Annotated in this window: 50 protein-coding genes (1 of these 50 running past the window's edge); 32 read left to right on the forward strand and 18 right to left on the reverse strand. The window is 58.2% G+C overall.

Annotated features, from left to right (window positions below; translation table 11 throughout):
• Positions 1-231: 231 nt before the first annotated feature.
• Both FQ182_RS18770 and FQ182_RS18775 read left to right on the forward strand, forming a co-directional pair.
• A complete protein-coding gene (locus tag FQ182_RS18770; RefSeq protein ID WP_149412962.1) occupies positions 232-1,950 on the forward strand; it encodes a hypothetical protein in 1,719 nt (572 codons plus the stop codon).
• A gap of 39 nt (positions 1,951-1,989) precedes the next feature.
• Entirely contained in the window at positions 1,990-3,762 is a 1,773-nt protein-coding gene (locus FQ182_RS18775; protein WP_149412963.1) for a P-loop NTPase fold protein, read from the forward strand.
• 33 nt (positions 3,763-3,795) lie between these two features.
• On the opposite strand, the gene FQ182_RS18780 is transcribed toward FQ182_RS18775, so the two are convergent.
• Positions 3,796-4,116 (reverse strand): hypothetical protein, encoded by a 321-nt coding sequence (locus tag FQ182_RS18780; protein ID WP_149412964.1) that lies wholly within the window; start codon positions 4,114-4,116, stop codon positions 3,796-3,798.
• An 89-nt stretch (positions 4,117-4,205) separates the two neighbouring features.
• The gene (locus FQ182_RS18785) at positions 4,206-4,514 is read right to left on the reverse strand and encodes a hypothetical protein (protein ID WP_149412965.1); all 309 of its coding nucleotides are present in this window, start codon (positions 4,512-4,514) and stop codon (positions 4,206-4,208) included.
• A 197-nt stretch (positions 4,515-4,711) separates the two neighbouring features.
• Here FQ182_RS18785 and ppc point away from each other — a divergent pair, with 197 nt between their 5' ends.
• The 7 genes from ppc (at position 4,712) to FQ182_RS18820 (ending at position 11,923) form a co-directional block, all read left to right on the forward strand.
• A complete protein-coding gene (gene ppc, locus FQ182_RS18790; protein WP_149412966.1) occupies positions 4,712-7,357 on the forward strand; it encodes a phosphoenolpyruvate carboxylase in 2,646 nt (881 codons plus the stop codon).
• 278 nt (positions 7,358-7,635) lie between these two features.
• The gene (gene adk, locus FQ182_RS18795) at positions 7,636-8,283 is read left to right on the forward strand and encodes an adenylate kinase (RefSeq protein ID WP_149412967.1); all 648 of its coding nucleotides are present in this window, start codon (positions 7,636-7,638) and stop codon (positions 8,281-8,283) included.
• A gap of 87 nt (positions 8,284-8,370) precedes the next feature.
• Entirely contained in the window at positions 8,371-9,051 is a 681-nt protein-coding gene (gene tsaB, locus FQ182_RS18800; protein ID WP_149412968.1) for a tRNA (adenosine(37)-N6)-threonylcarbamoyltransferase complex dimerization subunit type 1 TsaB, read from the forward strand.
• 134 nt (positions 9,052-9,185) lie between these two features.
• Positions 9,186-9,506: a hypothetical protein gene (locus FQ182_RS18805; protein WP_149412969.1), complete on the forward strand. Its 321-nt coding sequence runs from the start codon at positions 9,186-9,188 to the stop codon at positions 9,504-9,506.
• Positions 9,506-10,366: a DUF72 domain-containing protein gene (locus FQ182_RS18810; RefSeq protein WP_149412970.1), complete on the forward strand. Its 861-nt coding sequence runs from the start codon at positions 9,506-9,508 to the stop codon at positions 10,364-10,366. Before FQ182_RS18805 ends, FQ182_RS18810 begins: the two co-directional genes overlap by 1 nt.
• 27 nt (positions 10,367-10,393) lie before the next feature.
• Complete coding sequence (locus tag FQ182_RS18815) at positions 10,394-11,221, forward strand: isocitrate lyase/phosphoenolpyruvate mutase family protein (protein WP_149412971.1); 828 nt, start codon at positions 10,394-10,396, stop codon at positions 11,219-11,221.
• A 3-nt stretch (positions 11,222-11,224) separates the two neighbouring features.
• Positions 11,225-11,923 (forward strand): extensin family protein, encoded by a 699-nt coding sequence (locus FQ182_RS18820; protein WP_149412972.1) that lies wholly within the window; start codon positions 11,225-11,227, stop codon positions 11,921-11,923.
• A gap of 3 nt (positions 11,924-11,926) precedes the next feature.
• Here the strand turns inward: FQ182_RS18820 and FQ182_RS18825 are convergent, their stop codons facing one another.
• Positions 11,927-12,547 (reverse strand): energy transducer TonB, encoded by a 621-nt coding sequence (locus FQ182_RS18825; protein ID WP_149412973.1) that lies wholly within the window; start codon positions 12,545-12,547, stop codon positions 11,927-11,929.
• A gap of 95 nt (positions 12,548-12,642) precedes the next feature.
• On the opposite strand from FQ182_RS18825, the gene FQ182_RS18830 reads away from it, so the two are divergent.
• A complete protein-coding gene (locus FQ182_RS18830; protein WP_149412974.1) occupies positions 12,643-13,425 on the forward strand; it encodes a class I SAM-dependent methyltransferase in 783 nt (260 codons plus the stop codon).
• Between the two features lie 29 nt (positions 13,426-13,454).
• Here FQ182_RS18830 and FQ182_RS18835 read toward each other — a convergent pair whose 3' ends face one another.
• Complete coding sequence (locus FQ182_RS18835; protein WP_149412975.1) at positions 13,455-14,090, reverse strand: TetR/AcrR family transcriptional regulator; 636 nt, start codon at positions 14,088-14,090, stop codon at positions 13,455-13,457.
• Between the two features lie 92 nt (positions 14,091-14,182).
• Here FQ182_RS18835 and FQ182_RS18840 point away from each other — a divergent pair, with 92 nt between their 5' ends.
• The 3 genes from FQ182_RS18840 to FQ182_RS18850 are packed head-to-tail and all read left to right on the forward strand — an operon-like array spanning position 14,183 to position 18,954.
• A complete protein-coding gene (locus FQ182_RS18840) occupies positions 14,183-15,286 on the forward strand; it encodes an efflux RND transporter periplasmic adaptor subunit (RefSeq protein WP_149412976.1) in 1,104 nt (367 codons plus the stop codon).
• 6 nt (positions 15,287-15,292) lie between these two features.
• Positions 15,293-18,358: an efflux RND transporter permease subunit gene (locus FQ182_RS18845; RefSeq protein WP_149412977.1), complete on the forward strand. Its 3,066-nt coding sequence runs from the start codon at positions 15,293-15,295 to the stop codon at positions 18,356-18,358.
• Positions 18,359-18,360: 2 nt separating this feature from the next.
• On the forward strand, positions 18,361-18,954 hold the full coding sequence (locus FQ182_RS18850; protein ID WP_149412978.1) for a LysE family translocator: 594 nt from the start codon (positions 18,361-18,363) through the stop codon (positions 18,952-18,954).
• 136 nt (positions 18,955-19,090) lie between these two features.
• Here the strand turns inward: FQ182_RS18850 and FQ182_RS18855 are convergent, their stop codons facing one another.
• Genes FQ182_RS18855 through plsB form a run of 3 tightly spaced genes read right to left on the reverse strand, consistent with a single transcriptional unit; the run spans position 19,091 to position 22,760 of the window.
• Complete coding sequence (locus FQ182_RS18855; protein WP_133102187.1) at positions 19,091-19,777, reverse strand: DUF4197 domain-containing protein; 687 nt, start codon at positions 19,775-19,777, stop codon at positions 19,091-19,093.
• A gap of 25 nt (positions 19,778-19,802) precedes the next feature.
• Complete coding sequence (locus tag FQ182_RS18860; RefSeq protein ID WP_149412979.1) at positions 19,803-20,204, reverse strand: YbaY family lipoprotein; 402 nt, start codon at positions 20,202-20,204, stop codon at positions 19,803-19,805.
• A 51-nt stretch (positions 20,205-20,255) separates the two neighbouring features.
• Positions 20,256-22,760 (reverse strand): glycerol-3-phosphate 1-O-acyltransferase PlsB, encoded by a 2,505-nt coding sequence (gene plsB / locus FQ182_RS18865; protein WP_149412980.1) that lies wholly within the window; start codon positions 22,758-22,760, stop codon positions 20,256-20,258.
• A 192-nt stretch (positions 22,761-22,952) separates the two neighbouring features.
• On the opposite strand from plsB, the gene FQ182_RS18870 reads away from it, so the two are divergent.
• Positions 22,953-23,162: a cold-shock protein gene (locus tag FQ182_RS18870; RefSeq protein ID WP_032891681.1), complete on the forward strand. Its 210-nt coding sequence runs from the start codon at positions 22,953-22,955 to the stop codon at positions 23,160-23,162.
• 114 nt (positions 23,163-23,276) lie between these two features.
• On the opposite strand, the gene FQ182_RS18880 is transcribed toward FQ182_RS18870, so the two are convergent.
• From FQ182_RS18880 to FQ182_RS18895, 4 genes are all read right to left on the reverse strand, one after another.
• Positions 23,277-23,654, reverse strand: a complete 378-nt coding sequence (locus FQ182_RS18880) for a hypothetical protein (RefSeq protein WP_149412981.1) — start codon at positions 23,652-23,654, stop codon at positions 23,277-23,279.
• Between the two features lie 72 nt (positions 23,655-23,726).
• Complete coding sequence (locus tag FQ182_RS18885) at positions 23,727-24,536, reverse strand: putative RNA methyltransferase (RefSeq protein ID WP_149412982.1); 810 nt, start codon at positions 24,534-24,536, stop codon at positions 23,727-23,729.
• Entirely contained in the window at positions 24,536-25,687 is a 1,152-nt protein-coding gene (gene dapE, locus FQ182_RS18890; protein WP_149412983.1) for a succinyl-diaminopimelate desuccinylase, read from the reverse strand. The genes FQ182_RS18885 and dapE overlap by 1 nt, the downstream gene beginning before the upstream one ends.
• Before the next feature lie 109 nt (positions 25,688-25,796).
• Positions 25,797-28,388: a glycosyltransferase gene (locus FQ182_RS18895; protein WP_149412984.1), complete on the reverse strand. Its 2,592-nt coding sequence runs from the start codon at positions 28,386-28,388 to the stop codon at positions 25,797-25,799.
• A 218-nt stretch (positions 28,389-28,606) separates the two neighbouring features.
• On the opposite strand from FQ182_RS18895, the gene tcdA reads away from it, so the two are divergent.
• Entirely contained in the window at positions 28,607-29,416 is an 810-nt protein-coding gene (gene tcdA, locus FQ182_RS18900) for a tRNA cyclic N6-threonylcarbamoyladenosine(37) synthase TcdA (RefSeq protein ID WP_178114484.1), read from the forward strand.
• A 1-nt stretch (position 29,417) separates the two neighbouring features.
• Here tcdA and FQ182_RS18905 read toward each other — a convergent pair whose 3' ends face one another.
• From FQ182_RS18905 to FQ182_RS18920, 4 genes are all read right to left on the reverse strand, one after another.
• Positions 29,418-29,840, reverse strand: a complete 423-nt coding sequence (locus FQ182_RS18905; protein ID WP_149412986.1) for a SufE family protein — start codon at positions 29,838-29,840, stop codon at positions 29,418-29,420.
• Entirely contained in the window at positions 29,837-31,042 is a 1,206-nt protein-coding gene (locus tag FQ182_RS18910; protein WP_149412987.1) for an aminotransferase class V-fold PLP-dependent enzyme, read from the reverse strand. Before FQ182_RS18910 ends, FQ182_RS18905 begins: the two co-directional genes overlap by 4 nt.
• Positions 31,043-31,112: 70 nt before the next feature.
• On the reverse strand, positions 31,113-32,147 hold the full coding sequence (gene dapD, locus FQ182_RS18915) for a 2,3,4,5-tetrahydropyridine-2,6-dicarboxylate N-succinyltransferase (protein ID WP_149412988.1): 1,035 nt from the start codon (positions 32,145-32,147) through the stop codon (positions 31,113-31,115).
• A gap of 33 nt (positions 32,148-32,180) precedes the next feature.
• Positions 32,181-32,543 carry an ArsC family reductase gene (locus tag FQ182_RS18920; protein WP_149412989.1) on the reverse strand — a complete coding sequence of 121 codons (363 nt, stop codon included), beginning with the start codon at positions 32,541-32,543 and terminating at the stop codon, positions 32,181-32,183.
• Positions 32,544-32,755: 212 nt separating this feature from the next.
• Here FQ182_RS18920 and FQ182_RS18925 point away from each other — a divergent pair, with 212 nt between their 5' ends.
• Entirely contained in the window at positions 32,756-34,399 is a 1,644-nt protein-coding gene (locus FQ182_RS18925) for a Na+/H+ antiporter (RefSeq protein ID WP_149412990.1), read from the forward strand.
• A 15-nt stretch (positions 34,400-34,414) separates the two neighbouring features.
• Here the strand turns inward: FQ182_RS18925 and dapC are convergent, their stop codons facing one another.
• The 3 genes from dapC to map all read right to left on the reverse strand — a co-directional run bounded on the left by dapC (position 34,415) and on the right by map (position 39,229).
• Entirely contained in the window at positions 34,415-35,614 is a 1,200-nt protein-coding gene (gene dapC, locus FQ182_RS18930; protein WP_149412991.1) for a succinyldiaminopimelate transaminase, read from the reverse strand.
• Between the two features lie 64 nt (positions 35,615-35,678).
• Positions 35,679-38,384: a [protein-PII] uridylyltransferase gene (locus FQ182_RS18935; RefSeq protein WP_149412992.1), complete on the reverse strand. Its 2,706-nt coding sequence runs from the start codon at positions 38,382-38,384 to the stop codon at positions 35,679-35,681.
• 62 nt (positions 38,385-38,446) lie between these two features.
• On the reverse strand, positions 38,447-39,229 hold the full coding sequence (map, locus tag FQ182_RS18940) for a type I methionyl aminopeptidase (RefSeq protein WP_149412993.1): 783 nt from the start codon (positions 39,227-39,229) through the stop codon (positions 38,447-38,449).
• 385 nt (positions 39,230-39,614) lie between these two features.
• Between map and rpsB the strand changes: the two genes are divergently transcribed.
• From rpsB to dnaE, 16 genes are all read left to right on the forward strand, one after another.
• Positions 39,615-40,352, forward strand: a complete 738-nt coding sequence (gene rpsB / locus FQ182_RS18945; protein ID WP_149412994.1) for a 30S ribosomal protein S2 — start codon at positions 39,615-39,617, stop codon at positions 40,350-40,352.
• A 205-nt stretch (positions 40,353-40,557) separates the two neighbouring features.
• Positions 40,558-41,421 carry a translation elongation factor Ts gene (tsf, locus tag FQ182_RS18950; RefSeq protein WP_149412995.1) on the forward strand — a complete coding sequence of 288 codons (864 nt, stop codon included), beginning with the start codon at positions 40,558-40,560 and terminating at the stop codon, positions 41,419-41,421.
• A 211-nt stretch (positions 41,422-41,632) separates the two neighbouring features.
• Positions 41,633-42,376 carry a UMP kinase gene (gene pyrH / locus FQ182_RS18955; RefSeq protein WP_149412996.1) on the forward strand — a complete coding sequence of 248 codons (744 nt, stop codon included), beginning with the start codon at positions 41,633-41,635 and terminating at the stop codon, positions 42,374-42,376.
• Positions 42,373-42,930, forward strand: coding sequence for a ribosome recycling factor (gene frr, locus FQ182_RS18960; protein WP_133099418.1), 558 nt, complete (start codon positions 42,373-42,375; stop codon positions 42,928-42,930). The genes pyrH and frr overlap by 4 nt, the downstream gene beginning before the upstream one ends.
• A 16-nt stretch (positions 42,931-42,946) precedes the next feature.
• Positions 42,947-43,702, forward strand: coding sequence for a polyprenyl diphosphate synthase (uppS, locus tag FQ182_RS18965; protein ID WP_149412997.1), 756 nt, complete (start codon positions 42,947-42,949; stop codon positions 43,700-43,702).
• Positions 43,702-44,508: a phosphatidate cytidylyltransferase gene (locus FQ182_RS18970; RefSeq protein ID WP_149494039.1), complete on the forward strand. Its 807-nt coding sequence runs from the start codon at positions 43,702-43,704 to the stop codon at positions 44,506-44,508. The genes uppS and FQ182_RS18970 overlap by 1 nt, the downstream gene beginning before the upstream one ends.
• Positions 44,505-45,695: a 1-deoxy-D-xylulose-5-phosphate reductoisomerase gene (gene ispC / locus FQ182_RS18975; RefSeq protein WP_149412999.1), complete on the forward strand. Its 1,191-nt coding sequence runs from the start codon at positions 44,505-44,507 to the stop codon at positions 45,693-45,695. Before FQ182_RS18970 ends, ispC begins: the two co-directional genes overlap by 4 nt.
• A gap of 55 nt (positions 45,696-45,750) precedes the next feature.
• Positions 45,751-47,103 (forward strand): sigma E protease regulator RseP, encoded by a 1,353-nt coding sequence (rseP, locus tag FQ182_RS18980; protein ID WP_149413000.1) that lies wholly within the window; start codon positions 45,751-45,753, stop codon positions 47,101-47,103.
• A 74-nt stretch (positions 47,104-47,177) separates the two neighbouring features.
• Complete coding sequence (bamA, locus tag FQ182_RS18985; RefSeq protein ID WP_149413001.1) at positions 47,178-49,565, forward strand: outer membrane protein assembly factor BamA; 2,388 nt, start codon at positions 47,178-47,180, stop codon at positions 49,563-49,565.
• Positions 49,566-49,610: 45 nt separating this feature from the next.
• Positions 49,611-50,114 (forward strand): OmpH family outer membrane protein, encoded by a 504-nt coding sequence (locus FQ182_RS18990; RefSeq protein ID WP_003219314.1) that lies wholly within the window; start codon positions 49,611-49,613, stop codon positions 50,112-50,114.
• Positions 50,115-50,117: 3 nt separating this feature from the next.
• Positions 50,118-51,173 (forward strand): UDP-3-O-(3-hydroxymyristoyl)glucosamine N-acyltransferase, encoded by a 1,056-nt coding sequence (lpxD, locus tag FQ182_RS18995; protein WP_149413002.1) that lies wholly within the window; start codon positions 50,118-50,120, stop codon positions 51,171-51,173.
• A gap of 110 nt (positions 51,174-51,283) precedes the next feature.
• The gene (gene fabZ, locus FQ182_RS19000; protein ID WP_133099411.1) at positions 51,284-51,724 is read left to right on the forward strand and encodes a 3-hydroxyacyl-ACP dehydratase FabZ; all 441 of its coding nucleotides are present in this window, start codon (positions 51,284-51,286) and stop codon (positions 51,722-51,724) included.
• Positions 51,721-52,497 carry an acyl-ACP--UDP-N-acetylglucosamine O-acyltransferase gene (lpxA, locus tag FQ182_RS19005; RefSeq protein WP_133099410.1) on the forward strand — a complete coding sequence of 259 codons (777 nt, stop codon included), beginning with the start codon at positions 51,721-51,723 and terminating at the stop codon, positions 52,495-52,497. Before fabZ ends, lpxA begins: the two co-directional genes overlap by 4 nt.
• Before the next feature lie 2 nt (positions 52,498-52,499).
• A complete protein-coding gene (lpxB, locus tag FQ182_RS19010; protein ID WP_149413003.1) occupies positions 52,500-53,639 on the forward strand; it encodes a lipid-A-disaccharide synthase in 1,140 nt (379 codons plus the stop codon).
• Positions 53,636-54,268, forward strand: a complete 633-nt coding sequence (gene rnhB / locus FQ182_RS19015) for a ribonuclease HII (protein ID WP_149413004.1) — start codon at positions 53,636-53,638, stop codon at positions 54,266-54,268. The genes lpxB and rnhB overlap by 4 nt, the downstream gene beginning before the upstream one ends.
• A 121-nt stretch (positions 54,269-54,389) precedes the next feature.
• Positions 54,390-57,671 carry the 5' portion of a DNA polymerase III subunit alpha gene (gene dnaE, locus FQ182_RS19020; RefSeq protein WP_149413005.1) on the forward strand. Its footprint extends 240 nt past the window's final position, so the window shows 3,282 of its 3,522 coding nt (coding positions 1-3,282); the start codon lies at positions 54,390-54,392; the stop codon falls past the right edge of the window.

Raw genomic sequence — 57,671 nt, forward strand, 5'->3', positions numbered from 1 at the left:
CAGGCTGAAGCCTTGGGCATGACTGATTTGAATGGTGGCGCGCTCTTCAACGCTGAGTTCGGTATAAGACATAGGGGCAGCACCGTACCGGAAAGGTCAGGTGTTGCACTCAGTTTTTGCCGCCGCCCAGGCTAATAGCTTTTCTCAATCTAAGCCAAGCTTCAGCTGCTCAGACCTTTGTATGTCTGTACAGTATGGCTAAGAGCTATTCTTGTGTATGGAAATTACGCTATGAATCCCACAAGCGATGTGAAGCTTGTGACAAGACTTAATGAAATTCGAGAACGAGTTGTGACCAAAAAAAAACCTGATGAGTACGTGACACTGCCAGATGGCTCAAAAATTAAAAATCACCCGAGGCACGATTTTGATAAGCCGACCAAATTACTTTTACAACATATGGTTGCAGGAGTTTGCTCCAATCCTGATTGTTTAAACCATACTGTAGGCTCAAATCTGGAACGAAATAACTATGCTGGTAATGGAGTTGCAGCCCATATCTGTGCTGCAGCACCGGGTCCGGGTGCTGCTCGCTATGATAAAGCACAGTCGCAACTCGAAAGGAAGTCTTACAAGAATGGTATCTGGTTATGTGCTTCTTGTTCTGTAATTATCGATCACGACGAGGTTCGCTATCCAATTGCTCTACTTCATGAGTGGAAGAGAAGGGCCGAAGTGCGGGCAATGTCGTTAATAGGTCAGAGGTCTATTACGCCCTTCGAACTGTCGGAAACCGTTCGAAATGAGGTTGTGAAGGCTCTGACTTTTAGTTTAAAAAATTCTAGTAATCCGTTAAATGCACCTGTCTTAGAGTTTTTTTCTGCTTATAAGCAAAGTATTTCAGAGTTGGATTCTCGTTTTGAGGTGTCTGTAAGCGTTTCTGAAAAAGGCATTTTTCATAGAGTGTCGGCCAAGCCCGGCGAAAAGCCAAAAATAAGTCTAAAGTTTAAAACTGAAGATATTGAACAGAAAATGAAAGACGCATGGATGCACCTCGTTAATACAGGCGAATCTATTGAAATACCGCTTCAAGATTTTGAATTTGTTGGCTCTCCATTATTTGAGGCTGTGTCTGAAAAGTCGAGCGAAGGAAGATTGGTTGTCGGCGGTGTCAGGAAGAAAATTGATACGGTGATTTATCTTGTTGCCGATAATGGTGATGAATTTGAATTGGCAACGATAGAGTCTGAATCTTTTTCTGGAAAAAATAAATTTAAAATCCAAGGTGAGGCATTAGGTGGTATTTTATCTTTTAAATATCATCATCAATTAACTCCTGCTGAGATTAAGCTTGAATTGAATTTCAGTCTCCTAGCTTGGCAAGATAAACCATTTAATGAGTTACCTGGTTTTAACAAGGCTCTGAAGGCAGCAAGATTTATTGCTGGGCATTCTGGGGTTAGAATTTCCATCGAGTTTTTCTTTAAGGATGAACCAGTCAGGATTGGGGAGGAATTGTCGGCGGAGTATGAAGGGTTTTTCAGTTATTTTCGTTGGATGATTCAAATGCTCGAAAAGGGGAGGGCTATTGCTGGAAAAATAAACGAGCCTCTGATTTTACGTTCTTTCGTAATTGAAGAAGAGGACGAGCTACGTATCAATCAGTATTATCATGTAATTGAAGGCTCTGTAGTTGATAGCGTTGATGCTGGAAGTGAAGTCTGGAATGCTGAGTTTTCATCTCTGGGGCCAGATATGATGAAAGCTATTGACGGACAGGGCCCTAAGTCTGAGATTTTCATGAGTCAGATTGAAGCACCTAATTTAGTGATGTTTGGAAATACTATATCTCCTCCGCCACTCGAAACAAAATTGATTGGTTTCGAACTATGCCTCTATTCGGAAATTGCTGATAGAACTGCTAACGTTAAAATGAAATTGCTAGGTGTTGAAGGAAGCCAGCTTGTAAGAACGATAAAAAATGAACCATGGGTATTGGTTAAGGAGTAACGAGATGGCAATTGAAGATAAGGCTAAGGGAATACATTAATGTCTGTTATCCAAGTCGAAAAAGCACTGCACGATTTTGCTGTTAAGCAAATGGGTTCTGCAATCGTCTTGAAAGGGGAGTGGGGGACAGGGAAAACCTATCTCTGGAATTCTGTAATCACGAAGCATCGATCTAGTTTTGCTCGCAACAACTATTCTTACGTTTCACTTTTCGGCATCAATTCTTTAGCTGACTTAAAACGTTCAATTTTTGAGAATTCTGTTCCTAGCAAGAAAGCTGGTGATGTCACTACAAAAGATTCAGTAATCGCGAATCTTAAGAAACTTGATTTCAGTGATGGTGCTGGATGGTTAAAGAGAAATTTTGGTCATGGTAGGGGAGTCAAAATTCCCTTTGTTGGAAGCTTAGGTAGTGTTATCGATTCAGTTCAATATTCATTGGTGGCTGATACTATTATTTGTATCGACGATTTTGAGCGTCGAGGTAATTCTCTATCAGCGAGAGACGTTTTAGGTTTGGTTTCAAACCTGATCGAGTCTAAAGACTGCTCAGTTATCCTTGTCCTTAATGAAGGGTCGCTAGAGAAAAACGATGAATTTTTCACCTTCAGCGAAAAGGTTTTTGACTACGAAGTAACATTTAGTCCTTCCGTACAAGAGTCGGTCAAGCTTGTTTTCGACTCTGCAGGGGATGATCGTAAGGGGGTAGCTGAGAATGCGATAAAATTAAATATAAATAATATTCGGTTGTTGAAAAAAATTGCCTTGTTTGCAGGCGTGCTTGATGGTGCATTAAAGAATGCTCATTCTAGAGTAATTCAGCAAGCTCATAGTACATTGCCTCTTGCAGTGCTTGCTGTGTATGGAAGGGACAAGAGTAAGGTTGACGTTGATTTTATTTTGGCTTATCAAGGCAGTTTGTTTTCTTATATGCCAGATGATCCTAATGCATCAGCAGATGAGTTAGAAAGCAAGCGAATTGAAAAAGAGAAGAGTGTTTATCTTGATGAGTACGGCTTTGGAAAGTGTGATGAGTTTGATGTTGCAATAATCAATCTAATAAAGAAAGGTTATGCGGATGAGGATGCATTAGGGCTCCTTGTCAATGCTTTAGAAAATAAGATAAGGCATGATGCGGATATTGCTCTTCTTGGGCTGGCATGGGATTTGTTTCATTCGTCTTTCGATAATAATGAAGCGGAAGTGTTTGGTGCATTTGAACAGGCGATCTCCAAAGCCTTGCAATGTTTTACGTTAAATGATTTGGATTCTGTTGCATCTATTTATTATGAATTGGGCCGAGAAGAGCTAATTAACTCAGTGATCGATGATTACTGTTCTAATACCCTTCCTGTATCTGGGGTTCGGGAAAAAGATGAGGTTTATCCTTGGCCGCGTAATTCTTATCTGGCAATGAGACTTGATGAATATTTTGCTAGCCTAGCAGTGAAGGGTGACTTGTCTGATCTCGTTCTCGCAGTCGTAAAGGGGTCGGGCTTCCCAGATGGGGATTTTAGAAGAGGGATAGCTCAAAAAGGAGATAATGAATTTTATGAGTATTTTGGTAGTTTGAATAGTAAAGATTTCACGCGGCATGCTAGAGCTTTACTGAAGTGTGGTGAGGTTCGTTCGGTTGAGAAGGATATTACGGATGATTTTAGAAGTATTTTTATGAAAACTTATGGTGCGTTGTTGAAGCTTTCAGAACTGACACCGTTGAATCGGGTTCGAATGAGTAAGTTTAAAGGTTACGAAAAACTTTACGCTCAGGTAGAGGAAGAGTTGCGTCTTCAACAGAATCAGCCTGAATAGCCCCATGCGAGGCTAGATTCAGGCTCCCAGACCCTATTCCCGTAGGGTCTTTGAAATTGCTTGTTCAGCTTCGACGTAGGCGGGTGTCTTACCAGCGTCGGCAAAAATCTCTTCACCTTCCTCCACTCGGATCACCTCAGCCCCTTTGACGTAGGGCATGGCTGTTTCTGCTTCTTTTATAGCAGTGTGAATCAGACCTTCCGTGATGATGCTTTGATCTAGTCCGTAGGCTTCCGCAAACGCCTTGATTTTCACTAGGTCTTGTTTGCGAATGGTCAGGGTGATTTCAACAAGCTTCGAGGTTTCGTGAGCTTTGTTTTCCCAGTTGCTGAGCATCGTTTTGAAGGCGTCCATAAGGTATCTCCTGATTGGCCAGATGTGTTTCCTAGACTGTGGCTGTCATTACGGCTCATGGTTCGTTGAAATGACCGGAAGGCCATGTTTTACGCAGCTCTCAGGAGATTTTCACTTTTTCCTATTGCGTGCTCGCTTTCTTCGTACAGTGGGTCGCCCTCTTCATCGGTGGTAATCACATGCTGACCCTTGATGTAAGGGAAGCTGGTTTCCAGCTCTTCAAGGGCGGCACCGATCAGTTCGCCGAGCAATTCTTCGGTATTGCGTTTGGGGTACATCTCACAAATGGCCGCCAGTCTGGCGGCGGTCTCTACATCCAAATGGATCGCGTATTCAGTCTTGGTCAGGCGACCCTTGGCGTTTTCTTCCCAATGCTGGGCCAGTTCTCGGATTTTCATGGCAACCTCAATGGAACCCACGGTCAGAGGGCGGTGATGAGTGACCAGTCAGCGCATGGATAATACGGCGACCCACTATTGAGACTAGCTGCAAGTCTCAAGGTTTAAAGTCGATTGTCCTGGCTCTTGTAAGAAGCCGGCGCGGGCGGCACTCTTGAAGATCAAAGCGTCCCGGATTTCTGGCTGGAGATTGGCTGATGAGCGATATCGATGCACGCTTGCGTGAGGATGTTCACCTGCTGGGTGAACTGTTGGGCAATACGATTCGAGAGCAGTACGGTGATGAGTTTCTCGACAAGATCGAGCAGATTCGCAAAGGCGCCAAGGCTGATCGCCGGGGTGCTGCCTCGGAACAGGCGGCAGGTGAAGAGCTGAGCGCCAGTCTCAATCAACTGAAGGAAGATGAACTGCTGCCAGTGGCGCGGGCCTTCAACCAGTTCCTCAACCTGGCCAATATCGCCGAGCAATATCAACTGATTCACCGCCGCGATGAATCGCAGCCGGCACCTTTCGAGTCACGGGTATTACCAGAGTTATTGGCGCGTTTGCTGAGTGAAGGCCATAGCGCTGAATCTCTGGCCCGCCAACTGGGTCGCCTGGATATTGAACTGGTCCTCACCGCCCACCCCACCGAAGTCGCCCGGCGCACCCTGATCCAGAAATACGACGCCATCGCCGCGCAACTGGCGCTGCAGGATCACCGCGACCTCACGACTGCCGAACGCGAACAGATTCGCCTGCGCCTGCAACGGCTGATTGCCGAAGCCTGGCACACTGAAGAAATCCGCCGTACCCGGCCGACCCCGGTGGACGAAGCCAAGTGGGGCTTTGCGGTGATAGAGCATTCCCTGTGGCATGCCATCCCCCATTACCTGCGCAAGGCTGACCACGCGTTGCATGCTGCCACGGGCCTGCATTTGCCGTTGGAGGCGGCGCCGATTCGCTTCGCTTCATGGATGGGCGGCGACCGCGACGGCAATCCCAACGTCACCGCGCCGGTTACCCGCGAAGTTTTATTGTTGGCCCGCTGGATGGCTGCTGACCTGTACTTGCGCGACATCGATCACTTGGCGTCCGAGCTGTCGATGCAACAGGCCAGCCCTGAGTTGCAGGCCAAGGTCGGCGACAGCGGCGAACCTTACCGGGCGCTGCTCAAGCAACTGCGCGAGCGCCTGCGGGCGACCCGCAATTGGGCCCACGCGTCGTTGACGGCCAGCACTCCGGCACCCGCCGATGTGCTGCAAAACAACCGCGACCTGTTGGAGCCGCTGGAGCTGTGCTATCAGTCCCTGCACGCCTGCGGCATGGGCGTGATTGCCGACGGCCCGCTGCTCGATTGCCTGCGTCGGGCGGTCACGTTCGGCCTGTTCCTGGTGCGTTTGGATGTGCGCCAGGACTCAAGTCGCCACTCGGCGGCCATGACCGAAATCACCGACTACCTGGGCCTGGGTCGTTATGAGGACTGGGACGAAGACGCGCGCATCAGCTTCCTGATGCGTGAATTGACCAACCGTCGGCCCTTGTTGCCGAGCTATTTCAAACCCTCGGCCGACACCGCCGAGGTGCTCAATACCTGCAAGGAAATTGCCGCTGCGCCAGCGGCGTCCTTGGGTTCCTACGTCATCTCCATGGCCGGTGCTGCGTCGGATGTCTTGGCGGTGCAGTTGTTGTTGAAAGAGTCCGGCGTGCAGCGGCCGATGCGCGTGGTGCCGTTGTTCGAAACCCTCGCCGACCTGGATAACGCCGGCCCGGTGATTGAGCGCCTATTGCTGCTGCCGGGTTATCGCGCACGGTTGCAGGGCCCGCAGGAAGTGATGATCGGCTATTCGGATTCGGCCAAGGATGCCGGCACCACCGCTGCAGCCTGGGCGCAATATCGAGCCCAGGAACGCTTGGTGGACATCTGCCGCGAGCAGCAGGTGGAACTGCTGTTGTTCCATGGTCGTGGCGGCACCGTCGGCCGTGGCGGCGGCCCGGCCCACGCGGCGATTCTGTCGCAGCCACCGGGTTCGGTGGCCGGGCGTTTCCGTACCACCGAGCAAGGGGAAATGATCCGCTTTAAATTCGGCCTTCCGGATATCGCTGAGCAAAACCTCAACTTGTATTTGGCCGCCGTGCTGGAAGCGACCTTGCTGCCGCCACCACCGCCCGAGCCCGCCTGGCGTCACTTGATGGATGAATTGGCCGCCGACGGTGTCAGCGCCTATCGTGCCGTGGTCCGGGAAAACCCGCAGTTCGTCGAGTATTTTCGCCAGTCCACCCCGGAGCAGGAGCTGGGTCGCTTGCCTTTGGGCAGTCGCCCGGCCAAGCGTCGTGCCGGCGGTATAGAAAGCCTGCGGGCTATCCCATGGATCTTCGGCTGGACCCAAACCCGCCTGATGCTGCCGGCCTGGCTCGGTTGGGAAGCCGCCTTGAGCAAGGCTCTGGAACGCGGTGAAGGCGAGTTGCTGGGGCAGATGCGCGAGCAGTGGCCGTTCTTCCGTACCCGCATCGATATGCTGGAAATGGTCCTGGCAAAGGCCGATGCCGATATCGCCCGGTTGTATGACGAGCGCTTGGTGCAGCCTGACCTGCTGCCATTGGGTGCGCATTTACGCGACCTATTGTCGCAGGCGTGCGGTGTGGTGCTTGGCCTGACCGGTCAGTCGCAGTTGCTCGCTCATAGCCCAGACACCCTGGAGTTCATCCGCCTGCGCAACACCTACCTCGACCCGCTGCATCTGTTGCAGGCCGAACTGCTGGCCCGTTCTCGCCAACAGGAAGTGGCCCAGGACAGCCCTCTGGAACAGGCGCTGCTGGTGTCTGTGGCCGGTATTGCCGCCGGTTTGCGCAATACCGGCTAACATTTTTGGCGTGTTCTCAAGCGCTTGCAGATAAAATCGCCGGCTGCCTCGAAAGGGGGTGCTGGCGTTTTTATGCTGGGGTTGCACCAGGGGATACCTCGACTAAAAGGCTTGTTCAGCGCGGGTTCCTCCGACTTTTGGCGGCTTGTGTGGTTAGGGCCTGCTGTGTATCTTGATCAGCCTTTGGCCGTTTGGGCGGCCTAGACCCATATTTCCGAGATTGGCCCCATGCGGCGAATCCGAGCGTTATCTCTATAAAAAAATTGAGGAGCACATCGATGCGCGTCATTCTTCTGGGAGCTCCCGGGGCCGGTAAAGGTACTCAGGCAAAGTTCATCACTGAAAAATTCGGCATTCCACAAATATCCACCGGCGACATGCTGCGTGCGGCCGTCAAGGCTGGCACCGAGCTGGGCCTGATCGCCAAAAGCGTAATGGACAGCGGCGGCCTGGTATCCGATGACCTGATCATCAACCTGGTCAAGGAACGCATCAGCCAGGATGACTGCAAGAACGGCTTCCTGTTCGATGGCTTCCCGCGCACGATCCCCCAGGCTGAAGCGCTGGTGAAGGCTGGCGTGGAGTTGGACAACGTGGTCGAAATCGCCGTTGACGACGAAGAAATCGTCCAGCGCATTGCCGGTCGTCGCGTTCACGAAGCCTCGGGCCGCATCTACCACACCGTCTACAACCCGCCAAAAGTGGCAGGCAAGGACGACATCACCGGCGAAGAGCTGGTGCAGCGCAAGGACGACACCGAAGAAACCGTGCGTCATCGCCTGTCGGTCTACCATTCCCAGACCAAGCCGCTGGTGGATTTCTACCAAAAACTGGCTGATGCCCATGGCAAGCCGAAGTACAGCCACATCGCGGGTGTCGGTTCGGTTGAAGCCATCACCGGCAAGGTGTTGGAAGCACTGAGCTGATAAGTCGATTAGCTTGATGTTCAACGGCCCGCTTGCGGGCCGTTGTTGTTTATACTGGCGCACTTTTCAATGTGGACGCAAATACCGATGAGCACCTTGCTGGCCCTGGACACCGCGACTGAAGCTTGCTCTGTTGCCTTGCTGCACGATGGCAAGGTAACGAGCCACTACGAGGTGATCCCGCGCCTGCATGCGCAAAAGCTGTTGCCGATGATCAAGCAGTTGCTGATCGATGCGGGCACCACCTTGTCGGCGGTGGATGCCATCGCCTTCGGGCGTGGCCCCGGTGCGTTCACCGGCGTGCGGATTGCCGTTGGCGTGGTCCAGGGGCTGGCATTTGCCCTGGAACGGCCGGTGCTGCCAGTTTCCAATCTCGCCGTGCTGGCCCAGCGAGCGTTTCGCGAACATGGCGCACGCCAGGTCGCGGCGGCCATCGATGCGCGGATGGATGAGGTCTATTGGGGTTGCTACCGAGAAACCGCTGGCGAGATGCGCCTTGTCGGTGTTGAAGCCGTGCAGCCGCCCGAAGTGGCCGCCTTGCCAGAGGATGCCCGCGGTGAATGGTTCGGTGCCGGTACCGGTTGGGGGTATGCCGAGCGCATCGCAGTCCCGCTCAACGGCCAGGACGCCGCAATGTTGCCCCATGCCGAAGACTTGTTGACCCTGGCGCGTTTTGCCTGGGCTCGGGGCGAGGCCATTCCCGCTGATCAGGCACAGCCGGTTTACCTGCGCGATAAAGTGGCGAAGACCAAGGCAGAACGTCAGTAAAAACACCACCAATCGTCAGAAATCACCCCTGCTTTTAAACCTTTGCGAATTAATGTGTTCTAGTTATCACCAGAGCATTTGCGCGCCATGAAAAGTGCCGCTAAATTGCCATCATTGATATCGAGTCTGCATGCATGCGTATAGACGGCTTTTCATCCCAGTCCTACCCCCTCAAGCGTAAGCCGCGCAAGGCTAACGTGACGGTAGACGAGTCCGTCGAGGATTCGCCCGACTTTGTTGAAATCCAGCCAGAAACGCCCTCAGGCTCTGCTGTCTCCGCCCGCTCCCAGGGTGCCTCCAGTGCCCGTATCAGCGGCGTTCCTGCCCGCCAGCAAGACATAGTTTTCCCGCGCTCCATGAGCAAAAGCGTTGCCAACGCCCTGGCCAGCTACCTGACCACTGCCGGCTTTGTCGAATGGGATATGGAAGTGCTGGGCCTCGATATACACATCTGATGCTGCTGCCTTACTACCTCGGTTGCCCGTCCTGGAGCGAAAACGCCTGGCGCGAGTACCTGTATCCGCAAGACGCTCGCGCCAGCGACTACCTCGAGCTCTATTCTCAAGTGTTCAACGCCGTTGAAGGCAACACCACTTTCTACGCCCGTCCTTCGGTGGCCACCGTGCAGCGCTGGTCGGAGATCATGCCCAAGCATTTTCGCTTTACCGCCAAGTTTCCGGGTGATATCAGTCATGGCGGCGACTTGCGTGAGCAATTGCCGGCGGCGCAGAGTTTTCTTGGGCTGATGAGCCCTTTGGGGCAACGAGTCTCACCCTTGTGGCTGCAACTGCCTGCCAGTTTCGCGCCTCATCGCCTGGGGGAACTGGCCGGCTTTATCGATGGATTGGAGCCGCCGCTGGCCGTGGAAGTGCGCCACCCTGAATTCTTCGCCAAGGGCGATGCCGAACGCATGCTCAACCGTTTGCTACGTGATCGTGGTGTGGAGCGCATCTGCCTGGACCCCCGCGCGTTGTTCAGTTGCACCTCGACCTCAGCTGCGGTGCTCCACGCCCAGTCGAAAAAGCCCAAGGTGCCAACTCGTCCGGCGGCGCTGACCCAGTTTCCCCAGGTGCGGTTTATCGGCCACCCAGAACTGGAAGCCAATGATCCGTTCCTGGTGCCATGGGTTGAAAAAGTCGCCGGCTGGATCGAAGAAGGCCGCACGCCGTACATGTTCCTGCACACCAGCGACAACCGCTTGGCCGCGCAACTGGCCCAGCGCTTCCATGAAAAACTGATGGTGCGCTTGCCTGGCCTGCCGGCCTTGCCTGAGCTACATCGAGAGCCCGCAGCGCAGCAACTGGGGTTACTCTAAAGCTCCTCTTCCCGCCAGGAGTCAGCAATGGACCCGCAAACCCTTCGCGCCGAAACCTTCAAGGCTTTGCATGAGCGCGACCGCGCATTCGTAATGCCTAATCCGTGGGACCCAGGCTCCGCCAAGATGCTCGCCAGCCTGGGCTACGAAGCGCTGGCCACCACCAGTGCCGGCTTTGCCTTCAGCCTTGGACGCCCGGATGCCGAAGGCGCGTTGTCCCTTGAAGATACCTTGGCCAATGCCGGGATGATCGCCCAGGCAACGATGCTGCCGGTAGCTGCCGATCTAGAAAACGGCTTCAGCGACAGTCCTGAAGGTTGCGCCGAGACTATTCTGCGGGCTGCGGCCACGGGAATCGTCGGCGGCTCCATCGAAGACGCCACGGGTATCGCCATCGACCCTATCTACCCCTTTGATCTTTCCGTTGAGCGCGTTGAAGCTGCCGTTGCTGCCGCTCGCAGCCTGCCGTTTCCGTTCATGCTGACGGCCCGTGCGGAAAATCACCTGCATGGCAAACTGGATTTGCCCGACACCATCCGCCGCCTGCAGGCTTATGCCGAAGCGGGGGCCGATGTGCTGTATGCACCGGGCCTGCGCAGCGCCGAAGAAGTGCTGGCGGTGGTCCGGGCCGTGGCGCCCAAGCCGGTGAATGTGTTGATGTCCGGCGGCCTCAGGCTCACGGTGGCGCAGTTGAGCGAGATGGGCGTCAAGCGCATCAGCGTCGGTTCGGCGATGGCCCTGGCGGCCTACGGTGAGTTCTTCAGGGCTGCGCGGGAGGTTCATGAGCTGGGGACGTTCACGTTTACCGAACGTTCGATGCCGTTCAGTCAGGCCAATCAGCTGTTCAAGGGTTGAGCCGTGCGCTTTTTCAAAGTGCTGGGCGTTCTGCTGGTTTTGGCCGTTGGGCTGGCCGTGGCGGTGTGGCGCGGCTGGGTGCCGCTGCCTGATGAGTGGAATCCCTGGGCGCCGCTGGACGTGCGCGGATCACCGAACCTGTTGACCCGGTTCAAGCTGGGGCGTTTGCAGGATGATCCGGCGTTGTGCGATCAGGTGCTGAAAACCTCCGGTTTGCGAGTCACTCATCAAGCGGACAGCCTCGCCGACGCCGCGTGCCCACTGCGCAATATCTTGCGCGTCCAGGGTGGCGATGTGAGCCTGAGCAGCAGCTTTCTCGCCAGTTGCCCGCTGGCCGTAGCCTTTGCCCTGTTCGAGCGCCATAGCCTGCAACCAGCGGCCCAGGCGGTGTTTGGCCAGGCAGTAACGCGGGTCGATCACTTGGGCAGTTTTGCCTGTCGCAATATGTATAACCGTACCGAAGGCCGACTGAGCCAACACGCCTCGGCCAATGCCCTGGATATTGCCGGGTTTCGCCTGGCGGACGGGCGCAGCATCAATGTGCTTAAGGATTGGCCGGGCGAGGGCGCGAGTGCGCGTTTTTTGCGTCAGGTGCGTGACAGCGCCTGCAATGATTTCAATGTGGTGTTGAGCCCGGACTACAACGCCGCCCACCGTAACCATTTTCACCTGGACATGGGGCGTTGGTGGGTGTGTCGCTGAGGATCAGGCAGCCAGGCGCAGATTGTGGAGGATCAGCGGGCGTGCCCAGCCGCAGTCGAAGTCCAGTTGCTTCTGTTGTTCCACCAGTTCTTCTGCCGGGAAGGGTTCGGCGGCCGGGGGTAGCAGCTCCATTTCGAACTCGGCAATCGGCAGGAACAGCGGCCGGGGTTGCGGTGCCGGGCCAGGCTCGGGCAGTGGCAGGCCTGCGGTCAGTACGATAGGACGCACCCAACCGCTTTCAAAGTTTTGCTGGCGCTGCTGGGCGACGATCTCTTCCTCGGGGAACGGGACGGCGGCCGGTGGCAGTAATTGCATTTCGAATTCGGCAATCGGCAGGAACAGCGGCTCAGGCGGGGCGATTTTGGTGTCCTGCACATTGCAGTGGCGCTGGGTGACGATTTGCGTCAGCAGGTCGCTGCCGGCGCTGGGTTCCACCGAGGCATCCACCGGCACCGCTTCCTTGGCGGCGAGCGCACTCGGCTCTTCGCCGAGCTGCTCGGCGAGCGCTCGGGCGAAGAAGTCCTGCCACACATGACTGACGCCGGCCAGCGCTTGGGAATTGCGCAGGCCGTAGTGGTTGTGGGTCGGCAGTACACCGGTGAATTGGGAAGGAATGTCTGACATTTCTCTCGGTCGACGCTCAGCTCTGGCAAAATGCCTGATCATTTTTTTATCGGCCGTTTTTTGCCGATCCTTAATATTTTTGAGCGTGGCGACAGATGAGCGAACAACCAGCGGCCAGCCGCATCCGGGTCGAGGCCCTGGCCGAAGGCTTTCAAGCCCGTGCCAAGCACTGGGCCGAGCAGCTTGGGCTGCCTTTGCAGTTGGAGGAGGCGGATTTTGCCTTGCAGGTGGGTGAGCACGGCCTGCAGTTGCAACAGCTGGGGCCGGACGCGCCTGGGCCGGTGCGGGTGGATTTTGTCGAAGGCGGCGCGGCCCATCGTCGTTTATACGGAGGTGGCAGCGGGCAGATGATCGCCAAGGCCGTGGGCATCGCCCAGGGTGTGCGCCCGCGGGTGCTGGACGCCACGGCTGGGCTGGGCAAGGATGCGTTCGTGCTGGCCAGCCTGGGTTGCGAGATGAGCCTGATCGAGCGTCAGCCGCTGATTGGCGCCTTGCTGGAAGACGGCATCGCTAGGGGCGCGGATGATTTCGAGGTGGCGCCGATTGTCGCGCGGATGACCTTGCTCAAGGGCAATTCCATCGAGGTGATGCGCAATTGGGAAGGCGAGCCGCCCCAGGTCATCTACCTCGACCCAATGTTTCCCCATCGTGAGAAAACCGCCCTGGTGAAGAAAGAAATGCGCCTGTTCCGCCCGCTGGTGGGGGATGATCCGGATGCACCGGCCTTGCTGGCAGCAGCGTTGGCCCTGGCCAGCCACCGGGTGGTGGTCAAGCGCCCGCGCAAGGCGCCTTGCATTGAGGGGCCCAAGCCAAGCCATGCGCTGGATGGCAAGTCCAGCCGCTATGATATCTATCCGAAGAGGGCGCTGAAGTCCTGAAACCAGGCTCCCCGCCCGAGGGAGCCGGGCTAAACCCTGTACGCCCGCATAAATAAGCCCACCACGTCCTGTACATGTTCCTCGGCAGCCTCAGGGCTCAACTGCCCGCCACAGCCATATAACAGCCGGAAATTCGCCGTGCCCTTGAGCAGGCAGAAAAAGTGTTCGGCGGCGGTAAGCGGCTTATCGATGCTCAGGGCGCCGCTCTGAGCAATCTTGCTCAGCAAGCGCTCCATGCCTTGCAGCATGCGCATGGGGCCTGCTTCGAAAAAGATCTGAGAGAGTTTCGGGTCCTGGCTGCCCGAGGTCATCATCAGGCGATGCAGGTTCACCGATTCGTCGCTGTTGACCAGCACATGAAAACCACGGGCGATATTCAGCAACACCTTCTCGACGCACACACCGTCAGGCAATTCGAAATACATCACCGGCAACTGCTCTTCGCACTTGGCGATGACGGCAGCGGAGAACAGCGTCTCCTTGTCGGTAAAATGGCTGTAGACGGTCAATTTTGATACGCCCGCCTCAAGGGCCACCGCATCCATGCTGGTATTGGCGTAGCCATTGCTCAAGAACAGGACTTTGGCGGCTTCAAGGATCGCCTGGCGTTTTGCCATGTCCTTGGGGCGCCCGGGGCTATTGGTGTTTACGAGATTGTCGGACATTTTCACTTTAATACTGGACTGGTGAGTTTGGTATTAATAACATACCGGCCAGTATAATTATTCCAAGCACCATTAGCGAAAGGTCCTTCAGCATGCGTCGCTTTGTTCTGCCCCTTGCGTTGCCTGTCAGCCTGGTATTTCTGTTGGCTGCCTGCGGCCATGAAGATGCGGTGAAAACCACCCTCCGCCCGGCCATGGTGGTGCAGCCACAGCCTTCGGCAGCGACGTCCGACAGCTATCCGGGTGAGGTTCGCGCCCGCTATGAGCCGGACCTGGCCTTTCGCATTGGCGGCAAAGTCAGTCGACGACTGGTAGAGGAGGGCGAAAGGGTCAAGGCCAACCAGCCCCTGGCCGAACTCGACCCCCAGGACGTGCGCTTGCAACTGGAAGCCACCCGCGCCCAGGTTGCCGCCGCCGAGGCGAACCTGAGCCTGGTACGCGCCGAGCGTGACCGTTACAAGACCCTGATGGACCGTCAGATGGTCAGCCGCTCCCAGTACGACAATTCCGAAAACATGTACCGTTCCGGGGACGCACGCCTCAAGCAGATCAAGGCTGAATTCGACGTTGCCAACAACCAGGCTGGCTACGCCGTGCTGCGTGCGCCCCAGGATGGGGTGGTCGCCAAGCGCTCTGTGGAAGTTGGCCAGGTGGTGTCCGCCGGCCAGACTGTGTTCACCCTGGCCACTGATGGCGAGCGCGAAGTGCTGATCAGCCTGCCGGAACAAAGCTTTGGCCGCTTCAAGATCGGCCAGCCTGTATCCGTTGAGTTGTGGAGCCAGCCGGACCAACGCTTCACTGGGCGCATTCGCGAGCTGTCGCCAGCGGCAGACCCCAAGTCGCGCACTTTCGCTGCCCGTATTGCGTTCGCCAGCGGTAAAGTCCCGGCAGAGCTGGGCCAGAGTGCGCGAGTATTCATACAAGCCGACGGTGTTATTACGTTGTCTGTGCCGCTGTCGGCCTTAAGCGCGGAGAGCGGCGCGTCCTACGTCTGGCTGGTGCAGTCCGACAACACGCTCAAGCGAGTGCCGGTACGAATCGGGGCCTTTGGCGAGAAAAGCGTACCGGTGCTGGAAGGCCTGAACCCCACGGACTGGGTAATCGCCGCCGGTGTCCATGTGCTCCATGAGGGTCAGCAAGTGCGCCCGGTGGATCGCTCCAATCGGGCGGTGAATCTGACGGCCAACAAGGAGTAGTCCCCGATGGGTTTCAATCTTTCCGAATGGGCGTTGCGCAATCGCCAGATCGTACTGTTCCTGATGCTGTTGCTGGCAGTGGTCGGTACTTTGTCCTACACCAAGCTGGGGCAAAGCGAAGACCCGCCGTTTACCTTCAAGGCCATGGTCATCAAGACCAACTGGCCGGGGGCCACGGCCCAGGAAGTCTCGCGCCAGGTTACCGAGCGCATTGAAAAGAAATTGATGGAGACCGGTGACTACGAACGCATCGTTTCCTTCTCGCGCCCCGGCGAATCCCAGGTCACCTTCATCGCCCGGGACTCGATGTATTCAAAGCAGATCCCCGACCTCTGGTACCAGGTGCGCAAGAAGATCAGCGACATTCGCCAGACATTGCCGCCGGACATCCAGGGCCCGTTTTTCAACGATGAATTTGGCACTACCTTCGGCAACATCTACGCCCTGACCGGTGAGGGTTTCGACTACGCCGTGCTCAAGGACTACGCCGACCGCATCCAGATCCAGCTGCAGCGGGTGCCGGATGTGGGCAAGGTCGAGCTGCTGGGTTTGCAGGACGAGAAGATCTGGATCGAACTGTCCAACCTCAAACTCGCCACCCTCGGTTTACCGCTGGTAGCGGTTCAGCAGGCCTTGCAAGAACAGAACGCCGTCTCCACCGCAGGCTTCTTTGAAACACCCAGCGAGCGCATACAACTGCGGGTCTCCGGCAACTTCAAGACGGTAGAAGAAATTCGTGACTTCCCGATTCGCGTCGGTGATCGCACCTTTCGCATCGGCGATGTGGCTGAGATCCACCGGGGCTTCAACGATCCACCGGCGCCACGCATGCGCTACATGGGTGACGACGCCATCGGCCTGGCAGTAGCCATGCGCGATGGCGGTGACATCCTGGTGCTGGGCAAGGCCCTTGAAGGCCAGTTCGCTCGCCTGCAGAAGAACCTTCCGGCCGGCATGGAGTTGCGCAAGGTCTCCGACCAACCGGCGGCGGTGAAGACCAGTGTCGGCGAATTTGTCCAGGTCCTGGCTGAAGCGCTGGCGATCGTGTTGCTGGTGAGTTTCTTCTCCCTCGGCGTGCGCACCGGCATGGTGGTCGCCCTGGCGATTCCGCTGGTGTTGGCGATGACTTTCGCTGCCATGTACTACCTGGGGATTGGCCTGCACAAGATTTCCCTCGGCGCCCTGGTGCTTGCCCTCGGCTTGCTGGTGGACGACGCGATTATTGCCGTGGAAATGATGGCGATCAAAATGGAGCAGGGTTACGACCGGCTCAGGGCCGCCAGTTTCGCCTGGACCAGCACCGCCTTTCCGATGCTCACCGGCACACTGATCACCGCCGCGGGCTTCTTGCCGATTGCCACCGCGCAATCGAGTACCGGCGAATACACCCGTTCGATCTTCCAGGTGGTGACCATTGCATTGCTGGCTTCCTGGGTTGCCGCCGTGGTGTTCGTGCCGTACCTGGGGGAGAAACTCCTGCCGGACCTGGCGAAAATTCACGCGGATAAGCATGGTGCCGATGGTCCTGATCCCTACGGCACGCCGTTCTATCAGCGAGTAAGACGCTTGGTGGAATGGTGCGTAAGTCGACGCAAGACGGTGATTGTGTTGACCTTGCTGCTGTTTATCGGCTCGGTGGCGCTGTTCCGCTTCGTGCCCCAGCAGTTTTTCCCGGCTTCCGGGCGGCTGGAGTTGATGGTTGATCTGAAGCTGGCCGAAGGCGCGTCGCTGAGCAACACCGCCGATCAGGTCAAGCGTCTGGAGTCGCTGCTCAAGGAAAACGCCGGTATCGACAACTACGTGGCCTATGTTGGCACCGGCTCGCCGCGTTTCTACCTGCCCCTGGACCAGCAATTGCCGGCGGCCAGCTTTGCCCAGTTTGTCGTACTCGCCAAGACTATCGAGGAGCGGGAAAGCTTGCGCATCTGGCTGATCGAGACCCTCAATGAACAATTCCCGGCCTTGCGCTCGCGGGTCACGCGCCTGGAGAACGGGCCACCTGTTGGCTACCCGGTGCAGTTCCGAGTCACGGGTGAACATATCGAAGAGGTGCGGGCCCTGGCGCGCAAAGTGGCGGCCAAGGTTCGCGAAAATACCCATGTGGTCAACGTGCACCTGGACTGGGAAGAGCCGAGCAAGGTTGTCTATCTCAATATCGACCAGGACCGCGCTCGTGCCTTGGGTGTGAGCACCGCCAACCTGTCGAAATTTCTCCAGAGTTCCTTGACCGGCTCCAGTGTCAGCCAGTACCGCGAAGATAACGAGTTGATCGAAATTCTCCTGCGCGGCACTGTCCATGAACGTACCGAGTTGTCGTTGTTGCCGAGCCTGGCGGTGCCGACCGATAACGGCAAAAGTGTCGCCTTGTCGCAGATTGCCACCCTGGAGTACGGCTTCGAAGAAGGCATCATCTGGCACCGCAATCGCCTGCCGACGGTGACCATCCGCGCCGATATCTACGGCAAGGAACAACCGGCGAGCCTGGTCCAGCAAATCTTGCCGACTCTGGAAGGCGTACGCGCCGAATTGCCGGACGGTTACCTGCTGGAAGTCGGCGGTACCGTGGAAGATTCCGCTCGCGGGCAAAACTCGGTCAAGGCGGGCGTGCCACTGTTTATCGTGGTGGTGCTGACTTTACTGATGCTGCAACTGCGCAGCTTCTCACGCACGGCGATGGTGTTTCTGACCGCGCCACTGGGGTTGATCGGCGTGACGCTGTTCTTGCTGGTGTTCCGCCAGCCCTTTGGCTTCGTGGCGATGCTGGGGACCATCGCGTTGTCGGGGATGATCATGCGCAACTCGGTGATCCTGGTGGACCAGATCGAGCAGGACATCAAGGCTGGGTTGGCGCCCTGGCAGGCAATTATCGAGGCGACGGTGCGACGTTTCCGTCCCATCGTACTGACCGCCCTGGCGGCGGTATTGGCGATGATCCCGCTGTCACGTAGCGTGTTCTTCGGGCCGATGGCCGTGGCGATCATGGGTGGGTTGATTGTGGCGACGGCGTTGACGCTATTGTTCCTGCCTGCGCTGTATGCTGCGTGGTTCCGAGTCAGGAAGGACGTTGTGTAATCATGCTGGCTACCGTTTCTGCCCTAATGTTGTTGCTGCTGGCGCCTGGGCCAACTAATACCCTGTTATTTCGTGCAGGTGTGTTGTTTGGCTTCGGTGCTTCTTGGCGGCTCGCCTTTGTCGAGTGCCTGGCCTATCTGCTTCAGGTCTCGCTGTGGGGCGCAGCGTTACTCTATATTTCGGCGTATTCGCCTTGGGCCATGCGGGCCACACAGTTGGGCGCAGCCTGTTATTTGCTGTATCTGTCCTATAAGTTGTGGCAGCGCAAAAACAGCGTCACTGCCCCGACAGGTGACCGCTTTGGTGGGCTGTATTTCTTTTTGCTTACGGTCATGAATCCGAAAGGCTTGCTGATCGTTTCGTTTATAGCGCCGATTAATGCATTCGCCGAGCTGCAAGGCTACCTGGCCTTTATGGCGACCCTCGTGTTGGTGATCATTCCGGTAGGTTTTGCCTGGATATTATTGGGTGCGCGATTCGAAGGCCTGCAGCAAACGTGGTTGACGCCCCTGAAGATCAACCGGGCGACGTCCGTTGCCATCTGTTGTTTTGCCTCCATCATGATTGGACGGCTGGCTGATTCGGTTATTCACTGACAACGGGCTCTCAGGTTTGCAGGAAGGAGATCACTGAAGGAAGGAACCATTGCTCACTTACACAAACGCCCCGAATATTCGGGGCGTTTGTATTTATGCTCTGTTTTTTGATTGAAGTGTTCTTTTTGCTGTTTGGTTACAGCGCCCCGAACACCTTCTTGGCCAAGCTGGTGGCCGCCGCCGCCGGATTCTGGCGAATGGTTTCTTCCTGCTGGGCAATCATCTTGAACAACCCGTCCAGGGCTTGCTCGGTCACGTAGTTTTCGATGCTGGCGCTCTTGTCGCCGAGCAAGCCCATTGGGGCTTTTTTGGCGAGGGCGTTGTACTGCTGAGCTACGCCGACCTTGTCAGTGGATTGCTTGACGATGGGCAGGAACTTGGCGCGGATCTGCTCGCGGCTACTTTTGTCCAGGTACTGGGTGGCTGAATCCTGGCCGCCGCTGAGGATGCCCTTGGCATCGCTCACGCTCATGTTTTTCACAGCATTCACCAGAATAGGCTGGGCCTGTGTCACGGCTGATTCGGCCGCCTTATTCATGCTGGTTTCAAGTTGCGTGAGTTGGTCGCCCATGCCGAGCATTTTCAGCGCACCGGCGGCTTTGTCCAACTTGCCTGGCAAGCCGATTTTTACCTCGGGATTATTGCTGAAACCACCGGGCGCACCCAGTTGCTTGACGGCAATCTGCGCGCCCTGGGTCAGAGCATCCTTGAGGCCGCCGGTGGCGTCGCCCTGGGACAGGTCGCCCAAGGACAGGGCCATGGCGTTGGCGCCGAGCAGCAGGCCGGCACACAGGGCGGTGAGGCGCAGGGAGTTACGGAGCATGAGCACTTCCTTCTATTCGATTCAATCAGTGGGCGACGGCATCGACGCGCAGGCGCAACGGCTGTGGGTCCTGGCCGTTCAACTGCACCGAATGCCGTTCGGTGGTGATAAACAGTAGCTTGCCATCCAGTTCGATGCGAGCACTGACCGAGTAACTGTGGCCAGGCTTGACCTGGGCTGGGTCGTAGCTCAAGTGAAACGGCAGGGGCACCTGGCCGTTGACCGGGCCTTTCTGCTCGGCCAGGGTCACCGATGGTGCATCGGCCAGGGACACGTCCAGCAGGCTGACACTCAAGGTGGCGCTGGGTGGCAAAGCGATGCGTTGTAGGTAGAACACTTCACCGTCGAGGCTGGCCTTGGGAGCGGGGTGCATGGTTTGGCAGGCTCCCAGAAGGGCAGTCAGGCCCAGGAGGATGATTTTTTTCATGGTGGAACTCCTTGTCAGTGGCGCCAGAAACACCCTGGCGCCTCATTAAACCTAGCGGGTTTCTTCAGGTTCGACGGGCTTGTCAGCCGCCTCATCACTGCGATGCAACGCTACCTGGCGAATTGACAGGCGAATCTCCGCCGGCAACACGCGCTTGGCCGCGCCTTCGGCCAGTTCGCCCAGCAGCGGGTGATAACTCAGCTTGCCGGCTTCGTCGCGGCGCAGCACATCCTGCTTCAGAAGCGTCTGGATGAAATGTCGGAAAAGGCTCTTGTCGAAGAACTCCGGGGCGTTGAGACCATGGAGGATCGACAGGCGCTGAGCCATGACGGTGCAGAGGTCTTCCAGTTCTTCGGCGCTGATGCTGTTCTGGCCACTGTTGAGCAACAGCGAGATGGCCATGTAGAAGCGTTGCAGAGTCTGGGCAATGCTCTTGGACAGCAGGGTCAGCAGCACAAAGTTCCGCGAGCTCGGTGCCGGGCGCAGGTAGACGTCGTTCTCGAAGCGCAGCAGGCCTTGTTCGACGAACGCTTCGAGCCACTGATCGACCACCGCGTCCAACTCTTCAAGGGACCAGCGGATAAACAGCTCCGATTGCAGGTACGGATAGAGTGCGCGGGTGTAGCGCAGGATCTGTTCGCGGCTCATCCGCGAGCTGCTCTGGAAGAAACTGGCCAGCAGCGCAGGCAGGGCGAAGATGTGCAGCACGTTGTTGCGGTAGTAGGTCATCAGGACGGCATTTTGCTCGTCCAGGTAAAGAATCTTGCCCAGGGCATCGCTCTGCTCCGAGAGCAGGTCCATGTCCTTGACGTGCTTGATCAGCGCCTGGCCATCGCCTTCGGGCAAGGTGGTGTGGGGCGAGTAGGGCACCCGGCGCAGCAGCGCAAGATACAGGTCCAGCATCCGCGCCATGGCCTGATCGTCCAGGGCCAGGCGGGTGGTGGACAGCAGCGCCAAGGCCACCAGGTTCACCGGATTGATCGCTGCGGCTTCGTTCAAGTGCCGCGCCACCCGCTCGCCGAGTCGGTTGGTGGTTTCGTTAAGCCAGGCGGGCTTGTAGTTCGGGCCCAGTTCCTGGGCGCGCCAGTCGGGTTGTTCCTGATCAAGGAACTCAGCCAGTTTGATCGGTTCGCCGAAGTTGACCGCAACTTGGCCAAAGCGCTGCTTGAGGGCACCGAGAACCTTGAATATATCGAAAATCGACTCTTTCTTTTTAGTCGCGCCGCGCAGTTCGCCGAGGTAGGTGCGGCCTTCCAGCACCCGTTCGTAACCGATGTACACCGGCACAAACACGATGGGCATGCGCGAGGAGCGCAGGAAACTGCGCAGGGTAATTGCCAGCATCCCGGTTTTTGGTTGCAGCATGCGCCCGGTGCGGGAGCGTCCGCCTTCGACGAAGTACTCCACCGGGAAGCCCTTGGTGAACAGGGTGTGCAGGTATTCGTTGAACACCGAGGTGTACAGCGGGTTGCCCTTGAAGGTGCGGCGCATGAAAAACGCCCCGCCGCGGCGCAACAGGCTGCCGATCAGCGGCATGTTCAGGTTGATCCCCGCGGCGATGTGCGGCGGGGTCAGGCCGTTCTTGAACAGCAGGTACGACAACAGCAGATAGTCGATATGGCTGCGGTGACATGGCACGTAGATGATTTCGTAACCCTGGGCGACCTTTTGCACACCATCGATGTTATTGACCTTCACACCGTCGTAGATCTTGTTCCAGAACCAGCTCAGCACCACTTCCATGAACCGGATGGCGGTGTAGGTGTAGTCCGAGGCGATTTCGTTGCCATAGCGCAGGGCCTGGGCCTTGGCCTTTTCCGGGGTGATCTTTTCCCGTTCGGCCTCGTCGAGGATCGCCTGGCGCACCAGTGGCATGTTGACCAGACCTTTCACCAGGTTGCGTCGGTGAGACAGGTCGGGGCCGATCACCGCGGTTTTCAGGTTACGAAAATGCACCCGCAGGATACGTTGGGCCATGCGCACGGTGCGTTCGTGGCCTTTATTGTGCTCGATCAATTCGCGCAGATTAATTGGCGCAGAGAATTGCACTCGGGTCTTGCGGCCGAGGATCAGGATGCTCAGCAGTCGGCGCAGGCGGCCGGTAACGGCCCAGCTGTCGGCAAACAGCAGTTTCCAGGGGCTCGACTCGCTTGCCGGCGACTGGCCCCAGAACACGCTGACCGGAATGATCTGCGCATTTTCTTCGGCGTGTTCGGCAAGGGTACTGACCAAGCGGGTCAGGGTGGGCGGCGCGCCGCGCTTGTCCTGACGGCCAAGCCAATCCGGGTCGGGCGTCAGGTAGAAGAACGCCGCTGGCTCCAGCAAAGAGCCGACCGACACCGGCAGCACCGGGCGCGGCAGGCCGGCCTTGGTGCACTCGGTATCGACCACGGCCAATTCGGTGAGTGAGGGCGATTGCAGGACGTAAAACACCGGTCGGCTGCGGTCCAGGTTCAGGGTGAGGGACGACTGGTTGATCGTCTCCGAGCGAACCCAGAGGTACAACAGTCGGCGCAAGGTGCCAAATACCAGACGGCGGAACGGGGAGCGGGTCATAGGTGTGCTGCTTTGAGTGGAAAAAACCGAGCAGATGCTCGGGCCGCTAGTGTGCCGTATTCATCGAAAATCGGCAAAAAAGCGCCGATGTAAACTTGAGTTGAGAGTTCTTGAGCCTGTCATATACTCGGCAGTTCAATGCGACTGACTCAACCATAAAACTCAACAATAAAAGCAGGTGGGGGCAAACAGATGGCAACGCGCGAGACAGGCAATGTGAAGTGGTTCAACGACGCCAAGGGCTACGGCTTTATCCAGCGTGAAGACGGCAAGGATGTGTTTGTACACTACCGCGCCATTCGTGGTGACGGGCATCGTTCCCTGGCCGAGGGCCAGCAGGTGGAGTACGCCGTGGTGACCGGCGAGAAGGGCTTGCAGGCGGAGGATGTGGTCGGCCTGTAAGGCCATGCTTGTGCAGGAGCGGGCTTGCTCGCGATAGTCGTTAACGATAACGCGTGCATCCTGAATGAACGCGGTGCCCTTAAGGCCATCGCGAGCAAGCTCGCTCCTTCAGGATCAGGCTGTTTTCCAGATGATCTCTTCTTCACCATCCACGCTGATCCGCATCCAGCGGTCGGCGGTTTCTTCGCCTTCTTCCTCAACCCAGCTTCCCGGCGCGCAACGTACTTCGCCGTTGAGCGCGGCAAAGGCTGCACGGGCGCAGGCGATGTCGTCTTCCCACGGCGTCTGGTCGCTTTCCAGGTGCAGGCTGTTCCACTTGCCTACGGCCTTCGGCAGCCATGTAACAGGTACGCTGCCGGCCTTGCATTTGTAAGTCTGGCCTTTCTGGACCCAGTCGGTGCATGGCCCCAGGGCTTCGCCGAGCCAGGAGGCAATGGCCTTGTAGTCGACGTCGGCGTCCTTGAGGTAAATCTCGATATCGGGTTGGCGCATGGATGTTCCTCACTGCGGGTTTCGAAAATCCATTCGCGGATTCAGGACGGGCTCGAAAGCCCAAATAGGGGGTTATTGAAGCACGAAATAGTCGTAACGCATCGACACGGTGACCAGCAGCGGTTCAGGGTGCTCAATCACCTGGGCCCGGCGCTCGGCGCTAGCACGCCAGCCGTGGGGCGTCATGGCCAGCAGGTTGGCGCGGTCCTTGGGGTCCGCCAGGCTAAGCTTGAACTCCAGGGTTTCGCTGTGTTGCAAGCTCATGCCTTGCGGCACCAGCGCCAAGTGCTTGTCGTCGGTGTACTCGCGTACTTCGTCGTACAGGCGTTCGCGCAGCTCCATCAGGTGGCCGCTGGTAGGGCCGACTTTCATCAGGCCGCCGCCAGGGCTGAGCAGGCGCTTGGCTTCTAGCCAATCCAGCGGGCTGAATACACTGGCGAGAAACTGGCAGCTGGCATCGGCCAGCGGCACCCGGGCCATGCTGGCGATCAACCAAGTCAGCGCTGGGTTGCGTTTACAGGCGCGTTTGACCGCCTCCCGGGAAATATCCAGGGCATAACCCTCGGCGCGGGGCAGGGCATCGGCGATTTGCGCGGTGTAATAACCCTCGCCACAACCGATGTCCAGCCAGCGCTGGGGCGATTGCTCAGCGGCCAGTTCGGCCAGGCGCTTGGCCACTGGCGCGTAATGGCCCGCGTTGAGAAAATCGCGGCGTGCTTCAACCATGGCCAGGTTGTCGCCCGGGTCACGGCTGTTCTTGTGCTGTACCGGCAACAGGTTCAGATAACCCTGGCGCGCCCGGTCGAAGCGGTGCCCGACCGGGCAGGCCACGCCATTGTCCACCGCGTTCAGCGGTGCGCTGCAAATGGGGCAAGCGAGCATCAGGCGAGCAACTTAATCAGGGTTTGGTAATAGATTTCGGTCAGCACATCGAGGTCGCTGGCGAGGATGCGCTCGTTGACCTGATGGATTGTTGCGTTGACCGGGCCCAGCTCAACCACCTGGGTGCCGAGGGTCGCGATGAAGCGCCCGTCAGACGTGCCGCCGCTGGTGGAGGCCTTGGTCTCGCGACCGGTAATCGCCTTGATGCTGGCCGAGACGGCGTCGAGCAGCGCGCCCGGTTCGGTAAGGAACGGCAGGCCCGACAGCGCCCACTCCACATGCCAGTCCAGGCCATGCTTGTCGAGAATCACCGCGACTCGTTGTTGCAGGCCTTCGACCGTCGACTCGGTGGAGAAGCGGAAGTTGAACACCGCTACTAGATTACCGGGGATCACGTTGGTCGCGCCGGTGCCGGAATTGAGGTTGGAAATCTGGAAGCTGGTCGGCGGGAAGAAGGTGTTGCCATCGTCCCAATGCTCTGCGGCCAGTTCAGCCAGAGCCGCAGCGGCCAGGTGGATTGGATTCTTCGCCAGATGCGGGTAGGCCACATGGCCTTGCACGCCGCGTACAGTCAGGGTGGCGCCGAGCGAGCCGCGACGACCGTTCTTCACTACATCGCCCACCAGCGTGGTGCTCGACGGTTCGCCAACGATGCACCAGTCCAGGCGCTCCTTGCGGGCCGCCAGGCGCTCGATCACGGCCTTGGTGCCGTGGTGCGCCGGGCCTTCTTCATCGCTGGTGATCAGGAAAGCCACCGAACCCTTGTGGTCCGGGTAGTCGCTGACAAAGCGCTCGGCGGCCACCAGCATGGCTGCCAGGCTACCTTTCATGTCCGCCGCGCCACGGCCGCAGAGCATGCCGTTTTCGTCGATCAACGCGTCGAACGGATCGTTCTGCCAGGCTTGCACCGGACCGGTGGGCACCACGTCGGTGTGACCTGCAAAGCACAGCACCGGGCCTTCATGCTTACCGTGGGTGGCCCAGAAGTTATCCACATCCTCGATGCGCATCGGCTCAAGCTGGAAACCGGCGTCGCCCAGGCGCTGCATCATCAGCTTCTGGCAATCGGCATCGATTGGCGTCACCGACGGGCGACGGATCAGGTCGATAGCGAGTTGGAGGGTCGGCGAAAGGTCGGCGTGGGCCGTCATGGGGAACTCCGGAAGCTTTTATAGATGAGCAGGCAAGGCGCGCAAAATGGCGGATATCTTAAAGCAAAACGGCGGCCAGAGGCCGCCGTTTAGTGCATTGCACAAGATTTTACGAAGCTGGCACAGGTTCAGGCGCCGCGGCCGGTTTCGGCAGCGAAGACAGGAACGCCATGATCAACGCCGCCAGGTAAGGTAACGACTGCACCAGCAGCATCACCACCCAGAAGCGCATGTCATTACTCGGCAGGCCCTGCACCAGGTAGATCCCCAGCGCCGCGCCCCACAACAGCAGCATGATGAACAATTCTTCCCGGGCTTCAGAAATAGCTACCCAGAAACCGTGGTTATCGGCGTTTTTCGGTGTGCGAAAGAACGGAATACTGGTGGTGAAAAAGCCGTACAGCACCGCCTTGGCGATGGTGTGGGACAACGCCAACCCGGCCAGCGCTGCGCAGAACGCATCCTTGAGGTTCACGCCAACGGCGCGACGGTAGAGGAAGATGATCTTGCCGACCTTGAACACGAACAGCGCCAACGGCGGGATCGCGAAGATCAGCAGTGGCGGGTCGACCCGCGTCGGCACGATGATCATCGCTGCCGACCACAACAGGGCGCCGACGGTGAAGAAGATGTTCATGCCGTCTGCCACCCACGGCAACCAGCCCGCGAGGAAGTGGTAGCGCTGGCCACGGGTCAGTTCGGTGCCCTTGCCGCGCAACAGGCTGGCGGTGTGCCGCTTGATGATCTGAATCGCCCCGTAGGCCCAGCGAAAGCGCTGTTTCTTGAAGTCGATAAAGGTATCGGGCATCAGGCCCTTGCCGTAGCTTTCGTGGTAATACGCCGCCGACAGGCCTTTTTCAAAGACTCGCAGGCCCAGCTCGGCATCCTCGCAGATGCACCAGTCGGCCCAGCCCAGTTCCTCCAGTACCGAACGGCGGGTCATGGTCATGGTGCCGTGCTGGATGATCGCGTCACGGTCGTTTCGCGTGACCATGCCGATATGGAAGAAGCCTTTATATTCGGCGTAGCAGAGCTTCTTGAAGGTACTTTCGTTCTGGTCGCGATAATCCTGGGGCGATTGCACCACGGCGATTTTCGGGTCGGCGAAGTGCGGCACCATGTGCTTGAGCCAGTTCGGGTCGACGCAGTAGTCCGAGTCAATCACCGCGATCACTTCGGCGTCCTTGGCGGTATGCGGGATCAGGTAGTTCAGCGCGCCGCCCTTGAAACCGGCCAGGGGCGAGACATGGAAGAACTTGAAGCGCGGGCCGAGGGTTTCACAGTAGTCGCGCACCGGCTCCCACACAGCTGGGTCCTTGGTGTTGTTGTCGATGATCAGGACTTCGTAGTCCGGATAGTCGAGGGCGGCCAGGGCGTCGAGGGTCTGTTTGACCATCTCCGGTGGCTCGTTGTAGCAGGGCACATGGATAGAGACTTTCGGGCGGTAGTCCGAATCCCCGGTCACCGGCAGGAATTCACGCCGACGCTTGTGGGTCCAGACCGCTTCCGCCAGTTCATGGGCCTCGGTCAGCAACACGATAAACACGCCCAGGGCGCCGAGTGCCAGCAGGAAACCCACCGTCAGACTGAACCAGGTGCTGTATTGCTGGCTGTAGTCGTAGCCGATCCACACCAGCACCGACCCGCACAGGAACGCGATAAAGGTCAGAAAGGTACGACCGCGCTGGCGCAGGGCCGAGCCGTCGATCATCAGCAGGGTCAGGGACAGCAGCGCCAACACCACCGACCCGATGGCCAGCACGCGCCATTGCGGGATCGCCACAACGGGGCCTTCAAAGTTGAATTTCTGCTGGCGCGCGGCGTTGAACACACCCCAATAGGCGCCCACCGAACCTTCATCACTGGCCTTCCACGGCTGATCGAAGGCTTCGATCACAAAGTAGTTGTAGCCCTGACGGTTGAGTTTGTTCACCAGCGTGCGCAGATAAATTGCCTGGTCGGCAGGGGACGCATCTGAACCGCCACGCATCCGGCCATTGCTCGGCCAGCCAACCTCCGATAGCAACAACGGCTTTTTCGGGAAAGTCTTCTTCAGATCCCGTGCACGGTCGAGTACGAACTGGCCGGCCTTATCCACCGGGATATGCTCCCAGTATGGCAGGATATGCGCGGCAATCAGGTCGACGTGCTTGCCCAGTTGCGGGTTGTCTTCCCAAATGTGCCACTGCTCGGAGGTAGTCACCGGCACTTTCACGGCAGCGCGGACCCGGTCCAGCAGGACGATCAGTGCTTCGGGGGTGATTTCCTTGCGGAACAGGGCTTCGTTGCCCACCACGACCCGCACGACACTGCGCGAGCTGTTGGCGATCTCGATGGCGCGCAGGATCTCGCGCTCGTTGCGCTCAAGGTCCGGGCTGATCCAGATCCCCAGGGTTACCCGCAGGCCGAATTCTTCCGCCAGTTTGGGAATATCCCCCAGGGTGGCGTCGACCGAATAGGTACGGATGTTGTCCGTCAGTTTGCTCATGATCTCCAGATCACGGCGCATTTGTTCGTCGGTGGGGTACTGGTCTTTCTGCGGGTACTGGCCTTGCTGGAATGGCGAGTAGGAAAAACCGGAGATCTGTTCAGGCCAGTTGGGGGTAGTGACCGGGCGGTTGATCAACGCCCAGAAGCCGCTGAACAGCGCGGCAATCGCCAGCACCACCACCAGGTTGAGTCCAAATTTACGCGATGACATAGCTATTTCGGGTTCCAAAGGGTGTGGAACGAAAAGAGGTGTCGGCCTGCGCCGAACGGCGCGCATCCTACACTGGCCTTCGACTTACCGTACAGCAAGCCGAGAAAAACCGGACATTGGGCAGCGAAAGTTCATCTAAGTTCTTAACTTGTAGCTTGTAGCTTAAAACTTGTCGCTGCGTAGCCCTATAATGCGCGCCGGTTTTTGGGGTAATGGTCATGAGTACAGAAGATCCACGGTTTGCTGGCATCGCCCGTTTGTATGGCATTGAAGGCCTGGAACGCTTGAAAGCGGCCCATGTGGCCATTGTCGGCGTCGGCGGTGTCGGCTCCTGGGCGGCAGAAGCTATCGCCCGCTGCGGCGTGGGCGAGATCTCGCTGTTCGACCTGGACGACGTCTGCGTCAGCAACAGCAACCGCCAGTTGCACGCGCTGGACAGCACCGTGGGTCAAGCCAAGGTCGAGGTCATGGCCGAGCGCCTGCGCGGGATCAACCCGGATTGCACCGTGCATGCAGTGGCGGATTTCGTCACCCGCGAGACCATGGCCGAGTACATCACCCCCAACATCGACTGCGTGATCGACTGTATCGACAGCGTCAACGCCAAGGCGGCGCTGATCGCCTGGTGCAAGCGGCGCAAGATCCAGATCATCACCACCGGCGGCGCGGGCGGGCAGATTGATCCGACGTTGATTCAGGTGTGCGATTTGAACCGTACGTTCAACGATCCATTGGCATCGAAAGTGCGCTCGACCTTGCGCCGCGATTACGGTTTTTCCCGCACCGTGACCCGGCATTACAGCGTGCCGTGTGTGTTTTCTACGGAGCAACTGCGTTATCCCAAGCCTGATGGCAGCATTTGCCTGCAGAAGAGTTTTGTTGGGGATGGGGTGAAGCTGGACTGTGCTGGTGGGTTTGGTGCGGTGATGATGGTGACCGCGACGTTTGGCATGGTGGCGGCGACCAAGGCGGTGGATAAGATTGTGGCCGGGGTGCGCAGGCCTTCTGATCGGGTCAAGATTACGTAGATTACGGTCGGTTTTCTGAGTACAAACTCAGCGCCCGCATCCTCTGCAGCACCGCATTCAACCCATTACTACGCGAAGGCGACAACTGCCGCGACAAGCCCAGTTGTTCAAACCAGCCAGGCAGATCGACAGCTTGCAATTCAACCGCCGACAAGCCGTTAACCCGAGCCAGCAGCAACGCCACCAGCCCACGAATTAACCGCGCTTCGCTGCTGGCGGAAAACTGCCAATGCCCATCCTGCAAGTGCCCCACCAACCACACCAGGCTTTCGCAGCCCTGCACCAGGTTGGCATCGACCTTGTCCGCATCAGGCAGTGCCGGTAGCCGCTCGCCCCATTGCATCAACAGTCGGGCACGTTGCTCCCAACTGCCAACTGCCTGAAACGCTTCCAGAGCAGCCACTGCCTGCGCTGGCAAACTCATAGCAACATGTCCAAAGCCTGATCCAGCGCCTCGAAGAAGCGCTCCAGGTCATCGGAATCGTTGTACAGCGCCAGGGAAACCCGGATCGCGCCCGACAGCCCCATGTGCTTGAGCAACGGCATCGCGCAATGATGGCCCGCGCGTACGGCAATGCCTTGTTCTGTCAGCAGGTGGGCGAGGTCGGCGTTATGCACACCCTCCACCACAAAGCTGGCCAAGGCCACTTGCGGTGGGCCCAGCAGCCGTACGCCATTACGCGCCTGCAAGCCGCGCAGCAGGTAGTCATGAAGGGCTGCTTCGTGAGCCGTCACCGCTTGCTGATCCAGTGAACTCAGGTAATCCAGGGTCGCCCCCAGGCCAATCACCCCGGCAATCGGCGGTGTGCCCGCCTCAAAACCCAGGGGAGCCGGGCGAAAGCTGGCACTGTGATAGTCGGCCTGCTGCACCATCTCGCCGCCAAACTGCCAATGGCGCAGGTGGTGTAAGGCTTCGTTGCGGCTGTAGAGCACGCCGACGCCATCCGGGCCGTAGAGTTTGTGGCTGGAAAATACATAGAAGTCGCAGCCCAGGGCCTGGACGTCGTGACGGCCGTGGACGATGCCTTGTGCGCCATCGACCACGGTCAACGCGTCCTGAGCCTTGGCCATCGCCAACAACGCTGGCAAGGGTTGCCAGGTGCCAAGCACATTGGACAGTTGGCTCACCGCCAGCAGTCGAGTGCGCGGGCCGATTAATTGGGCGGCGGCTTGCAGGTCGATCAAGCCATCATCGCCCAGGGGTAGCACCACCAGATCAAGCTCGCGGCGTTTGGCCAGTTGCTGCCAGGGCAGCAGGTTGGCGTGGTGTTCCAGGGCGCTGATGACAATCTCATCGCCAGGAGTAAAAAGATGCTCAAGGCCGTAAGCCAAGAGGTTCAGCGCTGATGTCGCGCCGTGGGTGAAGATGATTTGCCCATCCTCGCCAACATTGAGCCACTGCGCCACCTTGCTGCGACTGTCCTCGAAGGCTTGGGTCGCATGGGCGCCCGGCAAATGCTGGGCACGGTGCACATTGGCTGCGCCATTGGCGTAGTAATGGATGGTCGCGTCCAGCAGGGCTTGAGGCTTTTGCGTGGTGGCGGCGTTGTCCAGGTAGGTCTGGCCTTGCCGTTGCAGGGTGGCGATGGCCGGAAAGTCGGCGCGCCAGGGAGAGGGCACAAGCATGGTGTTCAAGACTCGTATGAGCGAGCCGTACCCGAAGGTACGACCTGCTCCAGTGGCATCGAGTCGCTGCTTAGTTGTGAGCGTGCAGCGCTGCGTTCAGTTCGATGGCCGATTTGTGGGTTTTGCATTCCACGGCACCGGTCTCGGAATTGCGGCGAAACAGCAGGTCAGGTTGACCCGCCAGTTCGCGAGCCTTGACCACCTTGACCAGTTGGTTCTGCTCGTCGAGCAGCGCCACCTTGGTGCCGGCGGTCACGTACAGGCCTGACTCCACGGTGTTGCGGTCGCCCAGCGGGATACCAATACCGGCGTTGGCGCCGATCAGGCAGCCTTCGCCAACCTTGATCACGATGTTGCCACCGCCCGACAGGGTGCCCATGGTGGAGCAACCGCCGCCCAGGTCCGAGCCCTTGCCGACGAACACGCCAGCCGACACGCGGCCTTCGATCATGCCCGGGCCTTCAGTGCCAGCGTTGAAGTTGACGAAACCTTCGTGCATCACGGTGGTGCCTTCGCCGATGTAGGCGCCCAGGCGAATCCGCGCGGCGTCAGCGATGCGCACGCCGCTCGGCACCACGTAGTCGGTCATTTTCGGGAACTTGTCCACCGAGAACACTTCCAGCAGCTCGCCACGCAGGCGCGCTTCCAGTTGGCGTCCGGCCAGTTCCGACTGGTCGATGGCGCCCTGGCTGGTCCAGGCCACGTTTGGCAGCAGCGGGAAAACCCCAGTCAGGTTCAGGCCGTGAGGCTTGACCAGGCGATGAGACAGCAAATGCAGCTTGAGGTAGGCCTCAGGCGTGGAGGTCAGCGCCGCGTCTTCGGCCAGCAGGGTGGCGACCAGCGGGTTATGGCTTTCGGCCAGGCGAGTCAGCAGGGCTGCTTGGGTGGCATCTACATTTTTCAGTGCGTCAGCCAGTTGTGAGGCCTGGGCGATACTCAGGGCGATGGACTGGTTGCCTTCGCTGTAACCGAGGATCGGCGCGATAGCAGCAAGGATCTCTGCCGATGGATTGATCACTGGCTGTGCGTAAAACACTTCCAGCCAAGCACCTTGGCGGTTCTGAGTGCCGACGCCGAAGCCTAGGCTGAACAGGGAATTGGACATGCTGTTACCTCTACACAATTGGTATGGGCTGGCCTACTTGAGGGCCGCCGAATAAACATCTGGCTTGAAGCCAATCAGGGTTCTGTCACCCAGATCAAGCACCGGGCGCTTGATCATCGAGGGTTGTGCGAGCATCAGTTCAATCGCTTTCGCCTGGTCGAGATCGGCTTTGCGTTCGTCTTCGAGTTTGCGAAAGGTAGTGCCTGCACGGTTCAAAACCACCTGCCAACCGTGCTCATTGCACCATTGGGTCAAGTGTTCGCGGTCGATACCGGCCGTTTTGTAGTCATGAAACTCATAGCTGACAGCGTGTTCATCGAGCCAGGTGCGCGCCTTTTTCATGGTGTCGCAGGCTTTGATGCCGAAAAGGTGCAACGTTTTACTTGAATCGGTCAAGGAATTGCCCCCCTTTGGGCTGCTGGAAACGAAAGGTCACGGATTATGCCACGGCCAGAGCATTTCGGTGCCGCTCGTCACCACCTCGTGTCAGGGTGTGCGACTTTTGTTCAACGGCCCGTCGGCAGCATAAGCAGCTAATATGGCACTTCAACGGCGACGCGTTGCCTGATGTGTGTCGTAGTAAATCGATTGGCTGGGAATTTCGCGTTATGCAAACTGCTTACACCGTCCTTATTCTGCTGATGCTGGTCAGTGTTTCGCGTCTTGTCGGGCGTGTGATCCCGCTGCCGTTGCCGCTGGTGCAGATCGCCGCCGGGGCTCTGCTCGCCTGGCCGACCCTGGGGCTGCACGTGGCATTGGACCCGGAATTGTTTCTTTTCCTGTTTTTACCGCCGCTGCTGTTCTCGGATGGCTGGCGTATGCCCAAGCGCGAATTGTGGCGCCTGCGCGGGCCGATCCTGACGCTTGCAGTGGGGTTGGTGCTGTTCACGGTGGTGGGCGCTGGGTATTTCATCCATTGGCTGCTGCCGACCATCCCCTTGCCGGTGGCCTTCGCCCTCGCGGCGGTGTTGTCGCCGACAGATGCCGTGGCGGTATCGGCTATTTCCCAGAATCGCTTGCCAACACCCTTGATGCACATGCTTCAGGGCGAAGCGCTGATGAACGATGCATCGGGCCTGGTGACCTTCAAGTTTGCCCTGGTGGCGGCGGTGACCGGTGTGTTCTCCTTGGCCAATGCCAGCCTGACATTCGTGCTGGTGGCGCTTGGCGGGCTGGCCATTGGTGTGGCCTTGAGCTGGCTGGTGGGCCGCCTGCGGGCCTGGATGGTTGCCCGAGGCTGGGACGATCCGGCAACCCACGTGGTGTTCATGTTGCTGCTGCCATTTGCCGCCTATGTATTGGCTGAGCGTTTGGGCGCTTCGGGGATTTTGTCGGCGGTGGCGGCCGGGATGATGCAGAGCTGGCTGGACTTGCTGCCGCGTCAGACCAGCACGCGTTTGCTCAATCGCAGCGTCTGGTCGCTGCTGGAGTTTGCCTTTAACGGCCTGATCTTCCTGTTGCTGGGCCTGCAACTGCCGGACATCATCAAGGCGGTAACCAGCCACGAAGCTACCTTGTGGCCGACCTTACTGTATCGCTGCCTGGACGTGATCGCGATTTTTCTGGTGTTGCTGGTGCTGCGGTTTATCTGGGTGCAAAGCATCTGGCGACTGTCGGGATTGCTACGGCGCTTGCGGGGTAAAAGCGAACTGACGTTGGTGCCGAAAGCCCGTTCCTGCTGGCTGTTGACGGTGGGCGGAGTGCGTGGGGCGGTGACCCTGGCAGGTGTGATGTCGGTGCCGTTGCTGCTGGCACCCGGCGTGGCCTTCCCGGAGCGTGACCTGTTGATATTCATCGCTGCTGGGGTGATTTTGCTTTCTCTGGTCGCCGCTTGCATCGCCTTGCCGTTGTTGCTGAGGGGTATCGAAAAGAGCCCGGATGACAAGCGTCGCGGTGAGGTGCGTGACGCCTGGAAGAAAACCGCCGAAGCGGCGATTCACGCCCTGGAGACCGAGGAAGCAGCAGAAGCTGCGCCCCAGGACGCCGCCCAGGCTGCGCTGGCCACTGAGCTCAAGGCGCGGATCATGTCGGAGTATCGCCATCAACTGGAAGTGTTCAACGACTCGGCCGAAGCCCAGGCCCTGGCGTTACACATGGATCAACTGGAGCGTAAGTTGCGACTCAAGGCCTTGCGGGCACAGCGCCTGGAGTTATATAGCCTGAGTCGCCATCACCAGGTTGGTGATGACGTACTGCGGGAGGTGTTGGCGGACCTGGATATGAGTGAGGCGAATCTGGGCCATATCAAATGACCCGGATATCGAGTCTTACCGACGACGCTGGATAAAGTCGCGAATCCGCTCCGCCGCTTCCACGCACTCGGCCAGTGGCGCAACCAGCGCCATGCGCACGCGCCCGGCGCCGGGGTTGAAACCGTCGACTTCCCGGGACAGGTAAGAACCTGGCACCACGGTCACATGTTCTTCCACGAACAAATCCCGGCAGAAGGCCGCATCATCGCCTTCGATATTTGGCCACAGGTAGAAACCGCCATCCGGGTTTTGCACGTCCAGCACCGGCTTGAGAATAGCCAGCACAGCGGCGAACTTTTCCCGGTACAGGTCGCGGTTGGCTTGCACATGGGCCTCATCCTGCCAGGCGGCAATGCTCGCCAACTGGGTTTGTACCGGCATCGCGCAGCCGTGGTAGGTGCGGTACAGCAGGAAGGCTTTGAGGATTTCGGCGTCACCGGCGACAAAGCCTGAGCGCAAGCCCGGCAGGTTGGAACGCTTGGACAGGCTGTGGAACACCACGCAGCGTTTGAAATCCTGGCGGCCCAGTTCGACGCAGGCACTGAGCAGGCCCGGCGGCGGGGTTTGTTCGTCGAAGTACAGCTCGCTGTAGCACTCGTCGGCGGCGATCACGAAGTCGTACTCGTCGGCCAGGGCGATCAGTTTTTTCAGGGTGTCGACCGTAATCAAGGCGCCGGTCGGATTGCCTGGCGAGCATAGGAACAGAATCTGGCAGCGTTTCCAGACGTCGGCCGAGACCGCATCGAAATCAGGGTTGAAGCCGTTTTCGACCAGGCACGGCAGGTAATGTGGCTTGGCCCCGGCGAGAAACGCTGCACCTTCGTAGATTTGGTAGAACGGGTTCGGGCTGACCACCAGCGCGTCGTCGCCCCGGTTGACCACGGTCTGGGTGAAGGCGAACAGCGCTTCACGGGTACCGTTGACGGGCAGGATGTTGCGCGCAGGGTCCAGCCAGCCCTCGGGTACGCTGAAGCGGCGTTCGCACCAGGTGCCAATGGCTTCGCGTAACGCCGCAATGCCCAGGGTACTCGGGTACACCGCCATCTGATCGAGGTTGTTGGCCAGGGCCTCGGCGACGAACGTCGGGGATTTGTGCTTGGGTTCGCCGATGGACAGGGCAATCGGGCGTTTGTCCGGGTTCGGCGTGACGCTCCCCAGCAGGGCGCGCAATTTCTCGAACGGATAGGGCTGCAACTGGTTCAGGGCGTTGTTCATCGGTGGATCTCGTGCAAGGCGGTGAACGCTGGATAAGAGGAGGCAGTGAGATCGCCCCCGTCAGTCAAATACTCAATCGCGACAACTCAACCCCAGGTTCCTCCTGGCTCACGCTTAACTGCTCGACGATTGCATCCTGCAAGCGACGGCAAAGTTCAGGGTCGGAAAGAGGCTGATTGTCAGCATCGGTAATAAAGAACACGTCTTCCACTCGTTCGCCCAGGGTCGCAATCTTGGCGTTTTGCAACGACAGGTCGAACTCCAGGAAAATCGTGCCGATCCGCGCGAGCAGGCCCGGGCGATCCGGGGCGCTGAGTTCCAGTACCGTCACCGGGCGCTGGGCGTCGTTGTGGATGGTCACCTGGGGTGCAAAGGCGAAGTGTTTGAGTTGGCGCGGCACCCGACGCTGGATGATGGTCGGGTAATCGTCAGGGTTGCGCAGTGCTTCGGTGAGGCCTTCGCGAATCTTTTTTACCCGCACCGGGTTGTCGCCGATGGACTCACCTTCGGTGTCGAGCACGATGTAGGTGTCGAGGGTGAACTGGCTGCTGGAGGTGATGACCCGAGCGTCGTGAATGTTCAGGTTGAGCTGGTCCATCGCCGCCACGGTCACGGCGAAGAAGTCATGCTGGTCCGGTGCATAGATGAAGATTTGCGTGCCGCCTTCGAACTCGCGCTGGGTGGTTTCCTTGATCAGCACCAGTGGGCCGCCATCGGCCGGTTGCTGCAGGATCGCGTCGCTGTGCCAGGCCACGTCGCCAGCAGTGTGGCGCAGGAAGTAGTCGTCACCCAGTTGCGACCAGAGTTGCTCGACATCGTCTGGGTCGTTGCCGCCGCGCACCAGGATGTCCAGGGCGGCACTTTGGGTGCGCCGGATCTGTTCTTCGCGGTCCACCGGATTCTCCAGGCCGCGACGTAGCGCGCGCTTGGTCTCGGTGTAGAGCTGGCGCAACAGGCTGGCGCGCCAGGAATTCCACAGCGTCGGGTTGGTGGCGTTGATGTCGGAGACGGTCAGCACGTACAGGTAATCGAGATGGGTTTCGTCACCGACGGCCTGGGCGAAGTCATGGATCACCTGCGGGTCGGACAAGTCCTTGCGCTGGGCCGTGGTGGACATCACCAGGTGGTTTTGCACCAGCCAGACAATCAGGCTGCTATCCCACAGCGGCAGTTGGTGGCGCTGGCAGAATGCCTTGGCGTCCACCGCGCCGATTTCCGAGTGATCGCCGTGACGACCCTTGCCGATGTCGTGATACAGACCGGCGAGGTAGATCAGTTCCGGCTTGGGTAGCTTGGCCATAAGCTTGCTGGCCAGCGGGAATTTCTCTGATACCTGGGTGTACTGCAACTTACGCAGGTGCTTGATCAGGTTCAGGGTGTGGGCATCGACCGTATAGATATGGAACAGGTCGTGCTGCATTTGCCCGACGATAAAGCCGAACTCCGGCAGGTAGCGCCCGAGAATGCCGTAGCGGTTCATCCGGCGCAGGTTGCGGTGGATGCCGAATTTGCACTTGAACAGTTCGATAAACAGGCTGGTGTTGCGGATGTCATTGCGGAAATTATCGTCGATCAGGTGACGATTTTCCCGCAATAGACGAATGGTATCGGCGCGTACACCTTTGATTTCCGGCTGTTGGGCCATCAATACGAAGATTTCCAGCATGGCGAACGGCGTGCGGTTGAACACGTTGTCGTTGCGGGCCTCGATGTAACCGTCATGCAGTTGGAAGCGGGCGTTGATGGGTTGTGGCGGCGCTTCGTCTTCCGGAGCGAGGATCACTTCTTCGAAGTGCTGAATGATCAGGTCGCTGAGCTGGGCAATGCTCATGACCACCCGGTAGTACTGCTGCATGAAGCTTTCGATGCTGGTCTTGGCGTCTTCGCCTTCAAAGCCCAGCAGGGTGGCGATGGAGCGCTGGTGATCGAACAGCAGACGGTCTTCGGAGCGCCCCGCGAGCATGTGTAGGGCGTAGCGTACCTTCCACAGGAACTCCTGGGACGAGGCCAATAAAGCGTTTTCGCTCTCCACCAAGAAGCCTTCGCCGGCCAGTGCGCGCAGGTTCAGGGTGCCGTACTGGCGACGAGCCACCCACAAAATGGTCTGGATATCCCGCAGGCCACCAGGGGAGCCTTTGACGTTGGGTTCCAGGTTGTATTCAGTGTCGTTGTACTTGTGATGACGGGCTTTCTGCTCGGCACGCTTGGCCAGGAAGAAGTCCTTGCTCGGCCACATGCGCTCGGTGCTGGTAACTTCCAGCATGCGTATGCGCAGGCGCTCGGGGCCGCTGATGGTGCGGCTTTCCATCAGGTTAGTGACCACAGTAAGGTCGGCGCGGGCTTCCTGGGCGCACTCATCCACCGAGCGCACGCTTTGCCCGACTTCCAGGCCGATGTCCCACAACAACGTCAGAAAACGCTCGATGGAATCGCGGAAAATTTCGTGGTCGGCGCTGTCCAGTAGAATCAGCAGGTCGATGTCGGAGTAGGGGTGCAGTTCGCCGCGACCGTAGCCGCCCACCGCCACCAGGGCGATGTCGGCGTCTTCACTCCAGGTGAACTGTTCCCAGGCCTTTTGCAGGATATTGTCGACGAACCAGGCGCGGTCCTCGATCAGCCGACGGATATCCCGGCCACTGCGAAAGCGCTCATCGAGCACATCCCGGGCCTGGCGGATGGCCTTCTTGAAGGCGGCGATAGGGCTTGCCTTCAGGGCCAGTTCTGCCTGGAACTGGCCACGATCGAAGAGTTCGGGATCCACCTGGGGCATTGATCGGCTTTCCTTTCTATCTATAAGTCACAACAGCTGTGTGCGAAAAACCGGTGCAAGCCTCAGGCCGAAACGCGGGGGATCGTGTCGTCGGCGCGCAGGGTGAAGATCTCGTAGCCGGTTTCGGTGACCAATAGGGTGTGCTCCCACTGGGCCGAAAGCTTGCGGTCCTTGGTGATGGCGGTCCAGCCGTCGCCCAGCACCTTGGTGTCGGCCTTGCCCTGGTTGATCATCGGTTCGATGGTGAAGGTCATGCCTGCTTTGAGTTCCATGCCGGTGCCCGCGCGGCCGTAGTGCAGGATTTGCGGCTCTTCGTGGAACACCTTGCCGATGCCATGGCCGCAGAATTCGCGAACCACCGAGAAACCGTTCTTTTCCGCGTGCTTCTGGATCACTTCACCGATATCCCCCAGGTGGCAGCCGGGCTTGACGATCTCGATGGCTTTGTACATGCATTCCTGGGTGATCTGCGACAGGCGTTCGGCCCATACGGGAACAGTGCCGACGTGGAACATGCGGCTGGTGTCGCCGTGGTAGCCGTCCTTGATCACGGTGACATCGATGTTCAGGGTATCGCCGTCTTTCAACGGTTTGTCGCCCGGGATCCCGTGGCAGACCACGTGGTTGATCGAGGTGCAGATCGACTTGGGGAAACCCTTGTAGTTCAGCGGGGCAGGGATGGCTTTCTGCACGTCGACAATATAGTCATGGCAGATGCGGTCCAGTGTTTCGGTGGTGACGCCGGGCTTGACGTGTTCGGCAATCATTTCCAGTACGTCGGCAGCCAGTTTTCCGGCAACGCGCATTCCAGCAATATCTTCGGCGGTTTTGAGGGTGACGGTCATACAGGCTCTCTCTAGCGCATAGCGCTGAAATCAATACGGTTTACAGGTGTGCGACAAAAGGTTGCAGCATTCGCACAAGCCTAAAAAACGTGATTCTACCAGACGCGGGGTGCAAACCATGAGCGTATGGGTATCGCTTCTATCTATTAGGTGTGGGCATTCTGGTTCTATTCAAAGGCTTGCGCAAAAGCGACTGGCAGCAAATGTGATTGCGGGTTTCGTTTTTCCCCTCTGTGTGGTATAAAATGCGCCGCTTTCCGGGGAGACCCTGCAAAGCTTAAATCCACACACGTGTCGACACGATGACCTGGGTGCCGGAGGCTTAAAGCCGCTGGTTGGTCATTGGGATACGTGGAGGCCAAACCCGACTTACTAAGGAACTATCATGTCCCAAGTCAACATGCGCGATATGCTGAAGGCCGGTGTCCACTTCGGTCACCAAACCCGTTACTGGAACCCGAAAATGGGTAAATACATTTTCGGCGCACGTAACAAGATTCACATCATCAACCTTGAAAAAACCCTGCCAATGTTCAACGAAGCTCTGACTTTCGTAGAGCGCCTGGCCCAGGGCAAAAACAAGATTCTGTTCGTCGGCACCAAGCGTTCCGCTGGCAAGATCGTTGCTGAAGAAGCAGCACGTTGCGGTTCGCCGTACGTCGATCACCGCTGGTTGGGCGGCATGCTGACCAACTTCAAAACCATCCGTGCTTCCATCAAGCGTCTGCGTGACCTTGAAGTGCAAGCCGAAGATGGGACTTTCACCAAGCTGACCAAGAAAGAGGCGCTGATGCGCACTCGCGATCTTCAGAAGCTCGATCGTTCCCTGGGTGGTATCAAGGACATGGGCGGTCTGCCTGACGCACTGTTCGTTATCGACGTTGATCACGAGCGTATCGCGATCACCGAAGCCAATAAGCTGGGTATCCCGGTTATCGGCGTAGTCGATACCAACAGCAGCCCGGACGGCGTTGACTACATCATCCCAGGCAACGATGACGCAATCCGCGCTATCCAGCTGTACATGGGTTCGATGGCTGACGCTGTTATCCGTGGCCGCAACCACGTTGCTGGCGGTGCCGAGCAGTTTGTTGAAGAAGCTCCGGTAGCTGCTGCTGAGTAACTGACGCCTTGGCGTTGACTCAGTAAGCAAAAAGGGGGCTTGGCCCCCTTTTTGCCACCTCGAAAACCATTTGTCGGCGCCCACTTGTGGCAGCGCATCTATTGCGCTTGTAACGTGCAGCGGCCTACAAGGGTTGTTCGGGAAGAATTGATCGCCCGTTCGATCGGGTGGAATGGTTGAAGACCTATCCAAGAGGATTTTGAAAATGGCAGAGATTACTGCAGCGTTGGTCAAAGAACTGCGTGAGCGTACTGGCGAAGGCATGATGGATTGCAAGAAGGCCTTGACCAAGGCTGACGGCGACATCGAAAAAGCCATTGATGACATGCGTGCTTCGGGCGCCATCAAGGCTGCCAAGAAAGCAGGCAACATTGCTGCTGAAGGCGCGATTGCTATCAAGGAAGACGGCAAGGTTGCCGTTATCATTGAAGTCAACTCGCAGACCGACTTCCTGGCCCTGCAAGACGACTTCAAGAACTTCGTCGCTGCCAGCGTTGAAAAAGCCTTCGCTGACAAACTGACTGACGCTGCTCCACTGATCGCCGCTCAAGAGCCGGCGCGTGAAGCACTGATTGCTAAAGTAGGCGAAAACGTCAATATCCGTCGTCTGGCCCGTATCGAAGGTGACGTTGTGGGTGCTTACCTGCACGGCAACAAGATCGGTGTAGTCGTGGCTCTGAACGGCGGCAACGTTGAACTGGCCAAAGACATTGCGATGCACGTAGCTGCCAGCAACCCTGAGTTCCTGCTGCCGTCGCAAGTTTCCGCTGAAGCCATCGAGCGCGAAAAAGCCGTGTTCATGAGCCTCAACGAAGACAAGATCAAAGGCAAGCCTGCTGAAATCGTCGAGAAAATGGTTTCTGGTCGTATCAGCAAGTTCCTCGCCGAAGCTAGCCTGGTTGAGCAGGCGTTCGTCAAGAACCCTGAAATCAAGATCGGTGAACTGGCCAAGAAAGGCGGCGCTGAAATCGTTTCCTTCACCTACTACAAAGTAGGTGACGGCATCGAGAAGCCGGTCGACAACTTCGCTGAAGAAGTTGCTGCCCAACTGGCTGCCAGCAAGAAGTAAGACAGTTTTCAACTGTCGCCCAAAAGGAGGCTGCCCGCTTACGCGCGCAGCCTCTTTTCAAATGGGGTGACCGATTTTATTTGGTTTCCCTGCGGAACTGGCTTACAAAGCCGTGTTCCGATGGCGCTGTGACAGCGTCCAGCTAGAGTGAACGCAGGCCGTAAACGGCTTGCCAAGAATTTTTAAAAATACGCCGCAGGAGAGATTCGCAATGGCTCAGCAGGGCAGTGGTTATCAGGCTCGCTATAAACGCATTCTACTCAAGCTTAGCGGCGAGGCCCTGATGGGCTCGGAAGAGTTCGGGATCGATCCCAAGGTACTCGACCGCATGGCGCTGGAAGTCGGCCAACTGGTCGGTATCGGTGTCCAGGTCGGCCTGGTGATAGGCGGCGGCAACCTGTTCCGCGGTGCGGCACTCAGCGCTGCTGGCATGGATCGGGTAACCGGCGACCACATGGGCATGCTGGCCACTGTGATGAATGCCCTGGCCATGCGCGATGCTCTGGAGCGGGCCAACATCACGGCGATCGTGATGTCTGCTATTTCCATGGTCGGTGTAACCGATCACTATGACCGGCGCAAAGCCATGCGTCACCTGGATGCCAAGGACGTGGTGATTTTTGCTGCTGGTACCGGCAATCCCTTCTTCACCACCGACTCGGCAGCCTGCTTGCGTGGCATTGAAATCAATGCGGACGTGGTACTTAAGGCAACCAAGGTTGATGGCGTTTACACTGCTGACCCGTTTAAAGACCCGCATGCCGAGAAGTTCGATCATCTGACTTATGATGAAGTGCTGGATCGCAAGCTGGGTGTGATGGATCTGACAGCTATTTGCCTGTGTCGCGACCACAAGATGCCGCTTCGCGTATTTAACATGAACAAGCCCGGCGCCCTGCTGAACATCGTACACGGCGGCGCAGAAGGGACTCTGATCGAGGAGGCTCAACAATGATCAACGAAATCAAGAAAGACGCTCAAGAGCGTATGCACAAATCCCTGGAGTCTCTGGCCCATGCATTTGGCCAGATTCGTACCGGCAAGGCACACCCGAGCATCCTGGGTAGCGTGATGGTGCCGTACTACGGCGCAGACACTTCCATCACCCAAGTGGCCAACATCACCGTAAAAGACTCGCGCACCCTGCAAGTCGTGGCCTTTGAGCGCAATATGCTCGGGGCAGTCGACAAGGCAATCCAGAGTGCTGGTCTGAACCTCAATCCGACCAACCTGGGCGAGTTGTTGTTGATCTCCATGCCTGCCCTGACCGAAGAAACCCGTAAGGGCTTTACCAAACAGGCGCGTAGTGCTGCGGAAGATGCTCGTGTTGCCGTGCGCAACATTCGTCGCGATGCCTTGGGTGACCTGAAAAAGCTGGTTAAGGACAAGGAAATCAGTGAAGACGAAGAGCGCCGTGCTGCTGCGGATATCCAGAAGCTGACCGATAAGGCTGAGTCTGATATCGACGCGGCCACCAAGCAAAAAGAAGCGGACTTGATGGCTGTATAAGGGTCAGGACGTTTTCATGGAAAAGACCAAGCAGACTGTGCCCGCCGTGGTGCCGCGCCATGTCGCGATCATCATGGACGGGAATAATCGCTGGGCGAAAAAACGCTTTATGCCGGGTGTCGCCGGGCATAAAGCGGGTGTCGATGCGGTACGGGCTGTGATCGAAGTGTGCGCCGAGGCCAAGGTCGAGGTGCTGACCTTGTTTGCCTTCTCCAGTGAAAACTGGCAGCGCCCGGCCGAGGAGGTCAGTGCCTTGATGGACCTGTTCTTCAAGGCGCTGCGTCGTGAGGCCAAGCGCCTGAACGACAACAACATCAGCCTGCGCATCATCGGGGATCGCTCGCGCTTCCGTCCGGAGTTGCAGGCGGCCATGCGCGAAGCCGAGGCGATTACTGTCGGCAGTAATCGGTTCGTACTGCAAATCGCAGCCAACTATGGCGGCCAGTGGGATATCGCCCAAGCCGCGCAGCGTCTGGCGCGCGAAGTGCAGGCCGGTCATCTGCGACCCGAAGACATCACGCCTGAACTGTTGCAAACCTGCCTGGTAACCGGCGATCTGCCGTTGCCGGACTTGTGTATCCGTACCGGTGGCGAACACCGCATCAGCAACTTCCTGTTGTGGCAGTTGGCCTATACCGAGCTGTACTTCTCCGACCTGTTCTGGCCGGACTTCAAACACGATGCCATGCGCAATGCGCTGGCCGATTTCGCTTCCCGTCAGCGTCGCTTCGGTAAAACGAGCGAGCAGATCGAAGCTGGAGCCCGGGTTTAATGCTTAAACAACGAATCATCACGGCACTGATCCTGCTGCCGATTGCCTTGTGCGGGTTTTTCCTGCTCGAAGGTGCCGGCTTTGCGCTGTTCATCGGCCTGGTTGTGACCTTGGGCTCTTGGGAATGGGCGCGCCTGGCCGGTTTCACCGCGCAGCGGCATCGTGTGGTGTACGCCGTCGTCGTGGCGCTGATGTTGTTCCTGATGTACATCCTGCCGGATATGGCGCCTTGGGTACTTGGCGCTGCGGTGCTGTGGTGGACGCTGGCGACCTTCCTGGTGCTGACTTATCCGCAAACCAGCGGCCATTGGTCCAGTGTCGCCTGCAAGCTGGTGATAGGCCTGTTGATTCTGCTGCCGGCCTGGCAAGGCCTGGTCTATATCAAGCACATGCCCTTGGGCAACTGGCTGATCATGGCGGTGATGGTGCTGGTCTGGGGTGCTGATATTGGCGCTTACTTTTCCGGCCGGGCCTTCGGCAAGCGCAAGCTGGCGCCGGCGGTAAGTCCTGGCAAGAGCTGGGAAGGTGTATACGGTGGTTTGTTACTGACGCTGGTGATTACTGCTGTCGTTGGTGTTGTGCGTGGCTGGACCGTCAAGGAAATACTCCTGGCCCTGGTGGGTGCTGCGGTGGTCGTGCTGATCTCGGTGGTCGGAGATCTGACCGAGAGCATGTTCAAGCGCCAGGCTGGGGTCAAGGACAGCAGCAATCTGCTTCCGGGTCACGGCGGCGTGCTGGACCGTATCGACAGCCTGACGGCAGCGTTGCCGATCTTTGCCGTACTGTTGTGGATGATGGCCTCGTGAGCCGTCTGCAGCAGATTACCGTGCTGGGAGCCACCGGCTCGGTAGGGTTGAGCACGCTGGATGTGATTGCCCGTCATCCGGAGCGTTATCAAGTCTTCGCCCTGACTGGCTTTAGCCGCTTGAGCGAGCTGTTGGCGCTGTGTGTTCGTCACGTGCCGCAATTTGCGGTAGTGCCTGAGGCGGTGGCTGCGCGCGGTTTGCAGGATGATCTGCGGGCGGCGGGGCTGTCGACTCAAGTGCTGGTGGGGGAGGAGGGGTTGTGTCAGGTATCCGCCGATCCTGATGTCGATACCGTTGTCGCCGCTATTGTCGGTGCGGCTGGCCTGCGTCCAACCCTGGCCGCCGTTGACGCCGGCAAGAAGATTTTGCTGGCTAACAAGGAGGCGCTGGTGATGTCCGGCGCACTCTTTATGCAGGCGGTGCGCAAGAGCGGCGCCGTACTGCTACCGCTGGACAGCGAGCACAACGCGATTTTCCAGTGTATGCCCGGCGATTTTGCTCGTGGTCTGAGCCAGGTGGGTGTGCGCCGTATTTTGCTGACTGCGTCCGGCGGCCCGTTCCGACAGACGCCGCTGGCTGAGCTGGAGCATGTCTCCCCTGAACAAGCCTGTGCCCATCCCAACTGGTCGATGGGCCGCAAGATCTCGGTGGATTCGGCCAGCATGATGAACAAAGGTCTCGAACTGATTGAGGCGTGCTGGTTGTTCGATGCGCGGCCGGATCAGGTCGAGGTGGTGATTCACCCGCAAAGCGTGATTCATTCCCTGGTCGACTACGTGGACGGCTCGGTGTTGGCCCAGTTGGGTAATCCGGACATGCGTACGCCGATCGCCAACGCCTTGGCCTGGCCCGAGCGCATTGATTCGGGTGTTGCTCCTCTGGACCTGTTTGCCATCGCCCGGCTGGATTTCCAGGCCCCCGACGAGCAGCGCTTCCCGTGCCTGCGTCTGGCGCGTCAAGCTGCCGAGGCAGGTAACAGCGCGCCGGCGATGCTCAATGCGGCCAATGAAGTGGCTGTGGCGGCGTTTCTCGAACGACGCATCCGTTTCCCGGAGATCGCGAGTATCATCGAGGACGTTCTGAGCCTTGAACCTGTGGTCGCCGTTGATGACTTGGGCGCGGTCTTCGAGGCTGATACAAAGGCCCGGGCCCTGACCGAGCAATGGTTGAGCCGCAATGCGCGTTAACCTTTTTGGGCGCGCTTGAGCCTGTAGGCACTGGATTGGAATGCGGAGAAATTAGATGAGTGCGCTCTACATGATTGTCGGCACCCTGGTTGCTCTGGGTGTGCTGGTCACCTTCCACGAATTCGGCCACTTCTGGGTGGCGCGTCGTTGCGGCGTCAAGGTTCTGCGTTTTTCCGTCGGTTTCGGGATGCCGTTGCTGCGCTGGCATGACCGTCAAGGCACCGAGTTCGTGATTGCTGCCATTCCCTTGGGCGGCTACGTCAAGATGCTCGACGAGCGCGAAGGCGAAGTGCCCGCTGATCAGTTGGACCAATCCTTCAATCGCAAGACCGTTCGTCAGCGCATTGCCATCGTTGCTGCCGGGCCTATCGCCAACTTTTTGCTGGCCATGGTGTTCTTCTGGGTGCTGGCGATGTTGGGCAGCCAGCAGGTGCGTCCGGTTATCGGTGCGGTGGAGGCGGGCAGTATCGCGGCCAAGGCCGGGCTGATCGCAGGGCAGGAAATTGTTGCCATTGATGGCGAGCCTACTACCGGTTGGGGCGCGGTCAATTTGCAGTTGGTGCGCCGCCTGGGTGAAAGCGGCACCGTGAAGCTGGTGGTGCGCGAGCAGGATTCCACGGCCGAAACGCCGCGGGAGCTGGCCCTCGACAACTGGCTCAAGGGCGCCGACGAGCCTGATCCGATCAACTCTCTGGGGATTCGTCCATGGCGGCCCTCCTTGCCACCGGTGCTGGCAGAGCTGGATCCCAAAGGCCCTGCGCAAGCTGCAGGGCTGAAAACCGGCGACCGCCTGTTGGCCCTTGATGGCCAGGCACTGGGTGACTGGCAGCAAGTGGTCGATCTGGTGCGTGTACGCCCTGATACCAAAATTGTGCTGAAAGTTGAGCGCGACGGTGCTCAAATCGACGTCCCTGTCACCCTGGCGGTGCGCGGGGAAGCCAAGGCGGCCGGGGGTTATCTAGGCGCCGGGGTGAAAGGTGTCGAGTGGCCACCTTCGATGGTGCGTGAGATAAGTTTCGGGCCGTTGGCCGCAATTGGCGAGGGTGCGCGACGCACTTGGACCATGAGTGTGTTGACCCTCGATTCCCTCAAGAAAATGTTGTTCGGCGAGCTCTCGGTAAAAAACTTGAGTGGACCGATAACCATTGCTAAAGTGGCGGGCGCTTCTGCCCAGTCGGGCATGGCTGATTTCCTGAATTTCCTGGCTTATCTGAGTATTAGCCTCGGGGTTCTGAATTTGTTGCCCATTCCAGTATTGGATGGGGGGCATCTGTTGTTTTATCTGGTCGAGTGGGTGCGTGGTCGCCCCTTGTCGGATCGGGTGCAGGGTTGGGGGATACAGATCGGTATCAGTTTGGTGGTCGGGGTGATGTTGTTAGCCTTGGTCAACGATCTGGGACGACTGTAACGCTTCGCTGAATTGCGAATCTGCCGCATTTTGCGGCAGTTTGTTTATTGCCAGTTGGAATAAGAAAGGACTTCATGAAACGTCTGCTGCTAACTGCGGTTCTCACCGTATTGATGATCGCCGAAGTTCACGCCGAGTCCTTCACCATCTCCGATATTCGCGTCAACGGCCTCCAGCGGGTTTCCGCGGGTAGCGTCTTTGGCGCTTTGCCGTTGAACGTCGGGGAACAGGCTGATGATCGTCGCCTGGTGGAATCCACTCGTGCGCTGTTCAAAACCGGTTTCTTTCAAGACATCCAATTGGGGCGCGAAGGCAACGTCCTTGTCATCACTGTCGTCGAGCGACCGTCCGTCGCCAGTATCGAGATCGAAGGCAACAAGGCGATCTCCACTGAAGACTTGATGAAAGGTCTCAAGCAATCGGGCCTTGCCGAAGGCGAGATCTTCCAGCGTGCCACCCTCGAAGGCGTACGTAACGAGCTGCAACGTCAATATGTTGCCCAGGGTCGTTATTCCGCCTCGGTGGATACCGAGGTGGTGCCGCAGCCGCGTAACCGTGTTGGCCTCAAGGTCAACATCAACGAAGGTACCGTGGCGGCCATCCAGCACATCAACGTGGTGGGTAACACCAAGTTCGCTGACGAAGATCTGATCGGCCTGTTCGAGCTCAAGACCACCAACTGGCTGTCGTTCTTCAAGAACGATGACAAGTACGCCCGTGAAAAGCTTTCCGGTGACCTGGAGCGTCTGCGTTCCTATTACCTGGACCGTGGCTATATCAACATGGATATCGCTTCGACCCAGGTGTCTATCACCCCGGACAAGAAGCATGTCTACATCACCGTCAACGTCAACGAAGGCGAAAAGTATCGCGTTCGTGACGTGAAGCTCAGCGGCGACTTGAAAGTGCCTGAAGACCAGGTCAAGTCCCTGTTGCTGGTGCAGAAGGACCAGGTGTTCTCGCGCAAGCTGATGACCACCACGTCCGAACTGATCACCCGCCGCCTGGGTAACGAGGGCTACACCTTCGCCAACGTCAACGGCGTGCCCACCCCGCACGATGATGACCACACTGTGGACATCACCTTTGTCGTCGATCCTGGCAAGCGTGCCTATGTAAACCGCATCAACTTCCGTGGCAACACCAAGTCCGAAGACGAAGTGCTGCGTCGTGAAATGCGCCAGATGGAAGGTGGTTGGGCTTCGACCTACCTGATCGACCAGTCCAAGACCCGTCTTGAGCGCCTGGGCTTCTTCAAGGAAGTCAACGTCGAAACCCCGGCCGTGCCGGGCGTGGATGACCAGGTTGACGTGAACTATGCAGTAGAAGAGCAAGCGTCCGGTTCGATCACCGCCAGCGTCGGTTTCGCACAAAGTGCCGGCCTGATCCTTGGTGGCTCCATCACCCAGAACAACTTCCTGGGTACCGGTAACAAGGTCAGCATCGGCCTGACCCGAAGCGAATACCAGAGCCGCTATAACTTCGGTTATGTCGACCCCTACTGGACAGCTGACGGCGTGAGCCTGGGCTACAACGCCTTCTATCGCACCACCGACTACAAAGACCTCGACGTCGACGTTGCAAGCTATGCAATCGACAGCCTGGGTGCCGGTGTCAATGTTGGCTATCCAATCAGCGAGACCTCGCGCCTGACCTTCGGCCTGACCGCGCAACAGGATGAGATCAAGACTGGTGTCTACACCGTGGATGAGATCTTCGACTTCGTGCGTACCGAGGGTGACAAGTTCCTCAACTTCAAGGCCTCGGCCGGTTGGTCGGAATCGACCCTGAACAAAGGGGTGCTGGCGACACGCGGTCACTCCCAGAGCCTGACACTGGAAAGCACTACTCCAGGCAGCGACCTGTCGTTCTTCAAGCTTGATTACCGCGGCCAGTTGTTCACGCCGCTGAGCGACAACTACACCATGCGCCTGCACACTGAACTGGGCTACGGTGACGGTTACGGTTCGACCAATGGCCTGCCGTTCTACGAGAACTACTACGCGGGTGGTTTCAACTCGGTACGTGGCTTCAAGGACAGCACCCTGGGCCCTCGTGGTACCCCGAGCCGTGGCTTCGACAAGACGGGTAACGTGGGGACTGTTGCTGACTCGGACAACGATCCGCTGCCATTCGGTGGTAACGTGCTGATTCAAGGTGGTGCGGAGATTCTATTCCCGCTGCCATTCGTCAAGGATCAACGCTCCCTGCGTACCTCGGTCTTCTGGGATGTGGGTAACGTGTTCGACTCCAAGTGCGAGCAGATCAAGAACCCTAGTGGTTTGAAGTCCGATACCCAGTGCAACGACGTCAGTCTCAGCAACCTGGCAAGCTCTGTGGGTGTTGGCGTGACCTGGATTACGGCCTTGGGCCCATTGAGCTTTGCTCTGGCCATGCCGATCAAGAAACCGGATAACGCTGAAACCCAGATTTTCCAATTCTCCCTCGGCCAGACGTTCTAAGCGTCTGACCCAAGATAACGACAACGGATTCTGTAGGAGTGCATCGTGCGTAAGTTGACTCAATTGGTTCTCCTGGCGACTGTCCTGGTAGCAACCCCGGCCTTTGCCGAAATGAAAATCGCTGTCCTGAACTATCAGATGGCTCTGCTGGAATCCGATGCGGCCAAGAAATACGCCGTGGATGCCGAGAAGAAATTCGGTCCGCAACTGACCAAGCTCAAGACTCTGGAAAGTAGCGCCAAAGGTATTCAGGATCGTCTGGTCGCCGGTGGCGACAAAATGCAGCAAGGCGAGCGCGAGCGTCTGGAGCTTGAATTCAAGCAAAAGGCCCGTGACTATCAGTTCCAATCCAAGGAACTGAACGAAGCCAAGGCTGTTGCTGACCGTGAAATGCTCAAGCAACTCAAGCCAAAACTCGACAGCGCCGTGGAAGAAGTCATCAAGAAGGGTGCCTTTGACCTGGTCTTCGAGCGTGGCGCGGTGATTGATGTCAAACCTCAGTACGACATCACCCGCCAGGTGATCGAGCGCATGAACCAGCTGAAGTAAACCATGACCGCGACTATAAAACTTGGCCAGTTGGCCGAGTTCCTGGGGGCCACCTTACATGGCTCCCCGGAGAAGGAAATCACTGGGCTAGCCACCTTGCAGGAGGCTGGCCCAGCTCAGTTGAGCTTTCTGGCAAACCCCCAATACCGTAAATACCTGGGCGATACCCAGGCCGCAGCCGTGTTGCTGAAGGCCGCTGATGCCGAAGGGTTTACCGGGGACGCGCTCGTTGTTGCCGACCCGTACCTGTCGTACGCACGGGTGTCCCACCTGTTCGATCCAAAACCCAAGGCTGCTGCCGGTATTCATCCCTCGGCAGTGATTGCTGATGACGCCCAGGTTGATCCTGCGGCGAGCATTGGCGCTTTTGTGGTGATCGAGAGTGGCGCCCGCATTGGTGCCGGTGTGACGGTAGGGGCCCAGTGCTTTATCGGTGCCTGCAGTGAAATTGGTGCCGGTGGCTGGCTCGCGCCGCGCGTGACCCTGTACCACGATGTGCGTATTGGCCAGCGTGTGGTGATTCAGTCGGGCGCCGTGATCGGCGGCGAGGGCTTCGGCTTCGCCAATGAAAAAGGCGTTTGGCAGAAGATCGCTCAGGTTGGCGGCGTATTGATCGGCGACGACGTAGAAATTGGCGTCAACACCGCTATTGATCGCGGGGCTCTGGCCGATACCGTGATTGGTAACGGCGTGAAGTTGGACAACCAGATTCAGATCGCTCACAACGTGCAGATTGGCGATCACACGGCCATGGCCGCCTGCGTGGGGATTTCCGGCAGCACCAAGATCGGCAAGCATTGCATGCTGGCTGGCGGCGTCGGGTTGGTGGGTCATATCGAAATCTGCGACAACGTATTCATCACCGGCATGACCATGGTGACCCATTCGATTACTGAGCCTGGGTCCTATTCTTCCGGTACGGCCATGCAACCTGCTGCCGAATGGCGCAAGAGTGCGGCCCGACTGAGGCAACTCGACGACATTGCTCGACGCCTGAAACATTTGGAAAAGCGTGTTGGGGACGTGACCCCTGGCGGTAATGCTTCATCAGATGGCTGAGACCATTTCCATATCAAGTGTGCACAGCCGCTAGACTGCCTCCTTGATTTGCTAGAGGGGCGCGCCTTAGTCCGCGCGCTCCCAATCTTTATTACAGGCTTCCCCCCGAAATGATGGACATCAACGAGATTCGCGAATACCTGCCTCACCGTTACCCGTTCCTGCTGGTGGATCGTGTCGCGGAGTTGGATGTTGAGCGCAAGTACATTCGTGCCTACAAGAATGTCAGCATCAACGAGCCTTTCTTCAACGGTCACTTCCCTGCGCATCCAATCATGCCGGGTGTATTGATCATTGAAGCGATGGCCCAGGCGGCTGGTATCCTTGGTTTCAAAATGCTCGACCTGAAGCCTGCTGATGGCACGCTTTACTATTTCGTGGGTTCCGACAAGCTGCGCTTTCGCCAGCCAGTCACTCCGGGCGACCAGTTGATCCTTGAGGCTACGTTCCTGAGCTGCAAGCGTCAAATCTGGAAATTCCAGTGCCAGGCGTCGGTTGACGGCAAGCCTGTGTGCTCTGCTGAAATCATCTGTGCGGAACGCAAACTATGAGTTTGATTGACCCTCGCGCAATCATCGATCCGACGGCCGTCCTGGCCGCCGACGTTGAGGTCGGCCCCTGGTCGATCATCGGCGCAGGTGTGGAAATCGGCGAGGGGACAGTCATCGGGCCACATGTGATCCTCAAAGGTCCGACCCGGATTGGCAAACACAATCGCATCTACCAGTTTTCATCGATAGGCGAAGACACGCCTGACATGAAGTACAAGGGTGAAGAGACCCGCCTGGTAATCGGTGATCACAACATCATCCGTGAAGGCGTGACCATTCACCGTGGCACTGTCCAGGATCGTGCCGAGACCACCCTGGGTGATCACAACCTGGTGATGGCTTACGCTCATATTGGGCATGACAGCGTCATCGGCAACCACTGTATTCTGGTCAACAACACCGCGTTGGCCGGCCATGTGCATGTTGATGACTGGGCGATCCTGTCGGGCTTCACTCTTGTTCATCAGTATTGCCATATCGGTGCCCACAGCTTTTCCGGCATGGGCACCGCCATCGGCAAGGACGTTCCGGCTTTTGTCACGGTATTCGGCAACCCTGCCGAGGCCCGCAGCATGAACTTCGAGGGCTTGCGTCGTCGTGGCTTCAGCGAAGAGGCTATCCATGCCCTGCGCCGCGCCTACAAGGTGGTCTACCGCCAGGGGTTGACGGTTGATCAGGCCTTGGCCGAATTGGTTGAACCGGCATCGCTGTTTCCTGAAGTCGCGGTGTTCCGTGATTCGATTCAGGCATCGACTCGCGGCATCACCCGTTAATCATGGCCAAGTTGCGTATAGCGCTGGTCGCCGGAGAAGCTTCCGGCGATATTCTCGGTGCAGGTCTAATGCGGGCCCTCAAGGCCCAGCATCCGGCGGTTGAATTTCTGGGCGTCGGCGGCCCACTGATGCAGGCCGAAGGGCTAACCTCCTATTTCCCCATGGAACGCCTTTCGGTGATGGGGCTGGTAGAGGTGCTGGGACGTTTGCGTGAGCTACTGGCTCGCCGTAAAAAGCTGATCCAGACCCTGATCGAAGAAAACCCCGACGTCTTTATCGGCATCGATGCACCGGACTTCACCCTCAATATCGAACTCAAGTTGCGTCAGGCCGGGATCAAGACTGTGCACTACGTCAGCCCGTCTGTGTGGGCATGGCGGCAGAAGCGCGTGCTGAAGATCCGCGAAGGCTGCGACCTGATGCTGACCCTGCTGCCGTTCGAGGCCAGGTTCTACGAAGAGAAGGGCGTGCCGGTGCGTTTCGTCGGTCATACCCTGGCCGACACCATCCCGCTTCAGGCTGACCGTGCCGCCGCCCGCGCCGAACTGGGCTTGCCGGAGGGTCCGCTGGTGGCCTTGATGCCGGGTAGCCGCGGTGGTGAAGTCGGCCGCCTTGGTGCGCTGTTTTTTGATGCCGCCGAACGTCTGCAAGCCTTGAAGCCGGGTGTGCGGTTCGTATTGCCGTGCGCCAGCCCTGAGCGTCGTGCGCAAATTGAAGAATTGCTGGTGGGGCGCAACTTGCCGTTGAGCCTGCTCGACGGCGGTTCGCACCTGGCCTTGGCCGCTTGCGATGCCGTGTTGATCGCTTCCGGCACCGCCACCCTGGAGGCCTTGCTCTACAAGCGCCCCATGGTTGTGGCTTATCGCCTGGCGCCGCTGACTTATTGGATTCTCAAGCGCATGGTCAAAAGCCCGTATATCTCCTTGCCCAACTTGCTGGCCCAGCGTCTGCTGGTGCCCGAGTTGTTGCAGGACGATGCAACGGCTGAAGCCTTGGCGCAGACGTTGCTCCCTTTGATTGACGGCGGCGAAGAGCAAACCCGTGGTTTTGACGAGATTCACCGGACCTTGCGCCGTGATGCGTCAAACCAGGCCGCCGATGCGGTCCTGACCTTGATCGGCCACACACAGGAAGCCCTATGAAGACGCAAATTGGCCTGGATTTCAGCCTGGTCGCCGAAGCTCATGAATTGGTGGCCGGTGTCGATGAGGTCGGTCGCGGCCCCCTCTGTGGTGCAGTTGTCACGGCTGCGGTGATTCTCGACCCGACCCGGCCGATTATCGGCCTCAACGATTCGAAGAAGCTCACCGAAGCCCGTCGTGAAAAACTCTACGACGAGATTTGCGAGAAAGCCCTGAGCTGGCATATCGCCCGGGCCGAAGTCGAAGAAATCGATGAACTGAACATCCTCCACGCTACGATGCTCGCCATGCAGCGCGCCGTAGAAGGGCTGCACATCGCGCCAAAGCTGGCGATGATCGACGGCAACCGCTGCCCGAAACTGTCGATGCCGGCCGAGGCCGTGGTCAAGGGCGATAGCAAGGTCCCGGCAATTGCCGCTGCATCGATCCTGGCCAAGGTCAGCCGCGACCGTGAAATGGCTGCTTTCGAATTGATCTACCCCGGCTACGGCATTGGCGGGCACAAAGGCTATCCGACGCCCGTTCATCTGGAAGCTTTGGCTCGTCTGGGTCCGACCCCGATTCACCGTCGCTCGTTTGCCCCGGTGCGCCAGGCTTATGCGGCGCGGGAAAGCCTGATCGAGATCTAGCAGCAGGCTGATGTTTTTGCCAAGGCCCGGTACAATCCGGCCTTTAAAGCGTACCAAGCGCAGTAGCTTTAAATGCCGGATTTCCGGGCCTTGTTGTTTTCACGTTTTGTACAGGATCACTATGCCGGCTTCATTCGTTCACCTACGCCTGCACACTGAATACTCCCTGGTCGACGGCCTGGTACGGATCAAACCGCTGGTCAAAACCCTAGTGGGCATGAACATGCCGGCTGTTGCGGTTACCGATCAGAACAACATGTGTTCCCTGGTCAAGTTCTACAAGGCCGCCATGGGCGCCGGCATCAAGCCGATCTGCGGTGCTGACCTGTGGCTGTCCAACAAAGATCCGGATAACCCCCTGAGCCGCATCAGCCTGTTGGCGATGAACGGCGCCGGTTATCGCAACCTTACTGAGCTGATTTCCCGTGGCTTTATCGATGGGCAGCGCAACGGCTCGATCATCATCGAGCGCGAGTGGGTGGCCGAAGCCAGCGAAGGGCTGATCATGCTCTCGGCAGCCAAAGAGGGTGAAATCGGCATCGCCCTCTTGGGTGGCAATCCTCACGAGGCTGAAGTCCTCGCCCGTGAGTGGATGGAGGTTTTTCCCAACCGCTTCTACCTGGAAATCCAGCGCACCAACCGCCCCAACGATGAGGAACAGTTGCACGCCGCCGTGGCCCTGGCCGAGAAAATCGGCGCGCCGCTTGTAGCGACCAACGACGTGCGCTTTATCAAGAAGGAAGACTACGAGGCTCACGAAACCCGCGTCTGCATCGGTGAAGGCCGTGCGCTGGACGATCCGCGCCGCTCGAAAAACTACAGCGAAGAGCAGTACCTCAAAAGCGCCGATGAAATGGCCGAGCTGTTCAGCGACTTGCCCGAGGCGCTGGAAAACTCCGTCGAGATCGCCAAGCGCTGCAATATTGAAGTGAAGCTGGGCAAGCACTTCCTGCCCAACTTTCCGATTCCCGATGGCCTGACCATCGACGAGTACTTCCGCAAGGTTTCTTTCGACGGGCTGGAAGATCGTCTGAGCGTTCTGATGCCCAGGGACACCACCGAAGACTACGAGGCCAAGCGCCAGGTCTATGTCGATCGACTGAATTTCGAGCTGGATATCATTATCCAGATGGGATTCCCCGGTTACTTCCTGATCGTAATGGACTTTATCCAGTGGGCCAAAAGCAATGGCGTCCCGGTTGGCCCAGGTCGTGGGTCGGGTGCCGGGTCGCTGGTGGCCTATGTGCAGAAGATCACCGACCTTGACCCGCTGGAATATGACCTGCTGTTCGAACGGTTCCTGAACCCGGAACGGGTATCGATGCCCGACTTCGACGTCGACTTCTGCATGGACGGTCGCGACCGGGTCATCGAGTACGTGGCCGAGAAGTATGGCCGCAACGCCGTAAGCCAGATCATCACCTTCGGTTCCATGGCGGCGAAAGCGGTAATCCGTGACGTGGCTCGGGTGCAGGGCAAGTCCTACGGCCTGGCTGACCGCCTGTCGAAGATGATCCCTTTCGAAGTCGGCATGACCCTGGAAAAAGCCTACGAGCAGGAGGAAATCCTGCGGGACTTCATCAAGATCGATGAAGAAGCGGCGGAAATCTGGGACATGGCCCGCAAGCTCGAAGGTGTGGTGCGTAACGTCGGTAAACACGCCGGCGGTGTGGTGATCGCGCCGACCAAGTTGACCGACTTTTCGCCGATCTATTGCGATGAAGAAGGCGGCGGCCTGGTCACCCAGTTCGACAAGGATGACGTGGAGGCGGCCGGCCTGGTGAAGTTCGACTTCCTCGGCCTGCGGACCTTGACGATCATCGATTGGGCGCTGAAGACCATCAACCGCGAGCGCGCCAAGATCGACGAGCCGCCGCTGGATATTGCCTTTATTCCGCTGGACGACAAGCCGACCTACCAGTTGCTGCAAAAGGCCGAAACCACGGCGGTGTTCCAGCTGGAATCACGCGGCATGAAGGAGCTGATCAAAAAGCTCAAGCCCGACTGCCTGGAAGACTTGATCGCACTGGTGGCCCTATTCCGTCCGGGCCCGCTGCAATCAGGCATGGTGGATGACTTCATCAACCGTAAGCACGGTCGCGCCGAACTCGCCTACCCGCACTCCGATTACCAGTACGAAGGCCTCAAACCAGTATTGGCGCCAACCTACGGCATTATCCTGTATCAGGAACAGGTGATGCAGATTGCTCAGGTCATGGCCGGCTACACACTCGGCGGCGCCGACATGCTGCGTCGTGCCATGGGTAAGAAAAAGCCCGAGGAAATGGCCAAGCAGCGCGGCGGGTTCATTGAAGGTTGCACGGCCAACAACATTGAGGCTGAGCTGGCCGGTAACATCTTCGACCTGGTGGAGAAATTCGCCGGTTACGGCTTCAACAAATCCCACTCCGCGGCTTACGGTCTGGTCTCGTACCAGACCGCCTGGCTGAAAACTCACTATCCGGCGCCGTTCATGGCGGCAGTACTGTCTGCCGATATGCACAACACCGACAAGGTCGTGACCTTGATCGAGGAAGTGCGGAGCATGAAGCTGCGCCTCGATGCGCCGGACGTGAACACCTCCGAGTTCAAGTTCACGGTAAATGACGAAGGCCGCATCATTTATGGCCTTGGCGCGATCAAGGGTGTGGGCGAAGGCCCGGTGGAGGCGATTACTGAAGCGCGTCAGGATGGGCCGTTCAAGGACCTGTTCGACTTCTGCGCGCGGGTCGACCTCAAGCGGATCAACAAGCGCACCCTCGACGGTTTGATTCGTAGTGGTGCGCTGGATCGTCTCGGTCCTTACTTTCATGACGAGCCGAAGGCTTACCAGGCCAATATCGACCGCAACCGTGCAGTCTTGCTGACCGCAATGGAAGAGGCGATCAAGGCCGCCGAACAAACCGCCCGCACCCACGACAGTGGCCATGCCGACCTGTTTGGCGGCCTGTTCGTCGAAGAAGACGCCGATGTCTATGTCAATCACCGCAAAGCCAAGGACCTGACCCTCAAGGAGCGCCTCAAGGGCGAGAAGGACACCCTGGGCCTGTACCTTACCGGTCACCCGATTGACGAGTACGAAGGGGAAATTCGCCGTTTCGCTCGCCAGCGCATCATCGACCTGAAGCCTGTGCGGGATACCCAGACCGTCGCGGGGATGATCATCGCCCTGCGGGTGATGAAGAACAAAAAGGGTGACAAGATGGGCTTTATCACCCTCGACGACCGTTCTGGCCGAATCGAGGCTTCCTTGTTTGCCGACGCATTCCACTCTGCCCAATCGCTGTTGCAGACCGACGCCATGGTGGTGGTGGAAGGGGAGGTCAGCAACGATGACTTTTCCGGTGGCTTGCGCCTGCGGATCAAGCGGGTGATGAGCATGGAAGATGCGCGCACCAACCTG

Source organism: Pseudomonas sp. ANT_H4, assembly GCF_008369295.1.
GTDB lineage: Bacteria > Pseudomonadota > Gammaproteobacteria > Pseudomonadales > Pseudomonadaceae > Aquipseudomonas.

Coding starts and splice junctions, on each gene's coding strand:
- FQ182_RS18840 (WP_149412976.1), top strand. CDS start 14,183: ATGCGTCGCTTTGTTCTGCCCCTTGCGTTGCCTGTCAGCCTGGTATTT.
- FQ182_RS18970 (WP_149494039.1), top strand. CDS start 43,702: ATGCTTAAACAACGAATCATCACGGCACTGATCCTGCTGCCGATTGCC.
- dapD (WP_149412988.1), bottom strand. CDS start 32,147: ATGTCCAATTCCCTGTTCAGCCTAGGCTTCGGCGTCGGCACTCAGAAC.
- lpxB (WP_149413003.1), top strand. CDS start 52,500: ATGGCCAAGTTGCGTATAGCGCTGGTCGCCGGAGAAGCTTCCGGCGAT.
- map (WP_149412993.1), bottom strand. CDS start 39,229: ATGACCGTCACCCTCAAAACCGCCGAAGATATTGCTGGAATGCGCGTT.
- plsB (WP_149412980.1), bottom strand. CDS start 22,760: ATGACCCGCTCCCCGTTCCGCCGTCTGGTATTTGGCACCTTGCGCCGA.
- tsaB (WP_149412968.1), top strand. CDS start 8,371: ATGAGCACCTTGCTGGCCCTGGACACCGCGACTGAAGCTTGCTCTGTT.
- FQ182_RS18835 (WP_149412975.1), bottom strand. CDS start 14,090: ATGTCCGACAATCTCGTAAACACCAATAGCCCCGGGCGCCCCAAGGAC.
- FQ182_RS18785 (WP_149412965.1), bottom strand. CDS start 4,514: ATGAAAATCCGAGAACTGGCCCAGCATTGGGAAGAAAACGCCAAGGGT.
- FQ182_RS18905 (WP_149412986.1), bottom strand. CDS start 29,840: ATGAGTTTGCCAGCGCAGGCAGTGGCTGCTCTGGAAGCGTTTCAGGCA.
- FQ182_RS18830 (WP_149412974.1), top strand. CDS start 12,643: ATGAGCGAACAACCAGCGGCCAGCCGCATCCGGGTCGAGGCCCTGGCC.
- FQ182_RS18880 (WP_149412981.1), bottom strand. CDS start 23,654: ATGCGCCAACCCGATATCGAGATTTACCTCAAGGACGCCGACGTCGAC.
- FQ182_RS18775 (WP_149412963.1), top strand. CDS start 1,990: ATGTCTGTTATCCAAGTCGAAAAAGCACTGCACGATTTTGCTGTTAAG.
- ppc (WP_149412966.1), top strand. CDS start 4,712: ATGAGCGATATCGATGCACGCTTGCGTGAGGATGTTCACCTGCTGGGT.
- frr (WP_133099418.1), top strand. CDS start 42,373: ATGATCAACGAAATCAAGAAAGACGCTCAAGAGCGTATGCACAAATCC.
- adk (WP_149412967.1), top strand. CDS start 7,636: ATGCGCGTCATTCTTCTGGGAGCTCCCGGGGCCGGTAAAGGTACTCAG.
- FQ182_RS18780 (WP_149412964.1), bottom strand. CDS start 4,116: ATGGACGCCTTCAAAACGATGCTCAGCAACTGGGAAAACAAAGCTCAC.
- FQ182_RS18850 (WP_149412978.1), top strand. CDS start 18,361: ATGCTGGCTACCGTTTCTGCCCTAATGTTGTTGCTGCTGGCGCCTGGG.
- dapC (WP_149412991.1), bottom strand. CDS start 35,614: ATGAACAACGCCCTGAACCAGTTGCAGCCCTATCCGTTCGAGAAATTG.
- lpxA (WP_133099410.1), top strand. CDS start 51,721: ATGAGTTTGATTGACCCTCGCGCAATCATCGATCCGACGGCCGTCCTG.
- rseP (WP_149413000.1), top strand. CDS start 45,751: ATGAGTGCGCTCTACATGATTGTCGGCACCCTGGTTGCTCTGGGTGTG.
- FQ182_RS18845 (WP_149412977.1), top strand. CDS start 15,293: ATGGGTTTCAATCTTTCCGAATGGGCGTTGCGCAATCGCCAGATCGTA.
- pyrH (WP_149412996.1), top strand. CDS start 41,633: ATGGCTCAGCAGGGCAGTGGTTATCAGGCTCGCTATAAACGCATTCTA.
- rnhB (WP_149413004.1), top strand. CDS start 53,636: ATGAAGACGCAAATTGGCCTGGATTTCAGCCTGGTCGCCGAAGCTCAT.
- FQ182_RS18870 (WP_032891681.1), top strand. CDS start 22,953: ATGGCAACGCGCGAGACAGGCAATGTGAAGTGGTTCAACGACGCCAAG.
- rpsB (WP_149412994.1), top strand. CDS start 39,615: ATGTCCCAAGTCAACATGCGCGATATGCTGAAGGCCGGTGTCCACTTC.
- tsf (WP_149412995.1), top strand. CDS start 40,558: ATGGCAGAGATTACTGCAGCGTTGGTCAAAGAACTGCGTGAGCGTACT.
- FQ182_RS18895 (WP_149412984.1), bottom strand. CDS start 28,388: ATGTCATCGCGTAAATTTGGACTCAACCTGGTGGTGGTGCTGGCGATT.
- FQ182_RS18925 (WP_149412990.1), top strand. CDS start 32,756: ATGCAAACTGCTTACACCGTCCTTATTCTGCTGATGCTGGTCAGTGTT.
- FQ182_RS18855 (WP_133102187.1), bottom strand. CDS start 19,777: ATGCTCCGTAACTCCCTGCGCCTCACCGCCCTGTGTGCCGGCCTGCTG.
- lpxD (WP_149413002.1), top strand. CDS start 50,118: ATGACCGCGACTATAAAACTTGGCCAGTTGGCCGAGTTCCTGGGGGCC.
- tcdA (WP_178114484.1), top strand. CDS start 28,607: ATGAGTACAGAAGATCCACGGTTTGCTGGCATCGCCCGTTTGTATGGC.
- FQ182_RS18770 (WP_149412962.1), top strand. CDS start 232: ATGAATCCCACAAGCGATGTGAAGCTTGTGACAAGACTTAATGAAATT.
- FQ182_RS18815 (WP_149412971.1), top strand. CDS start 10,394: ATGGACCCGCAAACCCTTCGCGCCGAAACCTTCAAGGCTTTGCATGAG.
- FQ182_RS18805 (WP_149412969.1), top strand. CDS start 9,186: ATGCGTATAGACGGCTTTTCATCCCAGTCCTACCCCCTCAAGCGTAAG.
- fabZ (WP_133099411.1), top strand. CDS start 51,284: ATGATGGACATCAACGAGATTCGCGAATACCTGCCTCACCGTTACCCG.
- FQ182_RS18825 (WP_149412973.1), bottom strand. CDS start 12,547: ATGTCAGACATTCCTTCCCAATTCACCGGTGTACTGCCGACCCACAAC.
- FQ182_RS18860 (WP_149412979.1), bottom strand. CDS start 20,204: ATGAAAAAAATCATCCTCCTGGGCCTGACTGCCCTTCTGGGAGCCTGC.
- bamA (WP_149413001.1), top strand. CDS start 47,178: ATGAAACGTCTGCTGCTAACTGCGGTTCTCACCGTATTGATGATCGCC.
- dapE (WP_149412983.1), bottom strand. CDS start 25,687: ATGACGGCCCACGCCGACCTTTCGCCGACCCTCCAACTCGCTATCGAC.
- FQ182_RS18885 (WP_149412982.1), bottom strand. CDS start 24,536: ATGCTCGCTTGCCCCATTTGCAGCGCACCGCTGAACGCGGTGGACAAT.
- FQ182_RS18935 (WP_149412992.1), bottom strand. CDS start 38,384: ATGCCCCAGGTGGATCCCGAACTCTTCGATCGTGGCCAGTTCCAGGCA.
- uppS (WP_149412997.1), top strand. CDS start 42,947: ATGGAAAAGACCAAGCAGACTGTGCCCGCCGTGGTGCCGCGCCATGTC.
- FQ182_RS18810 (WP_149412970.1), top strand. CDS start 9,506: ATGCTGCTGCCTTACTACCTCGGTTGCCCGTCCTGGAGCGAAAACGCC.
- FQ182_RS18910 (WP_149412987.1), bottom strand. CDS start 31,042: ATGCTTGTGCCCTCTCCCTGGCGCGCCGACTTTCCGGCCATCGCCACC.